General features: G+C 32.1%; 42 protein-coding genes (1 of these 42 cut by a window edge). 32 read left to right on the forward strand and 10 right to left on the reverse strand.

Features of this window, described 5'->3' with window-relative positions; all coding sequences use genetic code 11:
• The 9 genes from DK442_RS13085 to DK442_RS13125 all read left to right on the forward strand — a co-directional run.
• Positions 1-112, forward strand: the 3' end of a protein-coding gene (locus tag DK442_RS13085; RefSeq protein WP_109436319.1) for a hypothetical protein. It extends 737 nt beyond the left edge of the window; 112 of the gene's 849 nt are visible here — the last part of the coding sequence; its start codon lies beyond the left edge, outside the window; it ends in the stop codon at positions 110-112.
• A gap of 176 nt (positions 113-288) precedes the next feature.
• Entirely contained in the window at positions 289-771 is a 483-nt protein-coding gene (locus tag DK442_RS13090; RefSeq protein WP_160114163.1) for a hypothetical protein, read from the forward strand.
• Between the two features lie 5 nt (positions 772-776).
• Positions 777-1247 (forward strand): hypothetical protein, encoded by a 471-nt coding sequence (locus tag DK442_RS13095; protein WP_160114164.1) that lies wholly within the window; start codon positions 777-779, stop codon positions 1245-1247.
• Positions 1248-1286: 39 nt separating this feature from the next.
• Positions 1287-1889: a hypothetical protein gene (locus DK442_RS13100; protein ID WP_160114165.1), complete on the forward strand. Its 603-nt coding sequence runs from the start codon at positions 1287-1289 to the stop codon at positions 1887-1889.
• A 195-nt stretch (positions 1890-2084) separates the two neighbouring features.
• Positions 2085-2699: a collagen-like protein gene (locus DK442_RS13105; protein ID WP_109436323.1), complete on the forward strand. Its 615-nt coding sequence runs from the start codon at positions 2085-2087 to the stop codon at positions 2697-2699.
• A gap of 81 nt (positions 2700-2780) precedes the next feature.
• Positions 2781-3494, forward strand: a complete 714-nt coding sequence (locus DK442_RS13110) for a hypothetical protein (protein ID WP_160114166.1) — start codon at positions 2781-2783, stop codon at positions 3492-3494.
• 188 nt (positions 3495-3682) lie between these two features.
• Complete coding sequence (locus DK442_RS13115) at positions 3683-4078, forward strand: DUF2721 domain-containing protein (protein ID WP_109436325.1); 396 nt, start codon at positions 3683-3685, stop codon at positions 4076-4078.
• A 33-nt stretch (positions 4079-4111) separates the two neighbouring features.
• Positions 4112-5563, forward strand: coding sequence for a PAS domain-containing sensor histidine kinase (locus tag DK442_RS13120; protein ID WP_109436326.1), 1452 nt, complete (start codon positions 4112-4114; stop codon positions 5561-5563).
• Between the two features lie 24 nt (positions 5564-5587).
• Positions 5588-6001, forward strand: a complete 414-nt coding sequence (locus DK442_RS13125; protein WP_109436327.1) for a response regulator — start codon at positions 5588-5590, stop codon at positions 5999-6001.
• Positions 6002-6057: 56 nt separating this feature from the next.
• On the opposite strand, the gene pyk is transcribed toward DK442_RS13125, so the two are convergent.
• The 5 genes from pyk to DK442_RS13150 form a co-directional block, all read right to left on the reverse strand.
• Positions 6058-7485, reverse strand: coding sequence for a pyruvate kinase (gene pyk / locus DK442_RS13130; protein WP_109436328.1), 1428 nt, complete (start codon positions 7483-7485; stop codon positions 6058-6060).
• Entirely contained in the window at positions 7485-7976 is a 492-nt protein-coding gene (locus DK442_RS13135; RefSeq protein WP_160114167.1) for an IPExxxVDY family protein, read from the reverse strand. Before DK442_RS13135 ends, pyk begins: the two co-directional genes overlap by 1 nt.
• A 248-nt stretch (positions 7977-8224) precedes the next feature.
• Complete coding sequence (gene rnc, locus DK442_RS13140) at positions 8225-8959, reverse strand: ribonuclease III (protein WP_109436330.1); 735 nt, start codon at positions 8957-8959, stop codon at positions 8225-8227.
• Positions 8959-10212: a beta-ketoacyl-ACP synthase II gene (gene fabF / locus DK442_RS13145; RefSeq protein WP_109436331.1), complete on the reverse strand. Its 1254-nt coding sequence runs from the start codon at positions 10210-10212 to the stop codon at positions 8959-8961. The genes rnc and fabF overlap by 1 nt, the downstream gene beginning before the upstream one ends.
• A gap of 17 nt (positions 10213-10229) precedes the next feature.
• Entirely contained in the window at positions 10230-10463 is a 234-nt protein-coding gene (locus DK442_RS13150) for an acyl carrier protein (RefSeq protein WP_024768509.1), read from the reverse strand.
• A 181-nt stretch (positions 10464-10644) separates the two neighbouring features.
• Here DK442_RS13150 and DK442_RS13155 point away from each other — a divergent pair, with 181 nt between their 5' ends.
• The 7 genes from DK442_RS13155 to gwsS all read left to right on the forward strand — a co-directional run bounded on the left by DK442_RS13155 (position 10645) and on the right by gwsS (position 15482).
• On the forward strand, positions 10645-11229 hold the full coding sequence (locus DK442_RS13155) for a phosphoribosylglycinamide formyltransferase (RefSeq protein ID WP_109436332.1): 585 nt from the start codon (positions 10645-10647) through the stop codon (positions 11227-11229).
• Between the two features lie 206 nt (positions 11230-11435).
• Positions 11436-12071 (forward strand): viroplasmin family protein, encoded by a 636-nt coding sequence (locus DK442_RS13160; protein WP_109436333.1) that lies wholly within the window; start codon positions 11436-11438, stop codon positions 12069-12071.
• A 305-nt stretch (positions 12072-12376) separates the two neighbouring features.
• Positions 12377-12535 carry a hypothetical protein gene (locus DK442_RS28235; protein WP_160114168.1) on the forward strand — a complete coding sequence of 53 codons (159 nt, stop codon included), beginning with the start codon at positions 12377-12379 and terminating at the stop codon, positions 12533-12535.
• Between the two features lie 77 nt (positions 12536-12612).
• Positions 12613-13185, forward strand: coding sequence for a hypothetical protein (locus DK442_RS13165; RefSeq protein ID WP_109436334.1), 573 nt, complete (start codon positions 12613-12615; stop codon positions 13183-13185).
• 48 nt (positions 13186-13233) lie between these two features.
• The gene (gene gwsG / locus DK442_RS13170) at positions 13234-14214 is read left to right on the forward strand and encodes a grasp-with-spasm system ATP-grasp peptide maturase (RefSeq protein WP_109436335.1); all 981 of its coding nucleotides are present in this window, start codon (positions 13234-13236) and stop codon (positions 14212-14214) included.
• Positions 14204-14425 (forward strand): hypothetical protein, encoded by a 222-nt coding sequence (locus DK442_RS13175; RefSeq protein WP_109436336.1) that lies wholly within the window; start codon positions 14204-14206, stop codon positions 14423-14425. Before gwsG ends, DK442_RS13175 begins: the two co-directional genes overlap by 11 nt.
• Complete coding sequence (gene gwsS / locus DK442_RS13180) at positions 14406-15482, forward strand: grasp-with-spasm system SPASM domain peptide maturase (RefSeq protein WP_109436337.1); 1077 nt, start codon at positions 14406-14408, stop codon at positions 15480-15482. The genes DK442_RS13175 and gwsS overlap by 20 nt, the downstream gene beginning before the upstream one ends.
• A gap of 179 nt (positions 15483-15661) precedes the next feature.
• Here gwsS and DK442_RS13185 read toward each other — a convergent pair whose 3' ends face one another.
• Positions 15662-16786 (reverse strand): carbohydrate-binding protein, encoded by a 1125-nt coding sequence (locus tag DK442_RS13185; protein ID WP_109436338.1) that lies wholly within the window; start codon positions 16784-16786, stop codon positions 15662-15664.
• 459 nt (positions 16787-17245) lie between these two features.
• Between DK442_RS13185 and DK442_RS13190 the strand changes: the two genes are divergently transcribed.
• The 3 genes from DK442_RS13190 (at position 17246) to DK442_RS13200 (ending at position 20849) form a co-directional block, all read left to right on the forward strand.
• The gene (locus DK442_RS13190; RefSeq protein WP_160114169.1) at positions 17246-17842 is read left to right on the forward strand and encodes an START domain-containing protein; all 597 of its coding nucleotides are present in this window, start codon (positions 17246-17248) and stop codon (positions 17840-17842) included.
• Positions 17843-17924: 82 nt separating this feature from the next.
• Positions 17925-18854 (forward strand): PfkB family carbohydrate kinase, encoded by a 930-nt coding sequence (locus DK442_RS13195; protein ID WP_109436340.1) that lies wholly within the window; start codon positions 17925-17927, stop codon positions 18852-18854.
• A gap of 96 nt (positions 18855-18950) precedes the next feature.
• The gene (locus tag DK442_RS13200; RefSeq protein WP_109436341.1) at positions 18951-20849 is read left to right on the forward strand and encodes an amidophosphoribosyltransferase; all 1899 of its coding nucleotides are present in this window, start codon (positions 18951-18953) and stop codon (positions 20847-20849) included.
• Positions 20850-21113: 264 nt separating this feature from the next.
• Here DK442_RS13200 and DK442_RS13205 read toward each other — a convergent pair whose 3' ends face one another.
• The gene (locus DK442_RS13205; RefSeq protein WP_109436342.1) at positions 21114-21722 is read right to left on the reverse strand and encodes a superoxide dismutase; all 609 of its coding nucleotides are present in this window, start codon (positions 21720-21722) and stop codon (positions 21114-21116) included.
• Positions 21723-21914: 192 nt separating this feature from the next.
• On the opposite strand from DK442_RS13205, the gene DK442_RS13210 reads away from it, so the two are divergent.
• The 7 genes from DK442_RS13210 to DK442_RS13240 all read left to right on the forward strand — a co-directional run bounded on the left by DK442_RS13210 (position 21915) and on the right by DK442_RS13240 (position 33935).
• Complete coding sequence (locus DK442_RS13210; RefSeq protein WP_109436343.1) at positions 21915-25067, forward strand: exodeoxyribonuclease V subunit beta; 3153 nt, start codon at positions 21915-21917, stop codon at positions 25065-25067.
• Between the two features lie 285 nt (positions 25068-25352).
• The gene (locus DK442_RS13215; protein WP_109436344.1) at positions 25353-26747 is read left to right on the forward strand and encodes an OmpA family protein; all 1395 of its coding nucleotides are present in this window, start codon (positions 25353-25355) and stop codon (positions 26745-26747) included.
• 160 nt (positions 26748-26907) lie between these two features.
• Positions 26908-29646 (forward strand): PD-(D/E)XK nuclease family protein, encoded by a 2739-nt coding sequence (locus DK442_RS13220; protein WP_109436345.1) that lies wholly within the window; start codon positions 26908-26910, stop codon positions 29644-29646.
• 2 nt (positions 29647-29648) lie between these two features.
• Entirely contained in the window at positions 29649-30497 is an 849-nt protein-coding gene (locus DK442_RS13225; protein ID WP_109436346.1) for a S9 family peptidase, read from the forward strand.
• 58 nt (positions 30498-30555) lie between these two features.
• The gene (locus tag DK442_RS13230) at positions 30556-30840 is read left to right on the forward strand and encodes a hypothetical protein (RefSeq protein ID WP_109436347.1); all 285 of its coding nucleotides are present in this window, start codon (positions 30556-30558) and stop codon (positions 30838-30840) included.
• A 77-nt stretch (positions 30841-30917) separates the two neighbouring features.
• On the forward strand, positions 30918-33317 hold the full coding sequence (locus DK442_RS13235; protein ID WP_109436348.1) for a TonB-dependent receptor domain-containing protein: 2400 nt from the start codon (positions 30918-30920) through the stop codon (positions 33315-33317).
• Between the two features lie 18 nt (positions 33318-33335).
• A complete protein-coding gene (locus DK442_RS13240; protein ID WP_109436349.1) occupies positions 33336-33935 on the forward strand; it encodes a type 1 periplasmic binding fold superfamily protein in 600 nt (199 codons plus the stop codon).
• A 1229-nt stretch (positions 33936-35164) separates the two neighbouring features.
• Here DK442_RS13240 and DK442_RS13245 read toward each other — a convergent pair.
• Both DK442_RS13245 and DK442_RS13250 read right to left on the reverse strand, forming a co-directional pair.
• Positions 35165-35893 (reverse strand): LytTR family DNA-binding domain-containing protein, encoded by a 729-nt coding sequence (locus DK442_RS13245; protein WP_109436350.1) that lies wholly within the window; start codon positions 35891-35893, stop codon positions 35165-35167.
• A 199-nt stretch (positions 35894-36092) separates the two neighbouring features.
• The gene (locus DK442_RS13250; protein ID WP_109436351.1) at positions 36093-39305 is read right to left on the reverse strand and encodes a two-component regulator propeller domain-containing protein; all 3213 of its coding nucleotides are present in this window, start codon (positions 39303-39305) and stop codon (positions 36093-36095) included.
• Positions 39306-39871: 566 nt separating this feature from the next.
• Here DK442_RS13250 and DK442_RS13255 point away from each other — a divergent pair.
• From DK442_RS13255 to DK442_RS13270, 4 genes are all read left to right on the forward strand, one after another.
• Positions 39872-40957, forward strand: a complete 1086-nt coding sequence (locus DK442_RS13255) for a hypothetical protein (RefSeq protein WP_109436352.1) — start codon at positions 39872-39874, stop codon at positions 40955-40957.
• 439 nt (positions 40958-41396) lie between these two features.
• The gene (locus tag DK442_RS13260; protein WP_109436353.1) at positions 41397-41870 is read left to right on the forward strand and encodes a DUF6252 family protein; all 474 of its coding nucleotides are present in this window, start codon (positions 41397-41399) and stop codon (positions 41868-41870) included.
• Between the two features lie 365 nt (positions 41871-42235).
• Positions 42236-43948, forward strand: coding sequence for a family 16 glycoside hydrolase (locus tag DK442_RS13265; RefSeq protein WP_109436354.1), 1713 nt, complete (start codon positions 42236-42238; stop codon positions 43946-43948).
• Positions 43949-44222: 274 nt separating this feature from the next.
• Complete coding sequence (locus tag DK442_RS13270) at positions 44223-44783, forward strand: hypothetical protein (RefSeq protein ID WP_109436355.1); 561 nt, start codon at positions 44223-44225, stop codon at positions 44781-44783.
• Between the two features lie 272 nt (positions 44784-45055).
• On the opposite strand, the gene DK442_RS13275 is transcribed toward DK442_RS13270, so the two are convergent.
• On the reverse strand, positions 45056-46792 hold the full coding sequence (locus DK442_RS13275) for a lipopolysaccharide assembly protein LapB (RefSeq protein WP_109436356.1): 1737 nt from the start codon (positions 46790-46792) through the stop codon (positions 45056-45058).
• Positions 46793-48526: 1734 nt separating this feature from the next.
• Here DK442_RS13275 and DK442_RS13280 point away from each other — a divergent pair.
• Complete coding sequence (locus DK442_RS13280; protein ID WP_109436357.1) at positions 48527-51919, forward strand: glycoside hydrolase family 9 protein; 3393 nt, start codon at positions 48527-48529, stop codon at positions 51917-51919.
• Between the two features lie 480 nt (positions 51920-52399).
• Positions 52400-55077: glycoside hydrolase family 9 protein (locus DK442_RS13285; RefSeq protein WP_235010955.1), on the forward strand; the 2678-nt coding region annotated here is incomplete at its 3' end.

Genomic DNA, 55077 nt, shown 5'->3' on the forward strand with positions numbered 1-55077 from the left:
TTGTTATTGTGAAGAGGAAGAGATTATTAAACTATATAACAAAACACAAACACTCAAAAGATGTGCCTATTCCTTTAAGTTTACTGGAGATACTTTTGAATTGGTAGATTAAAAGAATCAAAACGCTAAATTGAAAATCATTAATTTAGGTGAGAAATTAAGTAAAAAAAGGGATTTGTACTAGCAAGAAAAAAGCAGCTGGAGTTTTTATGACTTCGCTACTATTTGGTATTCCTGGAGTATGTTTTGTAATAAACATTCACATAATGAATTAGAAAGAAAACCAGAATGAAATCAATATTCATAGTATTAACAATAATGAGTGTTCTATTGGGATGTAAATCAAAAGAAAGAGATTTTGATTTCAAAGGTGATACCAAGGAGTTGATCAGGTTAGAATTACAAGAATTAAATATTGGGATTTGGATTCCGAAGAAACATACTCTGATAAAAAGAGCAAATTATATCAATGTAATTTTAGATCCGAATAAAAGATATAATAAAAGTTTTACTATCAAAAAAACAAATCTGGATACTCAAAAAAAACAATATCCAAAGTATGTGAAATTGAAAAACGGGATAGGTATATTTTATGAAACCTTTGTTGCAAGCAATCCGGGAAGTAGTGGAGGTAAAATATATGATCTAAAAGGTTTTTTTGAGTTTAGAAATGAAATGTTTCTAGTCACATCTTCACAATTAATAGAATCTGGAGAAGGTAATGCCGAATTTTGTTTCGAATATATATCTTCTATAGAAAAATTAAAATAATAGTGATGAGACATATATATAAGATTACAGTTTTATGCTTTGTTCTTACCTCTTGTGTGAATTCGCATAACAACAATACGCTTACAAGTGTGGAAATAGAAAGCACAGAAGATAGGGTAGCAACGCTCAAAAGAGAAATAGTAAGCAAATCAGAGTTTCATGATGCCGAATTTTTATTGTTCAATGTAAATGGGTTTGCGAACTCCAGAGTAACGGGCATTCCCGGGCCATCATCTTGGAATTATCGGTTTGCCATAAAAGTAAAACCGTCAGAAATTAAGAACTGGATCGCAGACTTTACTAGAATTGACGCTAAAGAATATACTTTTGATTGGACTAATGATCTAGTTGTCCATAGAAACCAAAATTGGGAAAGAAAATCAGTACCAGAAGTCTATAAAAGAGAAGACGGTAATACGTTTATCGTAGTATATCAAAAAGAGGGAATAGTATTTAAACAGATACTAGGAGAGTAAAAAAGCAAATTAAATTTAAGAATAGAAATGCATCATATATTGACAAAAACGATAATAATTATTAGTCTTCTTTTTTGTAGCACAAGTTATACACAAAAGAAAGAAATAGATACAAAAACGAACCCAAAAACGTCTGCAACACCTGATACTCTTAGAGTTGGATATACATATTGGTGGCCACAGTCAGGTCCATTCATTGGTCATTGTGGGGATAAGTATGCATTAGTTTTTTTAGGTACTGTTCAGCATATTGATAATCCGATTAAAGATAATGATGTACTCTATACATCCCAAGAAGGAAGTATTAAGATTGATGAGGTATTAACGTCCAGAAGTCTGAAGAAGAAAATGTATGACAAACAGAACTTTTTTGTTTCTGATTGTTTTTATAAACAAGATGTAAAAGAAGGAGATCTGGTACTGGTTTTTTGTTATGAATATGAAGATAATTATAGCATTCCCGGAGGAAAGTCAATACTAAAAATTAAGGATAGTAATGATGCTGTTGTACAATCTATTAAAAGATATATTACATCTGATCAGAACGCATTAGAGTTAAAAAAGGATATAGCTCTGTGGCAAAACTATGGTTTAGAAGCTGATGCAAAACGTATAATTGCGTGTAAAGAAGCAATGGATTGATCTCTTCTTAGCAATCGATAATTTCCTATATTTTAAATAGATATTCAAAAAATGTATTACACCAGTATTTAACTCTTAAAAATAGAGTCAAATACCTCAAAAAATGTCCGGATTCTTTGAAATTCAAACTTTTCGGATACTACATGTTCTTACCCATATTAGGTTTGTGCCATAACTTTTAAAAAATTATTAAAAATGAAAGCAATAACAAATTTAGTAAAGGGTATGATGATAGTGATGGTATCACTATTAATCTTTTCTTGTTCTGATGGAGAAGACGGAGCTATTGGACCTGCAGGTCAGAATGGGATAGACGGGATTGATGGCACAAATGGAACAGACGGCAATGATGGAGCTGATGGTGTTGATGGACCTCCAGGGACAGCAAACGTAATTTATTCAGATTGGATTCCTGCAGATTTTCCAGGAGGAATAGATTCTGATAAAAGTATGTTATTATTAAGTAGTCTAACGGCATTTGATAAAGATACTGATGCTATTTTGGTATATGGGCGTAATCCCGCGAATGCCCTATTTTTTAATGTTTATGAACTTCCTTATTTTAATGTAGATAATGAAGAGTTTTATGGTATAGAAATGGGTGAAGGAACTGGTTTTGAATCTTTGCGAGTTAGAGGTCAAACAACAGATGGACTTTTAAAAGCGTTTAGTTTTTTTGATGATTTTAGATATGTAATCATTCCTGGAGGAGTTTCAACAAATCCTACCTCTTCTGCTACAAAATCTTCAATAGACTATTCATCTATGTCCTATGAAGAAGTCAAAACCTTGTTTAATATTCCAGAATAATATTGATAACCAATTATTAATTAGATTTTATAGCGAGTACTATTCCCCCGTAGTATTCGCTATTGTATAAAAGAAGATGTTATGAAATATTTAGTAATGTTTGGCCTATTGTTTATACTGAGTTGTAAAAACGATGATGATTCTAGTGGTTTAAACACATTAGACATAGCGTATGAACAAAATTTCATTGAGACAAGTTTTTTAGAAGCGGGAGAAACTGCTCCTCCATTGGTAAATTGGTCAGGAGAGAAGGTAACCTTCTCTGCTACAACATTACCAAATACTGCACCAGATGATTTATTTAATATAAATATGTCTATTGATGAAGAAACAGGTGTACTTTCATGGGATAGATCGATCCCTTTGGGTAAGACCGATATTTTTATAACAGCATCCAATGCATTAGAAAGCACAACAGTATTGGTTACTATTAATAATACTTTTGTTGAAGGTTTATTTTATGGTGGGTTTAATGATGATATATCAGATGAGCCAAATACATCTACGACCACTAGCGACGGTTCCTTGGCTCTTTCAAAAGAAGGTACTGCTGGATTATTAATAAGTAGCGATGGTGATATAATTTCTATAGATGGGACTTGGACTATAGATGAATCACTTATAACAATTAATTTTAATACTAATAATCGAGTATTAAAAGGTATTATGAATGGTGAAAATGATGAGCCGGCTGCTACGTTTATTGGACAATGGGGAGAAGGATTGGATCAAAACAATAATATTGAAAATCTTAAGGGGGCATTTAGGTTTATCGGTGAATTTATTAGTGAATAAAATGACATAAAAACTTTTTTTGTTTTTTACTATTAAAGAAAGATGTCAATTCCCGATAGATATAGGCGATTTCTCACAAGGGGTTAACTTTTTATCTCTTGAAAATGAAAAAACTAGATTAACTTATAAAGTTGTAAAATAAACTATTTCAAATTAAACTAACTTAGTGTCATAAATATATATTGATTATGACACTAACTATGAGTATTCCAGCATTATTATTCCCTGCAATATCTCTTACAATGCTGGCGTATAATGCAAGATATTTAGCTATTGCAGCTTTAATACGACAATTACATAGCGAATACCTTTCTTCTCCTTCAAAAAACATAGGGTTACAAATTAAAAACTTAAGAAAACGATTATGGTTAATTAGAAATATGCAAGCGATTGCGATTATAAGTTTTCTAACCAGCGTAATCACTATGTTTTTATTATATGTAGAACATATGAATTGGGCAAATATAGTATTTGGAGTTAGCTTGTTTTGCCTTATGATGTCGCTTTTTTTATCTTTTGTCGAAGTTCAGATTTCTACCAAAGCATTGGCTATCAGGCTTGACAGAATAGAAGAAAATAAATAAGAAATTCTTATCTTGTTAGTATAATTATTTTTCATGCTTCAAAATGAACTTTTTAATAATGTAATACGAGATTTCAATGCTGGATATTGGGAGTTGTATACTAATCCTGATAAAGAAATCTGGTCAAAGAAGTTCTATGAAAGCCTTGGATATACCCAGAAGGAAATACAATCCACAATCGATTTTTTTTTAGAGCATTTAATACATAAAGAAGATGTTGATGTATTTAGAGATAATTTTCTTAATTATAGACGTAATAATGTAAATTTTAAGCAACATATAAAGATCCAAACCAAAACAGGAAATTATAAACTGTTTAGATGTGCAACTAATGATGAATTACCGGTAAATATAAAATCTGAAATTAATCTTATATTTTTTTTCGAAATAAAGCTTGAGCCAGAACAGAATATTGCAAAAGACAATTTCTATTACAAAGAAACTGCTCAAATGACAGAAACCGGCAGTTGGTATGTAGATTTTCACAAAAGAAAAAGCTATTGGGATTTTGAAACTAAGCGAATATTAGAATACCCAGATGATTATGTGCCTTCTCTAAAAGACTCTGCAAGTTATTATGCAGAAGATTCGCAACAACAGGCTGCGGATTGTTTTTTTAATTGCGCTATGGCCGGTACACCTTTTAATACTGAAATTAAGATGGTGACCGCTAACAAGAGAGTTTTTTGGGTGAGAGCGATAGGAAAACCAGTATATAATGAGAGTAAGGAGATTATAGGAATCAGAGGTGTTTTTCAGGATATTGATGATATAAAGAAGAAAGAGTTAAGTCTTCAAAAGTCTATAGATATTATCGCTTCTCAGAATTCTCGGCTTTTTAATTTTGCACATATTGTATCTCACAACCTACGGTCGCATACAAGCAATTTGTCCTTGTTGGTTCAACTTATTGAAGATATAGAAGACCCAAAAGAAAAAATAGATCTTATTAAAGAGATCAAGCAAATATCCTATAGTTTAAATACAACTATTGAGCACCTTAATGAGATTGTAGCCATTCATACAAATAAAGATCAAGAAAAAAAGATAACCAAATTTCAGGATGCGCTTAATTTGGTAACCAATGGTATTGGGCAAATGATTGCTGTTGGTAAAACAAAAATCAAATCAGATTTTAAAGCTCTAAATGAGATTAATTATATCCCTGCGTATCTGGAAAGTATTCTATTAAATCTCATCACAAATGCAATTAAATATAAGCACCCGGATAGAGATGCGATCATTGAGATTAAATCATATAAAGAAGAAGATAAAGAGTACCTAAAGGTCACCGATAATGGAAGAGGAATTGATATGAACTTGTTTAAAGATAAAATATTTGGGATGTATAAGACATTTCATTATAATAAGGATGCAGTAGGAATAGGCTTATTTTTAACAAAAAATCAGGTAGAATCTTTGGATGGAAAAATTACTGTAGAGAGCGAAGTAGATAAAGGCACAACATTTATAATAGAATTTTAAAAACAAATACCCAACCTCACAATTATGAGTCATAAAATTGGATTAGCGTGTATTATTGACGATGATAGTATGTATGTAAATCTTGTAAAAAGGATTGTAGAAGCAAAAAATCTTTGTGAAAACTTAATGGTTTTCAAAAACGGAAAAGATGCTCTTAATTATTTTGAAGCTATTCTAACCAATTTGGATAAAAAAAGCATTCCCGAGATTATTTTTTTAGATTTAAATATGCCAGTAATGGATGGATGGGAGTTTTTAGAAAACTTTACCAGTATCAAAAACAAACTTGGAAAAATAATTACACTTTATATTGTAAGTTCTTCGATTAACCCAGTGGATATAGAGAGAGCAAAAAATATTAATTCTGTTAAGGATTATCTTGTGAAACCAGTTACTATAGAAGACTTAGAAGCTATTTTTTTAAAACAAACACTATAAAAAAAGACCTCATAAAGTGAGGTCTTTTTTAGATATATATTTATTATACGCCCATCTTAAATTTGTGATACTCTAAGAGTATTTACCATTCCTTTTGCAGTGATAGGCATTGCAGCAAGATTGATTAACATATCTCCTTGCTCAACAAACCCACGATCTGCGGCTATTTTATTAATATCCTCTACTGTTTCATCAGTACTAACAAATTTGTCATAAAATAAGGCCTTAACACCCCATAAAAGACTAAGCTGAGAAAGTATTCTACGATTACTGGTAAAAACTAAGATATGAGCATCTGGTCTCCATGCAGAGATTTGAAATGCAGTATATCCACTGTTGGTTAATGTACAGATAGCCTTAGCATCAATATCATTAGCCATATGCGCGGCATGATAACAAATTGATTTAGTAATAAATCTATTTGTTCGTATATGCGGAGGGTTTTGAGGAACTGATATTAATTCTGAGTTTTCTACGCTGTTAATAATTTTAGTCATGGTTTCTATTACCTGCACGGGATATTTTCCTACTGAAGTCTCCCCTGATAGCATAACAGCATCTGCACCATCCATTACAGAGTTTGCAACATCATTCACTTCTGCACGTGTTGGAGTAAGGCTATCGATCATAGTTTCCATCATCTGAGTAGCAATAATCACAGGGATTCGAGCAGTTTTTGCTTTAAGAACCAATTTTTTCTGAATTAAAGGTACTTCCTGAGCAGGGATTTCTACTCCCAAATCTCCTCTTGCAACCATTAATCCGTCACAATATGCTACAATTTTATCGATATTTTCTACACCTTCAGGCTTCTCAATTTTAGCTATAATTGGGATTTTATCTTCGCTATGTTCCTTAATCAAATCTTGTAATTCGATGAGATCCTGCGCATGTCTTACAAAAGATAATGCCATCCAATCTACACCTTGTTCACAAGCAAAAATGGCATCTTTTACATCTTTTTCTGTTAATGCAGGTAACGAAATATTGGTATTAGGGAGATTAACACCCTTTTTGGATTTTAATGGCCCTCCTTGTATTACTTTGGTTTTTACCGTGTCTTTTTTATTTGTAGAAACAACTTCAAAAATTAATTTACCATCATCCAATAATATACGTTCGCCGGCTTTTACATCTTTCGGAAAACTTTCATAATTCATGTACACTTGTTCAGAAGTGCCTTCAAAAGGTTTACCAGTCACAAAATTGATAAAATCACCATCATGAACAATGATATCACCTTTCATGACACCTACTCTTAATTTAGGACCTTGTAAATCTCCTAGTATTGCAGCATTAAAACCATGTTCTTCGCTTAATTTTCGTATAATTTTTATGCGTTCCTTTACATCACTGTAATCAGCATGAGAGAAATTTATCCTAAAAACATTTACACCTGCTTCTAGCATCTTTTTTAAAGTCTCTTTGCTACTCGTTGCTGGTCCTAGGGTAGCAACTATTTTGGTTCTTTTACTTTTTGGCATTATTCGAATATTAAGTTGTTCTTTGATTTAAGTTGAGTGTATTCTACACTATATGCAGTAATAACTTGTGAGATCGTTAGCAATTGGGTTACTAAGGAACTATTTGAAAATTTTGATGTTTCTGTTTCTATTTTTAGAAAATAATCTACATTCTTTAATTCTGGAATTAAATATTTTGTAGTATATGTTTCTTCTATAGTATTGAATAAGCCATCTGCAATATGATTTTTTGAAACGCCTAAGGCCTGAAATTTATTGGCCAAAAGACTATATGTATTATATTGAAAATGGTCCTCATATTGATACAACGGAAAATTTGCTGTAAAGTCAGGATATTCAAAATTAATATCTTCTTTTTTTCTAAAAAGTTTTAAATTAAGGTTTTTGTTTAATAAAAAGGCTAATCTATATGAAGCTAATGAACAATGAATAGCAATAAGTTCATAATCATCATCTTCTAAGGTATCTAATACTAATTTCTGAATAGCCACGCTGAATTTTTGTTTCAGAATTAGCACGAAATATACAAATAAAATCACCTAACGGGTTTAATAAAACATAAAGTTATTTCACGAAAACGATTGAGTTAGTATCTTTTAACGATAAAAACTGTAGTTTTTCTGATGAGTCTATATTTTATATAAGTATTGTAAGAAAAAGCAGTGACATTAGAGTATGTTTATAAAGAATACAAACTTCAACCGATTAATGTCAAAAAGCATGATGTTAAAAAAGTACTTTAGATATTAATCTTGGATTGAAATGCAAAATAAGCTCTTTTTGAAGCTTTTTCTTCTGCTTTTTTCTTTGAAGTAGCTCTTGCTTTTGCAACTACTTTTTCATCAATCCAGAGTTTTACAGCAAAATGCTTCATTTCATCTTTACCGGTGTCCTCATATACCTCATAATTGAATACCTTTTTTTCTTTTTGACACCATTCTATTAGTAGACTTTTGTAACTGATAATTTGGCCTTCGAGACTTTCGATATCAACATAAGGATCGATAACCGCTTCTTTAATAAAGCGTTCACAGTATACAAAACCTCGATCAAGGTAAATGGCACCGATTAGTGCTTCAAAAAGGTTTCCATGAATATTTATTCCAAATTGAGATTTAGGAATATTGGTTCTTACTAATTCGATTAGCTTAAGATCTTTACCAAGTTCGTTAAGATGTTTTCTACTCACTACTTTGGCTCTCATTTTTGTAAGGTACCCTTCATTACCTTCAGGAACTTCTTTAAATAAGTGAGCAGCAATAACACTACTTAACATGGCATCTCCCAAAAACTCCAATCGCTCAAAATTAACAGCATTTCCTTTTTTATCTTTTAGGTTTAATGACCTATGGGTAAATGCTTTTTCGTAAGGAGCGATGTTTTTTGGCTTAAATGCTAATATTTTTTGAATTTTGGAAAAAAAATTCCCGTTCTTTTCAGAGCGGGAATTTAATATGTTTCGAATAACATTCATTATTCTTTCAATTTTTTAAATAACACACATGCGTTATGACCTCCGAAACCAAAAGTATTACTCATTGCGTATGTAATATCACGTTTTTGAGCTTTGTTTAAGGTCAAATTTAACGATGAATCTATGTTTTCATCCACTGTAGTGTGATTGATTGTAGGAGGCACAGTACCTTTTTGCATTGCCAGAATAGAAGCAATAGCTTCTATGGCTCCAGCAGCACCAAGTAAGTGTCCCGTCATAGATTTTGTTGAATTGATATTAATGTTAGGTGTGTGATCTCCAAAAACTTTAGTAATAGCTTTCAATTCTGCAACATCTCCCAAAGGAGTAGATGTTCCGTGAGTGTTTATAGCATCTACTTGTTCTGGTGTTACCCCTGCATCTCTTAAACAATTAAGCATCACGCGCTCTACACCAATTCCGTCTGGGTGTGGTGCTGTCATATGATAAGCATCACTAGACATTCCACCTCCTACAACTTCAGCATAGATTTTAGCACCTCGTGCTTTTGCGTGTTCATATTCTTCAAGAATAAGAGCTCCACTACCTTCTCCAAGAACAAAACCATCTCTGGTTGCGTCAAATGGTCTAGAGGCAGTTTCTGGACTTTCATTTCTTGTAGATAACGCGTGCATAGCATTAAATCCTCCCATACCAGCAATAGTTACTGCAGCTTCACTTCCTCCTGTAATAATAATATCACAATGTCCTAAACGTATATAGTTTAGTGCATCGATCATTGCATTAGCAGAAGAAGCACAGGCAGAAACCGTTGTGTAGTTAGGTCCCATAAAACCGTTTCTAATAGAAATATGTCCAGGGGCAATATCGGCAATCATTTTCGGGATAAAGAAAGGATTGAAACGTGGTGTTCCATTTCCATTGGCATAACCAATTACTTCTTCCTGAAAAGTTTCTATTCCTCCGATTCCGGCACCCCAGATTACACCAACTCTAAATTTGTCAACCTTCTCAAGGTCAATAGCAGCATCTTTTATAGCTTCTTCTGAAGATACAATGGCATACTGAGCAAATTTATCTAGTCTGCGTGCGTCTTTTCTTTCGAAATAATCCGTAGGATTGTAATTTTTGATTTCGCAAGCAAATTTAGTCTTGAAATGCTCGGTATCAAAGTAAGTAATAGGAGCACAACCGCTCTTACCATTTACCAATCCATTCCAATATTCATCAATATTGTTACCGATAGGTGTTAACGCACCTAGTCCTGTGACTACAACTCGCTTAAGATTCATATTTTGTTGTGAAGTTATTACTTTGCGTCTTCAATATAAGATATTGCTTGACCTACTGTTGCAATGTTTTCAGCTTGATCATCTGGAATCTGAATATCGAATTCTTTTTCGAATTCCATAATCAATTCTACAGTGTCTAACGAATCAGCGCCTAAATCGTTTGTGAAACTAGCTTCATTTACAACTTCGTTTTCGTCTACTCCTAATTTGTCAACGATTATCGCTTTTACTCTTGATGCAATGTCTGACATAATGTTTAATTTTAATTTTTTAATTAGGTGGCAAAAATAAAAAACTTTATTTTAAAACCCCACAATCCCATAAAAATGTATTTGTATTTTATCAAATATAACGAAGTATTAGCTTTTTGCTACCTAAAAATGGATAATAATTATTTTTTTTGTGTTCTCTAATTAACAATTTTATCATACTATGAAGCGTATCGTAATTTTTGCTTCCGGCTCTGGTACCAATGCCGAAAATATAATCAAATACTTTCATGAACGAAATATTGCCGAGGTCACTCATGTGTTCTCTAACAACCTGCGTGCCAAAGTGTTGAAGCGTGCTCATAACCTGAAAGTAAAGGCATTACACTTTGACAAAACGTCATTTTATCAGACAAATGAAGTATTAAATATTCTAAAAGATGCAAACCCTGATGTAATTGTATTGGCAGGGTTTTTATGGATATTCCCAAAAAAAATTATCGATTTCTTTCCAAATAAGGTCATCAACATTCATCCTGCTTTATTACCAAAATATGGAGGAAAAGGGATGTATGGACATCATGTTCATGAAGCTGTGGTAAGAAATAAAGAAAAAGAAAGTGGTATTACGATCCATTATGTCAATGAGCATTATGATGAAGGAGGCGTTATTTTTCAAGCCAAAGTTGCAATTTCAGAAGAAAATTCTGCAGAAGATGTAGCTAATGCAATTCATGCTTTAGAATATAAACATTTTCCGGTCGTTATAGAAGAACTTCTGTTTTCTGATAAAAAAAGTAATGAGTAGTGAGTATTTAGTATTAAGAAACTGAAGAAAATTGTATAGTAACCTTAAATTTAATTATTTATTGTAGCGTTCGAGCGGGCTATACGTTACAATTCCTCGTATTGTAGCCCTTCGACAAGCTCAGGATGACAATACTGTGGGATTTTCACTACTATCCCTAACGCAGAAAATGATTTGGAAGATAATTTCTATCAAAGATTTAAATTATGGCTAAGAAAGAAAAATTTTATGTGGTCTGGGAAGGTCACAAACCAGGGATTTACACAAAATGGGATGATTGTAAAGCAGCAGTAAAAGGATACGCCAATGCAAAATATAAGTCTTTTGATTCTTTTGATATAGCCAAAAAAGCATATCAAGGCGATTACGACGATTATAAAGGTAAAAGTAAACCCAAAAAAACACTTACTGCCACACAGTTATCAAAAATAGGAGAACCAAATTTATATTCTATTGCCGTAGATGCTGCTTCTAGTGGGAATCCGGGGAAGATGGAATATCGAGGTGTAGATACACAAACCGAAAAACAATTATTTCATCAAGGTCCTTTTAGAGAAGGAACTAATAATATAGGAGAGTTTTTAGCCTTAGTTCACGGTTTAGCATATCTTAAAAAGAAAAAGAGCGATCGTATTATTTATTCTGATTCTAAAATTGCTATTGGATGGGTAAAACAAAAGACATGTAAAACAAAATTAAAAAGGAACTCTAAGAATAATGAGGTATTTGATCTTGTAGATCGTGCAATACAATGGCTAAAAGAAAACTCATATACCACTACAATTGTAAAATGGGAGACAAAGGCTTGGGGAGAAATACCTGCAGATTTTGGAAGAAAGTAAAATCGTTTTTTACTAGACTCATTTGAGTTATATTTTGAAAGTGGGAAAACATAACCGTAAAAGTAATATGATTATTCATAAGATATAATATCAAATTTATTCTATATTAGCATAGAAATTATCCTACCCGAAAATTAAATATCAGTACTCATATAATTGTATAGTATGATGTTTATAATCTTAATCAATATCATTTTATAAACTATCTTTTTTGAAAAAGATAGATGATAAACGTTGCGCGACGATTAGGCGAAAACCGAAAAGCCTTGATTAGAGTAGGTGAATAATTTTAAAATTAATTTAAGATGAAAAAACTTAAAGATTTAAATGTAAATGTAATTGAAGACAAAAATGCTTTAACTATTGAAGGAGGAAGTTGTGGTACAGCATCTTTGACTGATAGGGGTAACAGTAGTACTGGCCCAATATGGTTTGGTGATTGGGATGATGAATTCTGTTGTTAATACCAAAATAAAGGCTGAGGGCTAATTTTTATTAGTTCTTAGCTTTTTTAATGAAGCTTAAATAAAACAAAGTTATTTTGAAATATATATATAGTATTGGTTTTCTTTTGATAATAATATCCTGTAGCAAACAAAATAATAATCAAATACAGTCTCATTCCATTGATGTCGATTCTTTGATCATCTCCTTAAATACTCAAGAAAAGAAAGAAAAGTTTCTTGCAGATTTATTTCAGCAAGATCAAAATGTAAGAAATGCAGATAGAGAAAATGAAATTTTAAAAAAGAATAATTATGATATAAATTCATCAGAATATAAGGAGTATAGAAGAAAAATAAATGAAGTGGATTCTCTAAATTATCTTAAGACATCAAAGTATTTAAAAGAATATGGGTATCCCACGTTTAAATCAGATAATCATAAAGTAGCTCCTGCAATTAAAACAATTTGTTTACATCAGCCTTTTGATAAGCAGGCGGTATTATTCCCCTACATATATAAAGCCTATAATAATGGCTTTATAAACAGGGAACATTTTTCTTTTTTACTTAATAAAATGCATATTATGAAATACGGAGAAAGTCACCCACATGCGGTTAACTATGAAGAAAACATAGAGCAGTTACTGGAGAAATTGCAACTCAAATAAAACAAAGGAGTTTTAATAGTCTTAAATTTTATAGTTCTACGGTTTAATATGATTTTGATTTGCAAAAACTACAAAGAAAATAATGACAGTTATGAAGAAGTCATTGATTGGTTGCTGTATAAAAATGCTAGATTTGACTTTCTTTCAGGAGAAGATTATTATGAAAATGGTAAGGATTGGTGCATAACGCTTAATAATTCAAGAGACGAATTAAGTATTCCTTTTGGTGAGTATAAAAGTGTTTGGTTTCGAGGGTTTCTAAGACACCGTAATCATCTAGAAGAAGCATTTAATGATTTGGAAAGCACCAATGATAATATAGCAGAATTGAGATGGAGAATTGGTCAGGAGATAGGAAGAATAAATAACCAGATTTTTAATAACTTTCAGAATGCCTATCAATTACCTAGTCCATTATCTGTTAAGAGTGATAAGTTTTCAATGCTTCGATTGGCAAAAGAACTAGGGTTGGATATTCCCGATTCCCTGATAACAAATTCTAAAAAAGAATTACTACAATTTTTTAAAAAACAGCAACAAATTATTACAAAACCATTATATGAAACAGTTTATTTTAACGATAAATCCTATGTAGCTTTTTTTAAGACCAATACAATTACCGAAGAAGTGATTGAATCGCTTCCTGAGACTTTTTTTCCGTCACTTTTTCAAGGGTATGTAGAAAAAGATATAGAGTTACGGGCTTTTTATATAGAAGAAAAATTTTATACGATGGCTATTTTTTCTCAGTTAGATTCACAAACTAAAATTGATTTTAGAAACTATAATGATGAAAAACCTAATAGAAATGTACCTTATTTGCTTCCTGAAGAAATTGAGATTAAAATAAAAAGGCTTATGAAAGAGCTAAACCTTAATACAGGTTCTATCGATTTAATAAAAACTCCTGATAAAAAATATGTGTTTCTAGAAGTAAACCCTACAGGACAATTTGGCTTTGTTTCAAAACCCTGTAATTATTATCTGGAAGATGTAATCGCCGAAGAATTAATACGACATGACAACTAAAAGAGAGATATTTTTCAAAAAACAATTAGACAACCTTCCTTTTTTTCTTAGGAATCATAAAATAAAAGAGGTAAAGGTTTCTGAAAATCCTGAAGAAAAAGTTTCATATAATGATAAATTCTCGGTATATCATTCTGAAACAGTAGAATGCAAATTATCCTTAAAGCCAATTTCAAAACTATTAACATTCGATGAACAAAAAAAGTTTTAAGTTATTTGCTAACTGCATCATTGTTAAAGGAGCTTCTTTAGCAACTATTTGTGATTTGCATAGAGGTAAAGTATATTCTATTCCATTACCTCTTGCAGAATTTCTTGAAGAGACAAAAAACAATAATACACTAGAGGATATTGATTCATTTTCGCAAGAAGATCAAGAAACTGTTCAGGAATATTTAGAATATCTTAAAAAAAACGAGCTTGGTTTTTGGACGGATGAACCAGAAAAGTTTCCAGATCTTAATTTACAGTGGAAATCGCCTGAACATATCAATAATGCTATTATTGAAATGGAACAATTGGACTATGTTGATTTGAAAAAAATAACTACTGCTCTAACCAATTTACTATGCAAATTTATAGAAATCAGGTTTTATAAGACAGTAGATTTGGATAAACTGGCTTTTTTTGCTGAGAATTGTTCTAAATCCGTTATCAGAAGTATCACTATTTTTTTACCACTCACTTACGAATTAGATATTAAGGAAGTTGAAAGATTGTCAATCAAGTATCCGAGGATAGTTCTTTTTGTAGTACACTCTGCGAAAGAAAAAAATACTGTGCCGAAGACTGACAATTCGAAAATCCAAGTGATTTCTCGTGTTATAGACGATCAAAACCATTGTGGAGTTATTGATCCTAAACTATTTTCAATCAAAATTCCTGTATTTACTGAATCTTTGAAGTTCAATTCTTGCTTAAATAAAAAATTAAGTATTGATAAAGAAGGAAATATAAAAAATTGTCCTTCGATGCTTCAAAGTTATGGAAATATAAAAAAAGACGACATAGAAACTGTTGTAAAATCATTAGATTTTCAAAAAAAATGGGGCATAAATAAAGACTTAATAAAAACTTGTAAAGATTGTGAATATCGTAGAGTTTGTACTGATTGTAGAGCATATGTCGATAACCCGGAAGACCAATACTCGAAACCTCTAAAATGTGGATATAATCCTTATATGAATACTTGGGAAGAATGGAGTACAAATTCTCTAAAACAAAATGCAATTAAATACTATGGTTTTCAAGCTTTTTTGAAAAGATAAATATTCTAATAAAAATAGTTCAGTGAGGAGACACAAGCTTGGGGAGAAATTCCTGCAGACTTTGGGAGAAAGTAAAATAGTCTAAAATTACGTATTCACGATATTATATATAAAAAATGCCCGGTAAAGTCCGGGCATTTTTATTGATGAATACAAACATTGTATTTAAAATTCTTTATCTAGTTATTCACAGGAGGGAATACTGTATTACTTTTTGCAGCGGCAGATGTACCACATGCTCCAAGATTATTCCATCCACTAGATGTTCTCTGGTATAAAGTTCCTTGATAGGTTACTTTATCTCCAACAGAATAAGATGTATTACGATTATATGCAGCTACGCCATCACAGATATCACTAGGAGCAGGAGTACCACATGCACCAAGGTTATTCCATCCGCTAGATGTTCTCTGGTATAAAGTTCCTTGATAGGTTACTTTATCTCCAACAGAATAAGAAGTATTACCATTATATGCGGCTACACCATCACAGATATCGCCTCCTCCAGTGTTAGTCTCTGGATATATAGTGGCGATAAAGGACTTGTCTGTTGCAGATAATTGTGTGTTACTTCCTACAGCAACACCATCTGTAGTGTGTTCTGCAGGAATAGGGTAGTGCATTATTGATTTTGGATCATATACACTATGGTTAGAGATATTTGCATCATAACGTCTGAATAGATTGTTATCTACCTGTGCTCTACTCCAGTTATTAGGTGGTCCTGCATAATATGCATAAACAGCTTCTCTATCCCAGTTAATTCCTGCTACAGGGTTTTGATGCTCATGAATTAAGCCAAGAGCATGTCCAAATTCGTGAATTGTAGTTCTTCTAAATTCAGTATCAGTTGTATTGTCGTTAAACCATCCAAAATGCATACTATGTGCATGACTATTAGAATCAGTTCCTAAATAAGACCAGGATCCGCCATCATTTGCAAATTGACCTTCTTTGAAACCAATTTTGATATTTGCACTGCTGTTTGAGGATACCCATTCAAATTTAATATTCGCATAACTTTCCCATGCTACAGCATATTGTCTTACTTTGGATTGTACAAAATTGTTTCCATTTAAAAATTTCACTCGGATAGTTTGACCAGCTTCCCATTCCTTTGCTTTAACACTTGCAGCTTTTGAATTATTTTCGCTAGTGTCCCATTTTTCGATACATACATGAGCATTTTTTGCACCTGCAAATTGATTTGTTTCGATAATGTCTTCAGAATCTCTTTCACAGTTGAATAATAAAACCGAAAGCATTGTAACTAAAACGAGTTTAGTTAAATTTAATTTTTTCATAATTTAATTGAAAGTTTGAGTTTGTATTGAGTAAAGAACGCTATTTTTTTAAGTTTATTTTAACATTTTTATGATTTTAACATAATAATTGTATGGTTTATATCTTGTTTGCTAAAAATGAGAGATAGTATAAAAAACTGTTTTAAAGTGTGTTATATGTAGTATGGAATACTGTTTTTTGACCGTTATTATAATGAATATTTGAGAAGAATAGAGTTTGATCTACTGCAATAAAAAGCTAAATCAGGGTGGTTAAATATTATAGACAAAAACTTAGATATAGATTCTCGCAGGTTTTGTAAGAGAATAATAATAGATGTTTTAATGCTTTGTAAAACAGTTGTTTAACATGTTTTAACATATGTGGGAGTAAGTAAGGAGATACCTTTTTCTACTAAACTAGTGTTTGAAATAAGAAATTCAATTTCAAAAAGGTTTAATGTTAGAACGTGTAATACTATGAAAAAGATCTATTATTTATGTATTCTAGTCCCCATGTTAACTTTTGGTCAGTCGCAATGGAAACTTGCAAAAGATAAGGAAGGAATTCAAATATGGGTAAGGGATTTTAAAGATAGTCCATATAAAGAATATAAAGCAATAACGAGTGTAAAAACCTCTCTAAAAGGCGTAGTTGATGAATTACTTGAAGCTCCGGAGTATATGGAGAATTGTAAAGAAGGAGTTAGTCATTTGGTAAAAATAAATAATGATAAAGAATATGTTTTTTATGCAAGAAATGAGTTTCCTTGGCCTGTAAAAGATAGGGATGTGGTCTCTAAGCTTCGGATTCAAAAAATCTCGAAGGATAAAATCAAATTATATATAGATGCAGCTCCAGAAGAAGTCCCCGTGTTAAAAAGTACGCTTAGAATTCGGGAATTATCTGGTCATTGGTTATTGGAAGAACATGAAGGTAAGGTGAAAATTACACAGCAACTTTATGTAAACCCCGAAGGATCACTACCTCCTTTTATTACAAATTCTCTATTAGTAACAGGACCTTTTAAAACATTTAGTACACTAAAAGGAACACTTGAAGATATTGATTCATGAGGACGATCTTAGAAGACTTTATTTTTGATCAATTTACTTGAAAGTAAAGCGTATATTTGCAAAAAAATTATAACGCTATTTTATGAGCAAATTACTTATTGTAGGCTCTATGGCCTTTGACGCTATTGAAACCCCTTTCGGGAAAACTGATAAAATCTTAGGAGGAGCTGCCCCTTATATCGCGCTTTCTGCATCTAATTTTAATGTTTCTTCTGCTATCGTTTCTGTGGTTGGTGAAGATTTTCCGGTTGATTATCTCGAATTGCTTAAGAAAAAAAATATTGATACTTCTGCAGTAGAAATTGTTAAAGGAGGAAAAACATTCTTTTGGAGTGGTAAATATCATAATGACCTCAATTCTAGAGATACTATAGAGACTCAGCTTAATGTTCTTGCCGATTTTAATCCTATTGTTCCTGATAGTCATAAAGATTCGGGAATTGTAATGTTGGGTAACTTAAACCCATCAGTACAACTTGGTGTTTTGGAACAATTAACGACCAAACCAAAGCTTGCGATATTGGATACTATGAATTTTTGGATGGAAGATGCTTTTTTAGATGATCTTTTAAAAGTAATAGCAAAAGTAGATGTTATCACCATAAATGATGAAGAAGCAAGACAACTAAGTGGAGAATATTCGCTCGTAAAAGCTGCTAGAGCAATAGAAAAGATGGGACCAAAATATGTGGTTATTAAAAAAGGAGAACACGGAGCTTTATTATTTCATAATGAACAAATTTTCTTTGCTCCTGCTCTGCCATTAGAAGAGGTTTTTGATCCTACTGGAGCTGGAGATACTTTTGCTGGAGGGTTTTCGGGATATTTGGCCAAAACAGATGATGTTTCATTTGAAAACATGAAAAAAGCAATTATTCATGCTTCAAATCTTGCATCTTTTTGTGTAGAAAAATTTGGGACAGAAAGAATGGAAAACTTAGATAGGGAAGAAGTTCAAAGGCGACTTCAACAATTTAAGGAATTAACGCAATTTGAAATAGAATTGTCTTGATATATAAAGGTTAGCCCCAAAGCAATTGTTTTGGGGCTTTTTTAATTATGGTTTACATAACACAAACACAACAACGTTTAGAATTTTTGGAATACAATGAGTGATGCGTTAAAACACGAATGCGGTATAGCATTTATAAGACTATTAAAGCCGTTAGAGTATTATAGAGAAAAATACGGTAGTGCATTTTATGGAGTAAATAAAATGTATCTGATGATGGAAAAACAGCATAATCGTGGTCAAGATGGAGCAGGGTTTGCAAGTATTAAATTAGACACAGCACCTGGCGAACGATATATAAGTAGAGTCCGATCGAGTGAATCGCAGCCTATACAGGATATTTTTTCGCAGATTAATGATAGGATTAATAAAGAATTAGTCGATCACCCAGAATATACGGATGATGTCGAGCTGCAGAAAAAAAATATACCCTATATAGGTGAAGTTCTTCTTGGGCATGTGCGTTATGGTACATTTGGTAAAAACAGTGTAGAAAGTGTACACCCGTTTCTAAGGCAGAATAACTGGATGCATCGTAATCTTATCGTTGCCGGTAATTTCAATATGACTAATAATGACGTATTGTTTGATAACCTGGTTAGGTTAGGACAACACCCTAAAGATAAGGTGGATACGGTAACTGTAATGGAAAAGATTGGACACTTTTTGGATTCTGAAGTGGCTAAATTATATAAGCAATTAAAAAAAGAAGGGTTCAATAAGATTGATGCTTCTCCGCAGATTGTAGAACGACTCAATGTTGCTAAAATTCTTAAAAAATCTTCAAGAGATTGGGATGGCGGATATGCTATGGCCGGGATGCTGGGGCATGGAGATGCTTTTGTGTTAAGAGACCCAGCCGGAATTCGACCAGCGTATTATTATAAAGATGATGAGGTGGTTGTAGTAGCATCAGAAAGACCAGTTATTCAGACGGTTTTTGATGTGTCTTTTGACGATGTACAAGAGTTAGATCCTGGAAGAGCAATTATCGTCAAAAAGAATGGAGACACTTCTATTCGCAAAATTATTGATCCATTAGAAAGAAAAGCATGTTCATTTGAACGAATCTATTTCTCAAGAGGGAGTGATGCAGAAATTTACAAGGAAAGAAAAAATCTGGGGAAATTAATTATGCCTCAGGTTTTAGAAGAAATCGATCATGATACTATAAATACGGTTTTTTCTTTTATTCCAAATACGGCAGAAACCTCTTTTTATGGGATGGTAGAAGCTGCACAGGATGAGTTAAATAAGCAGAAAAACGAAACTATACTTTCTGAAAAAGAATCATTAACAGATGAACGATTATCAGAAATTCTTTCCTCTAGATTGAGAACAGAAAAAATTGCAATAAAAGATGCCAAGCTACGTACTTTTATTACAGAAGATAGTAGTAGAGATGATCTGGTAGCTCATGTGTATGATGTAACATATGGTGTGGTAAAACAAGATGATAATCTAGTGATTATTGATGATAGTATTGTAAGAGGGACAACACTCAAAAAGAGTATTATCAAGATGATGGATAGATTAAAGCCTAAGAAGATTGTTATTGTTTCTTCTGCGCCACAAATTCGTTATCCTGACTGTTATGGGATTGATATGGCAAGATTAGAAGGTTTAATTGCATTTCAGGCTGCGTTAGAGCTTTTAAAAGAAAATGGGAACTACGATCTGGTAGAGCAGGTTTATGAGAAATGCAAAGCACAGGAAAATTTAGAAGATGCAGAAGTACAAAATTTTGTTAAAGAAATCTATAGTGGATTCTCTGATCAAGAGATAAGTGATAAAATATCAGAACTTTTAAGTGATAAAACAGTAAACGCCAAAGTAAAGATTATTTATCAAACCGTTGACAACTTACATGTAGCCTGCCCTAAGAACCTTGGGGACTGGTATTTTACTGGAGATTATCCAACGATTGGAGGGAATAGGGTTGTAAATAAGGCGTTTATAAATTTCTTTGAAGGTAAAAACGAAAGAGCTTACTAAAAAAAGAAAAAAGATTGGTGTTAAAATTGGTTAAATTGTGTATTTCAACAATTATTTTAACCTTTCGTCTAAAACATTTTTTCACAATGAAATAACGTTCTATATTAGCAGAGCCATAGCATAAGTAGGTTAAGTTCATGGTAGATTTGGGGCAAAAAAAGGTGGACTTTCCACCTTTTTTTATTTTATGACATTTCTTAATATTCCAGATATAAAAAAAGAGCTGCAAATTTGCAGCTCTTTTTTATGAGTCGAATAAGTTATTTATTTTCCTTGTGCATATCTGCTTGAAACCTCATTCCAATCAATTACATTAAAAAAGGCAGAAACATAATCAGGACGGCGGTTTTGATAGTTTAGGTAATATGCATGCTCCCATACATCTAATGCTAAGATAGGAGTTCCTCCACAACCAATTCCTGGCATTAAAGGGTTATCTTGATTAGGAGTAGAGCATATTTCTACCTTTCCACCAGGATGTACACATAACCATGCCCATCCAGAACCAAATCTGGTACCAGCAGCAGTAGAAAAAGCATCTTTAAAAGCATCAAAGGATCCATATGCTGCGTTTATTGCATCAGCAAGTTCACCAGAAGGTTTCCCTCCACCATTAGGAGACATTATCTCCCAAAATAAATTATGGTTGTAATATCCTCCACCGTTATTTCTAACAGCAGCATTAGACATATCAAGATTGATAAGAATGTTGTCGATATTTTTACCTTCAAGATCTGTCCCTTCAATTGCAGCGTTTAATTTACTAGTGTAACCAGCATGATGTTTATCATGGTGGATTTCCATGGTACGAGCATCTATATGAGGTTCTAACGCATCAAATGCGTAGTTTAATTTTGGTAATTCAAATGACATATGTTATTATTTTGATTAATAAAATAAAAATGACATCAAATTTAACAATTAGAGCGATGAATAAAAATTTATAGTTGTTATAAATTAATTAAAACCAATATCTTGATGAAACAGATGCTTTAGTGCCTTCTATATTTATAAGGTTCTGTGAGATAAAAATGAAGGGTTTTAGTATTTTAGTAAAAAAAAGAATTGAGCTCTACAACGTCTTTTACGGTTTATAATGCTGCTGCCGGAGCAGGTAAAACATATACTCTTGTAAAGGAGTATCTCATTACATTACTAAAAGGAGAGTTTAAAGAGAGTTACAAGAACATCTTGGCGATTACCTTCACGAATAAAGCTGTTGCAGAGATGAAAACCAGGGTTTTAGAAAACCTTGTAGCGATTAGCCAACCGAGTACGCCAGAAAAATATCAGGATCTGGTACTAGAATTAATTGCTGCAACCAAGATTGAAGAGCAACAACTAAAAAGGAAAGCCTTTAATATCTTAAGAAGTATTCTGCATAATTATGCAGCATTTGATATCGTAACCATAGATACGTTTACCCATAGGGTCATAAGAACATTTGCATACGATCTGGGGATACCAATGAATTTTGAAATAGAAATGGATACGGATTCTTTAATTGAAGAAGCTGTGGATGCTGTAGTGGCTCAAATAGGAATAAATGAAGAGCTTACTAAATTAATCATTGATTTCGCGATTAGTAAACTTGAGGAAGACAAAAGCTGGGATATTACAATTGAACTAAATAAAATTGCCAGACTTTTATTTAGCGAAAATGACCGAGATCATCTCAATAAGCTTTCAGAGAAGACAATTGATGATTTTGATAAACTTAAAAAACTCTTAGCCCAAAAAATTATAGAATGTAAAAAAAATATTATTTCTGGATCAAACGCTGTATTGCAATTAATAAAAGAGAAAGAGATAGAACATACAGATTTTACACGTAGCTCTATACCTAATCATTTTATAAAGCTTGCAGAAGGTGATACAAAAGTTGATTTTAAAGCGGTTTGGAAACAAAATATACATGAAGCCTCATTCTATAGCGCAAAATTAGACAGTTATCAAAAGGATAAAATAGATAGTATTCGACCTTTGATAGAAGAAACCTTTTTGGCCACAAAGCAAATATTGATAAAGATAAATCTTTTTCAGAATAGTATCAACAACTTAACACCTCTCTCTGTTTTAAATGCTATTAATAAAGAGTTACTAAGTATTAAAAAGGAAAGAAAGATTTTATTAATATCAGAATTTAATACAATAATAAGTAAGGCTATTCAGGATCAACCTGCACCATTTATTTATGAACGTCTGGGGGAACGATACAGGGATTATTTTATTGATGAGTTTCAGGATACATCAGAGTTACAATGGAATAATATGATTCCGCTTATTGATAATGCTGTTTCAACCGAAACCTTAACCGGAAAAAGAGGACAGGTTACAATAGTTGGAGATGCAAAGCAAGCTATTTATAGATGGAGAGGAGGAAAAGCAGAACAATTTATAGAACTGTCATCGAATAAAAACCCTTTTTCGACTCAAGAAAAAGAAGTCCTTGATTTGCCAAAAAATTATAGAAGCCATGAAGAGATAATCAAATTTAATAATAACTTATTTACTTTCTTATCTGCCGATTTTAGTAACACAAAACACCAGGAGCTTTATATACAAGGTAATAAACAACAGGTTAACGATAAAAAAAATGGATACGTAAATATATCTTTTGTTAATGCAAAAAATGTAGCTGAAGAAAATGAGATATATCCAGAACGAGTATTCGAAACTATTATTGAACTTGGAGAAAAAGGATATCAACTCAACGAGATTTGTGTTATCGTACGAAAACAAAAAGAAGGGGCAATAATTGCAGATTTTCTAACTCAAAAAGGATTGTCTATCATTTCTTCTGAAACACTATTGATAGCAAATTCTCCTCAGGTAGGATTTATTATTGATATGCTTACATGGTTTACACAGTCTGATCACCTTCCTTCAAAAATTAATGTTTTACACTTTTTGACAGAACAATTTTCAATAGAAGAAAAACATTCGTTTTTGCAAAAAATGATAGGAAGAGATAAACACTCTTTTTCTTTAGAATTAAAGTCTTTAGGGGTTGATTTTGATTTTGATATACTAGCGGCAAAACCACTTTATGATGCAACAGAATATATCATTACCAGTTTTTTTCTTAAAGATGTTACAACAGCATATTTACAATTCTTTCTTGATGTTGTATTTGCTTTTTCTCAAAAACATACAGAAGGTATAATAGGGTTCCTTTCTTATTGGAACATTAAAAAAGATAAATTAAGCATAGTGGCTCCAGAGGCAGAAAAAGCCATTCAGATTATGACCATTCATAAAGCAAAAGGTTTAGAGTTTTCTTGTGTTATTTATCCATATGCCAATATAGATATTTATAGAGAGCTGGAACCAAAGACATGGTTGCCAGTGAATAAAGAGCATTATGTCGATTTTGAAGAAGTTTTTATAAATTATAATAAAAGTATATCTGACTATGGTGACGAAGCCAAAGAAATTGTTTTAAACCGACAAGCTCAGTTAGAATTAGATGCCTTAAATCTGTTATATGTTGTATTAACAAGAGCAAAAGAACAAATGTATATTATTTCTAAACTGGAGTTAAATACTAAAGGAGAAAGTAATCCAAACACTTTTTCTGGAAAGTTGATAGCATATTTAAAAAATATAAACAGATGGGACGCTGAAAAAAAAGAGTATCCTTTTGGAAATCCTATAAGACCAAATATTCAAAACACAGATAAAAAAAGTAAGACAAAAGTGGTAAAGCTATCTCGATTAGAAGATTCATCTAGAAAGCATAAGGTTAATATCGTTACCAATTCTGGTAAATTATGGGATACTTCGCAACAAAATGCAATAGAGAAAGGTAATTTGATACATGACCTTATGGCTTCGATAGAAACATACCAAGATGTTAAGCTAGTTATTGAAGAGGCTTATAAAAAAGGAGAAATCGCTATTGACGAGAAAGAAATACTGTATAAAGAAATAAAAAACATCATTAATCATCCACAGCTTGCTACATATTATTCGATTGATAATATTGTATATAACGAAAGAGATATTATTTCTAATGGAAGATTATTTAGACCAGATCGAGTAGTAGTTGACAAGAATAATATGACGACAATACTAGATTATAAAACAGGTGCTTATCATAGTTCGCATGCAATACAATTAGAGAAATACACTTCGGTTCTTGAGGAGATAGGGCATACAATTAAGGATAAAATTTTAATTTATTTTAATGAAAATATCACTTTAAAACACATATAAATAAACCTTTATTTTCACAATTACTAAAAAAAATTTAAGGATAAAAGGTATTTTTATCTTATAATTGTATCGTAATTGTTGAGATAAAACCTATAATTTTTCTCTAACAAGGTTAAAATCGTTGTTTTTTTTGGGGCTGAAAAATTGTAAATAAAAACTACAAGACCCTCCAAAGCTTCGATATATACTGGCCTGTTAAGAAAAATTTATTAGATTTGTCTTTGACAGTTATGTTTAACATATTACATTTGCTCTAATTAACACTTAAAAATTAAATTATTGAATATGAAACATCTTAGCACATTATTAGTGGCTTCGTTACTGGTACTTGGAGTTAGTACTGCGAATGCACAAGATGAAAACAATCCTTGGGCGGTTTCTATAGGTATTAATGCCGTTGATGTATTTCCTACTGGCGGAGATCTTAATAGTCAAGGTGAAATTTTCGACGAATTTTTTAATGCTAGTGACCATTGGAATATCCTTCCATCTGTTTCTAAATTATCTGTTGGTAGATATATTGGAGACGGTTTTACGTTCACGGCTTCTGGGTCAGTTAACAAAATAAGTAATGCAGGAGAACTTCCTGATGGAACTAATGTTGACGTAGACGACCTTTCTTACTATGCTCTTGACGGTAGAATTAGCTATAGTCTTAAGAATGTACTAAAAACAGGTTGGTTCGACCCTTACTTAGGTGTAGGTGGTGGATATACTTGGCTTGATGAATTAGGTGCTGGGACACTTAATGGTTCTCTTGGTGTTAACTTTTGGTTAACTGAGAACTTAGCATTTAATGTTCAATCAACTTACAAGCACGTATTCGAAGATTACGAAACAGGGAGTTACCCTCCTACTCACTTCCAACATTCTGCTGGTCTTACTTTCGCTTTCGGAGGAAAAGATACAGACGGTGACGGAGTATACGACAAAGATGATGAGTGTCCAGATGTTCCTGGTTTAGAGGAATTCAATGGATGTCCTGATACAGATGGTGATGGAATCACTGATGCAAAGGATGACTGTCCTGATACTGCAGGTACTGCAGAATTTAACGGATGTCCTGATACAGACGGTGATGGTGTACCAGATCCTAAAGATGAGTGTCCTACTGAAGCTGGATTAGCTGAACTTAACGGATGTCCTGATGCTGACGGTGATGGAATCGCTGACGGTAAAGATGGTTGTCCAAATGAAGCTGGACCTGCTGCTAATAACGGATGCCCTTACCAAGATAAAGATGGTGACGGAGTATTAGATAAAGATGATAACTGTCCTGATGTTGCTGGTACTGTTGCAAACAACGGATGTCCAGAAGTAACTGAAGAAGTACAGAAAACTCTTAACGAATATGCTAAGACCATCTTATTTGATTCTGGTAAATCTAGTATCAAAGAAGAATCTAACAAAGCTCTTGGTGATATTATCGCTATTTTAAAAGAGTATCCTAATGCTAAGTTTGCGGTAGAGGGACATACTGATAGTCAGGGTGCAGCTACTGCTAATCAGAGATTATCTGACTCTAGAGCTAACGCAGTTAAGGTATACTTAACAGAGAATGGTATCGATCAGTTTAGATTATCTGCTGTTGGTTATGGAGAAGACAGACCAATCGCTTCTAACAAAACTAGAGCTGGTAGAGCACAAAACAGACGTGTAGAGATTAACTTAGTAAAATAAGAAAACCTCTTAATACATAATAAAAACGTCCCGAAATTTTCGGGACGTTTTTTATTTTTATACCATGTAAACAAACCATTCAAAATTTCTTTTCTTTAATTAAGAATAATGAGTAAATTATAAAATCGTTTACTTATTCGTTGGTATAAAATTTAAATCTTTGAAAAGTTTCCTAAAAGAAGTATTACTAGAATTACAAGAAGCAAAAGAAAATATAAGCAACCTGATTTTTCTTGTGCCTAGCAAAAGAGCTGGACTTTTTCTAAAGAAAGAACTTTTAGAAATGTATAAGGATCAGACCTTCTTTGCTCCTATAATACTTAGTATAGAAGAATTTATTACTCAACTATCCGGGTTACAACAAATAGATAATGTCGAGACATTATTTGAATTTTATGAAACGTATCTAAATACGCATTCGCATTTAGAAAAAGAAAATTTTGAAACCTTTAGTAACTGGGCACAAACTTTGGTTTATGATTTTAATGAAATCGATAGATATTGTATTGATCACCAGAGTTTTTTTTCATATTTATCTGGGATACAGGATCTAAATCATTGGTACTTACAAAAGGAAAAGACAGACCTTGTCAAAAACTATATTAGGTTTTGGGAAAGTCTAATAGATTACTATAATAATTTTAAAAATAAACTACTAAAAAAGAAAGTAGGATATCAAGGGTTATTATATAGGAAAGCATCAGAAGATATCCATGAATATGTCAAAAAAGAAAAAAGAAAACATATTTTAGTTGGCTTTAATGCGCTTAATAACGCAGAACAAGTTATTTTTCAATCTCTTTTAGAAGCAGGTGTGGCAAAAGTGTTTTGGGATGCTGATCAGTTTTTTATGGAGAACACTTATCACGAGGCATCCTTATTCTTAAGGAGTTATAAGAATAAATGGGAGTATTATAAAACAGAACCATTTAAGTGGGTTAGAAATTACTTTTCAGCACAAAAAGACATTACCACGATTGGAGTGCCTAAAAACATAGGTCAGGCAAAATCTATTGGTCAGATACTCTCCTCTATTCCTAAATCTGATATGGAGAATACCGCATTAGTACTTGCTGATGAAGGATTACTACAACCCATACTTAACTCTTTGCCGAGTACTGTTGAATCTCTTAACATTACAATGGGGTTACCCTTAAAGGAGGTGCCACTATCCGCGTTTTTCGAATTGTTATTCCACCTTCATAAGAATCCTAATACCAAAGGAATATATTATAAATCGATATTAGCAATTTTAAATAGTCTTCCGGCCCACCGCTTACTTGGATTGGATGTTTCATCACGTTTGATTCAAGTCATATCTCAGGAAAATATAGTGTATATAACACTAATTAAGCTACAGGAGCAAGTTTCTGATCATGAGAAAGAAGTGTTGAGGTTATTATTTGAACCATGGGCTGATGTAGGTGTAGCCTTAGGATACTGTAAAAAGATAATACAGCTTCTTAAAAATAGCCTGGATAAAGAAAAAGATGAACTCGAATTAGAATATGTGTATCATTTTCATTTGGTGTTTAATAAGATTGCTTCCCTGTTTAGTAGTTACAATTATTTAGATTCTATAGGGTCTTTATATACAATATATAAAGATGTTTTGATGACAGAAACATTAGATTTCCTAGGAGAACCATTTAGTGGATTACAACTCATGGGAATGTTAGAATCACGATGTCTTGATTTTGAAACCGTGATTATTTCATCTGTGAATGAGGGGGTTTTACCTGCAGGAAAGAGTGCAAACTCTTTTATCCCGTATGATTTAAAAAGGGCATATAATCTTCCAACCTATAAAGAAAAAGATGCGATTTATACATATCACTTTTACAGACTTATTCAAAGAGCTAAAAAAGTATATCTAGTTTATAATACCGAAGATGAAGGAGTGGGTGGTGGAGAAAAAAGTAGATTTTTACTTCAACTGGATATCGATAAAAGACCAAAACATAATCTTATACGGTATACCATTTCATCAGAAGTACCAAAGCTAATCAAGCAACCACTAGAAATAAGGAAGAATCAAGCTATTTTACAAAAATTAAAAGACCTTGGAGCACATGGATTATCACCTTCTGCATTAACAACGTATATACGAAATCCAATGGATTTTTATTATAAATATATTCTAGGGGTTAAAGAGACAGAAGAAGTTGAAGAAACTATTGCAGCTAATACGCTAGGTACTGTTATTCATAATACCCTTGAGAATTTTTATAAACCTTTGGAGAATACTTTTCTTACCAAAGTGGAGATAGAAAAAATGAGAAGCCAGATTGATAAAGAGCTTCAGAGTCAGTTTAGGAAAGAATATGCAAAACTAAATATAACACAAGGTAAAAATCTTTTGATTTTTGAAGTTGCAAAACGATACATCTATAATTTTTTAAAATCAGAAGAAAAGTTATTGAGTAATGGTGTTCAGGTAAAAATCATATCCATAGAAAGCAATCTAAAAACTCAAGTACAAATTCCGGAATTAGATTTTCCTATTTATATTAAAGGAAAAGTAGATCGTATTGATGAATTGGATGGGCAATTAAGAGTAGTTGATTATAAAACAGGTAAAGTAACCCGAAATGATGTTGTCATTATGGATTGGGATACTATTACAGAAGACTATAAATATAGTAAAGTGATACAGGTTTTGGCATATGCATATATGCAGCATAATGAGAACCCCGTTACTGAAGCTTTTCAAGCAGGTATAATTTCATTTAAAAACCTCCAAGAAGGATTTATCAAGTTTGGAACAAAAGAAGGTGTAAGAGGTAAGGCAAATCATGAGATTTCTAATGCTGTATTTGATGAGTATTTATTACAATTAAAAAAGTTGATTTTGGGAATTTTTAATATTGAGATACCATTCACTGAAAAAGAAGTGTAGTTATGATTTCTATAGATAAAAATATAAATATAGTGGGGAGGCATCAAAAACCAATTTTAATTGACGTGTTTTATAATGAGACGAGAACACCAAAACCAGTTATTGTTTTTTGTCATGGATATAAAGGTTTTAAAGATTGGGGTGCCTGGGATTTGGTTGCAAGAATGTTTGCTAACGCAGGTTTTTTCTTTATAAAATTTAATTTTTCACATAATGGAGGAACGGCAGAGCAGCCTATAGATTTTCCAGATTTAGAAGCTTTTGGGCAAAATAACTTTATTAAAGAACTAGATGATTTAGAAACGGTTATAAACTGGATTACTGCTCCAGGTTTTAATTTTAAAAAAGAAGTTAAATCAAAGGATATTATTTTGATTGGACATTCCCGTGGTGGTGGGATCGCAACAATAAAAGCAGCTGAAGACTCAAGAGTTTCAAAATTAATTACCTGGGCAAGTGTTTCAGACTACGAAAGTCGTTTTCCAAAAGGTGAAGCTCTTGAAGAATGGCAAAGTAATGGAGTTATGTATGTTCAAAATGGAAGAACTAAACAACAAATGCCGCACTATTTCCAGTTTTATACAACTTTTATAACACATAAAGAACGACTTACTATTACTAATGCTGCTCAGCAAATCCAGATTCCATATTTAATTATTCATGGTACGGCAGATCCAACAGTCAGTGTGCAGGAAGGTAAAGATATTCATAGCTGCAATGCTAATAGTGAGTTGTTTCTAATAGAAGGTGCAGATCATGTTTTTGGAGCAAAACATCCATGGGAGAGGAATGATTTACCAAAAAACCTTAAGATAATTGCCAAAAAATCAATAGATTTTGCAAATTTTTAACATAGCAAGATTATTAAAATATAACATTTGTTCTTTTTTTTTCTTTTATTTGCAACTTATGAAGTCAAATAGACATATCGTAGCTTCGATATTTCTGATATTATTCAGTTTTATTCAATTAGCAGACCTTCATGTTTTAGGTCATGATGCTAATGATATTGATTGTAATGTATGTCAAATGGTTTCAGAGAATCCAAATGATGGATATATTAGCACAGAGATTATAGAAATCCCTTCTGTAATTACAATTCCTGCAAATGTTGTTCGTATTAAATATGTACAACAATATTTTGATTATTCATCTAAATATTCATTCCTTAATAAGGCACCACCTGCTGCCTAATAACTATTTATTTTAATTGACCTCTTTACTAGTACTCATTTATAATAGTTACTAGTTTATTCTTATTACACATATAAATGAAAAGACTCACACTTATTCTTGTGTTTTTTTCAGGAGTTACCATTTTATCAGCACAAGAATGCGATAAAACACTTACCGGAAAGGTAATTGATTTTCATGATGGAGTACCTCTAAAAGAAGCAACGATAACATTTAATAATAAAACAATTGTGACAGATAACAATGGTACATATACGATCAATGATTTGTGCGCGGTATCTTATGCATTTACTGTATCACATGTGGATTGTAATTCTCAAGTATTTACCATTGATATGTCCAAGGTTACAACAAAAGATTTTTATTTAGAACATCATCTTAATGAGCTTCAAGAGGTAAAGGTATCTGGAGAAAATCATACCAAAACGTTGTCTTCTCAGGAAGAAACAATTGATAAAAATATAATAGAAAAATACAGCAACGCTTCTCTGGGTGATGCGTTAAAAGAAATAACAGGTGTATCTTCATTAAACACAGGGTCTACTATTGTGAAACCAATTATACAAGGCCTTAGTGGAAGCAGAATACTCATCATGAATAATGGAGTAAGAATGCAGGATATGGAGTGGGGAGATGAACACGCTCCTAATGTAGATATAAATGTCGCCAACAGCATTACTGTCGTCAAAGGTGCTTCTGCCTTAAAATATGGAGGAGATGCAATCGGTGGAGTAATCATTATGGAAACTAATAGAGCTCCGGCTAAAGATACTTTATTTGGAAAAACAGTGCTTTCAGGGAGTACAAACGGAAGAGGAGGTTTTTTAACTTCAAAATTGACAAAAGCATATGAAAGTGGAATGTTTTTAAAAGTGCATGGAACCTTAAAAAGATATGGAGACGTTGAAGCTCCAGATTATGTTCTTTCTAACACAGGGATTTTTGAAAAAGGGTTTTCGGCATCATTTGGAGTAAATAAATTCACCTATGGATGGGATGTTTTTTATTCTTTTTATGATAATGAGATAGGTGTTTTAGAAGCATCTCATATAGGTAACGTAGATGATCTTTTTAATGCAATAAATAGTGGTGAACCCGATATTATTCGTGATTTTACTTATGATATAGAGAACCCAAGGCAAGAGGTAACACATCATCTGGGACGTGTAAAGTACTTTAAAAGATTTGAACAATTGGGTAAATGGACTACACAGTATGATTTCCAACTCAACAATAGATTAGAATTTGATATTAGGAGAACGCAAGAACTTGATAAAATCCCAAGTATAGATTTAGAATTAACCACGCATTCTATAACTTCAGATTTTGAGTTTGATTCTAGTGAAAAATATAAATTTACTACAGGAGCATTGTTTAGATATCAGGAGAATTTTGCAGATCCACTTACGGGAGTAAGGCGTCTTATTCCTGATTATGAGAAATATGATGTTGGAGCATTTTTTACTGTAGAATATGATCTAAAAGAAAACTTAATTTTAGATGCTGGAATTCGATATGATTTTAATCACATAGATGCACAAAAATTTTATTTGAACTCGCGATGGGAACTAAGAGGGTACGAAGAAGATTTTTCGGATATTGTTGTAGATAGAAATGTGATAGGATCGCAGTTATTAACAAATCCGGTTTTTGATTATCATAGTATTTCAGGTACAGCAGGTATGCAATACATATTTAAGGATGATTATGAGTTTCGTTTTAATTATGCCTTATCCCAACGAGCTCCTAATCCGTCAGAATTGTTTAGTGATGGCTTGCATCATTCTGCGGCAAGGATCGAATTAGGAGATCTTAGAATTGATCAGGAGACTTCTCATAAAATATCTTTATCTCTTAAAAATAATAATCAAAAATGGGGATGGGAATTGGCTCCATATGCTAATTTTATTCAAGATTATATCCTTTTAGAGCCAGTAGGTACAGAGTTAACTATTAGAGGTGCTTTTCCTGTATGGCAGTATAGACAAACCGATGCTAGATTATTAGGTGTCGATGCCAAAGTATATGCAAATTGGCACACAAACTGGAAAACTGATCATATGTTTTCTTTAGTAAAAGGAAAGGAAACAGAGGATAAACAAGCTTTAATAAATATGCCTGCTCCTAATTTTAATAATAAAATCACATTTACTAAAGCAGAGTGGTTTGATTTTACAGCTTCTTTAGAAAGTCAATACCATTTTAGACAAAATGAATTTCCTCCAAATATAATGGTATTTTCTCCTAGTAGAGGACAAGATATTTTACTTGAAATAAATACGCCTCCTTCTGCATATCATCTCCTTAATTTTGATACAGGGATGAAGTTTAAGATGGGTGATGAAAGTTTTTTAAACCTTGGATTTACAATTAACAATTTAGCAAATACAACATATAGAAATTATCTAAATCGTCAACGATATTTTGCAGATGATTTGGGTAGAAACTTTTTATTGCGAATATCAATTAACTATTAAATATTAAATTTTAAAATGATGAACTTAAGTAAATTTTTAACCGTGTTTTCTGTAGCAGGATTGATACTAACATCTTGCTCGAGTGATGATGATGCTCCTGCACCAGTAAGTGAAGAAGAAGTTATTACTACGATGGAAGTAACACTTACTGACGGGACAGATACTGTTACCCTTCGTTTTTTTGATGCTGATGGAGCAGATGGTCCAACTGCACCTACGGGAACAGCAAGTGGACCATTAAAAGCTAGCACCACATATACTGGATCCATTAGTATTCTTAACGAAACCGAAGACCCTGCTGAAAATGTTAATGAAGAGATCGAAGAGGAAGCAGATGAACACCAGTTTTTTTATGTAACCGATGATTTGGGCATCTCTACGGCCTATACCGATAAAGAATCTGATTATGAGAATGCAAGCGGAGTACAATTTACCTCTGAAAATCCTGTGGGATTAACATTTTCATTAACAACAACAGCTACTACAGGTGATGGTATGCTAAGGTTTGTTTTAAGACATGAACCTACTAAAGATGCTGCAGGAGTATCTGGTGGAGACATAACTAACGCAGGAGGAGACCCAGATATTGACTGGACATTTGATATATCTGTGGAATAAATTTTAAAAACCTCCCGGAACCAACACGGGAGATTTTTAGACTACAGACCATTGGAGTAATAAACTTTGCTTTTTTTGAAGATTACAAAATTGATTTTTAAATCTATTAATTTATAAAATGAACTCTTATGACCTTACCAAAAATTCCAAATTTCTGAAGAATCTTCAGGAGCTCGTACAGAAGCAACAAGAACGCAAACGTACACTCTAGAAAATGATAGACTTGGAGCAATTATCGCCGATTTTGCAGATGATTGTGTTAAGAAAAGTTCATCTAACAATTATTCTGTAGGTACTTGATATAATACTGGTTGGTTTGAAATTGACCTCGCTCCTTTGAGAGTACAATAATTTAAAATAAAAACATTAAGATAAAAATTGAGACTGTCATAATTTGTATAAGTTGAGTTTGTAGTTTTACATGCAATTAGTTATGTTTCAATTTAAAACCCTTTGGAGTAGTTACCAAAGGGTTTTTGTTTATGGTTGTTTTTGAACTACATATTACAATGTTTTAGAGTGTAATCATAAATTAGATAATTAATACAAGCTGTTAAATATGTCTTAATTATGCAACTTTTCTATCTATTGAGTGTCTTATCTATGGGATACATGAATATTCTTTTTATAAAATAGGTTTTTTATATAAGGGATCAGAATTTGAAATTACATTTTACCATTGATTTTTGTGAAAACTTTAATGATTTTTTAATAGGGTAATGTATAGGCATAATCGTTTTAATTTTAGCATCACTTTATTAAAAAGTGGTACAAAATTTGATGAATTAAAATGGTTCTAAAGCTCATGAGAAAGAATGTTGAAGAAAAGACGTTAAGAATATGCTAACCAAAAAATCAAAAATATAGTAGAAGTACTATGAAAATTGATTTTCAGTGAGTTAATAGCAATGATTTTATGAAGGTATTATGTCATCGTTAAATGTTAATTACTATCAAAAAAACATCAAGATATTTGAAAGATACAGCTTATATTCGGGGCATAGAACCAAATGTAATAAACAGTAAAATTGAAACTATCATAATTAGTATAAGTTGAGTTTGTGTTAAATACAATTAAGTTTCAATTCAGATCCCTGGGAGTAGTTACCCGGGGATCGTTTTTTATATACACTATTTTACAATAGCTAGATAAACTAAGGTAGTTTTAAGTCTAATAGCGGTTTAAAGAGAAGATCGAAAAATATGATTTTATATAGATAAATGGGGATCTATGTAGTCAAAGCTTGCATAAGTTTTGTTTTGTTTCTTCTACTGATAGGAATAGTATATTGACCAACATGTATTGTCCCTTTTTTTAAATCAAAACTTTCAATCTTTTTTATATTCACTAGACATGATCTATTGACTTTGATAAATTCTGAAGAGTTGACTTTATCAACCAGTTCCTTTAAAGGAAGTTTTACCCGTATTTCTTTTTTTGCAATCATTATGAAGCAGTATTTTCCTTCTACATTGATCAAAGAAATATCAGAAATATTAATTTTTTGTAATGTTTTATCGGTTTTTAAAATAATGAAGTCTTGATGTATTTGAGAGTCTGAGTGACTCAAGACTTTATAATTGACTTGTTCTTTTTTATGTTGACAAGCTAAAGAAAAGGTTCTTTTGAAATTTTCTTTATCTAAAGGTTTGGTTATATAAGAATATGGTAATGTTTCTTTTGCCTTGTTAAATGTAGCTTCATCAATTGATGAAGTTAGATAAATTACTAGAATAGGAAGATCAGCTTTACGAATATACTCCGCTATTTCTATTCCACTCCACTTTCCTTTTAAATTGATATCTAATAGTATCAAATCTGGCTTAACAGCCTTTATTAGGCGAAAAGCCTCTTCAGAATTTCCAGTACTGTTGAATGAAGTAATTTTCATTTCAGTTAGTAGAATTTCTAATGCATTTGTATAAATGACATCGTCTTCAACAATAAGTACTCTCACAACACTAATTTATTATTTCAATAATTAAGATTTACTTTCAAAACGTAATACTGTTTTTTTTTGTATTTATAAGATATATGACGTTTATGAAACCATATTCAAATATCATTCCTAAATAATGAAAAACCTGATAATCTGTCTAAAAACACAAAATTTATTAGTGATTTTTAATAGAGGAAATTACTAAATCTCTGGAAAATTAATTATTAGCATAAGGAAAAATTATATGAAACTGCGATCCTTTATCCATAATGCTTTCTACTTCTAACTTTAAATCATTTAATTTTGCAAATTCTTTACAAAGTATTAATCCCAAACCATTACCTTCTTCCCCCCTTACTCCATAATAACTTTTTTTAGATCCAATATCAAAAAGCTTTTCTATAGTCTCCCGATTCATCCCAATTCCATTATCTTGAACTGTAAATCTAATTGTTTTATCATTGTTATATGTAGCTTTTAGTTGGATCAACCCTTTTTCCTTTGTATACTTTATAGCATTACTCAATAAATTTCTAACCATAGAAGTGATTGTATTATAATCAGCGTGTATGTCAATATTTTCATCTATTAAAACAAGGACGTTAATACCATTTCTTTGTATACTTTCTATATATTGATCGAGACATTCGTTTACCAGATGATATAAATTGATTTTTTCTGGATAAATGGTGATCATATTTTGTTGTACCATTGCCCATTTCAAGAGGTTGTCTAATAAGTTGTTTAATTTAACAGAAGAACCTTTAATTTTATGCGATAGCTCTTCAATTTTATCTAACTCATTATTTTTAACAAAGTGATCTATTAAATAAGGTACTTCTTGAAAGGAAATAAGCGGACCTCTTAAATCATGTGCTATAATAGCAAAAAAACGATCTTTTGTATTATTAAGTACCTTAAGTTCTTCGGTTCTTTTGTCAACTTCTAGCTCTAGTTGTCTTTTTTGTTGTTGAACATACCTTATACGAAATGAATATATTACATATAAGAAAGCAACGAATAATAAGAGTAGTGTTATTAGAAACCATGGAGTCGACCAAAATGGAGGCTTTACAAGAATAGCAAGTGCCATTCCCTCTTCATTCCATACCCCATGATTATTAGAGGCTTTGATACGAAGGGTGTAATTTTTAGCAGATAGGTTAGTGAGCGTGATTGTGTTTTTAGTGCCTAGATTAATCCAATCTTCATGTAGCCCCTCTAGCTTATAGGCATACTGATTAAGGTGATGGTTGTAATAGCTCAAGGCAGAAAAGTCAAAGGAAATTACGGTATCTTCATATGACAATTCTAACATTCCATCGGATGAAAATACTTGGTGTAAGGGGATTTCTTTATTAAATTTTTTGAACCTGGTTAAGGCTACCTGAGGTATAAAGGTATTTTTTTTTATTTCCTCTGGTTGAAAAGCATTTACTCCATTTGTACCTCCAAAAAACATTTTCCCTTCTTTGTTTTTAAAATAAGCATTGGCATTAAATTCATTGCCTTGTAAGCCATTACTCTTATCATAATTAACAAAGGTTTCCTGTGTTGGATTGAACATAGATAGTCCTTTATTAGTGCTTATCCATAAATTTCCTCGCTTATCTTCTAATATTCCATATACTACATTATTAGGTAAACCATCCTTAACAGTATAATGTTTAAATGATTCTTTATCTCGATCAAAAAGATTTAGACCACCCCCATTTGTTGCGATCCAAAAGTTTCCTTTTTTATCCTCATAAAACGAATAGATAAAATATGAATTGATTCTATTTTTCTTATCAGATCGTTCTTTATATCGTATAAATTTTTCTGTACGTTTGTCGAACTTAGCAAACCCATGGCCCTCGGTTCCTACCCAAAAAACACCTTTTCGGTCCTTGTATATTGTATTTATTTTGTTAGAGGGAATACTATAAGGATTTTGTGCATCTGTTCTAAAAACTTTAGAAGATTTATGAGTTATGTCCACAATGTATAAACCATTAGACGTCCCAATCCATAATTTGTTTTTGTTTTCCGGAACGATATCAAAAATAAAATTGCTATTACCATATAGATATTTAGGGTATCTGGTAAATTTTTTTTGATGTTTGTCTAATAAGAATAAACCTTTACCATGTATACTTATCCATAATATGTCTTTTGATATGTTTGGATCATTATAGATTTCATAGACATCCATACCAACCATTTTAGAATAAGTTGTAAAATCATCAGCGTAATGTTGTAATTTACCACTCTTGACATCAATAAGATCAAGTCCTCCGTACCCACCTATCCAGATGTTTTTATCCGTATCCTCATAGATTGAACGAATACTAGAAAAATCTAAGCTATTTTGATTATTTTCATCTCTTTTATAGGTTTCAATGTTATTAAGAGTCGGAGCTAGCATGAATACTCCATACCCCATTGTTCCTAGCCAAATAATTCCTGATTGATCTATCCAAATGGCTTTAATTGAATTTTGAGTTCCTTTTATCGGATAAAAGCTAAACGTGCCATTTTTGGGGTCAAAAACTTCTAATCCGTAATTAGTAGATTGCCATATGGCACCATTATTATCCTGTATCATAATCCCACTATGATATAAGTAATCGTTCCTTTTATATTTTTTGTGTGTTGACCAATTTGGTTTATAAAAAACACAAGTTTCTTTAGTCGTAAGATTTATTTGCTCCAAGGATCTGTTATCATGTCTACTTCTATATAATAATAGTTCACCATAAATATTTTCCTGAATCATTTGATGACTATATCCAATATTGTTAATAACAGTATCATAAGAGGTTACAAATTGTTGTTTTTGGATATCAAAAATATAAATACTAGTATCCTCATTTTTAAGAGCTTCGATGTATAAACGATTTTCAGATTTATTACTTTTTATATGAGATATAACTTTATCATGACTAATCGTATATCGTTCGGTTTTATTTTTATTAGGATTGAACCTAAGTATATCTCCTTTTGATGTTCCCATCCAGACAATTCCTTTTGTATTGATATGGATAGTTTTTATTGTATGTTGTGCGTTTAGATTTTTATTTTCAAAAAATTGAAAGCATTCTGTAAATGGGTCAAAACTATATAACCCATTTAAAGTTCCTATCCATAGTGTACCTCTAGTATCTTCAGAAATAGCAGTAATAAAATTATTTTGTATACTACAGGGGTCATCATAGTAATAATTATAGATTTTAAATTCGTATCCATCATATCGATTAAGCCCATCTTTGGTTCCAAACCACATAAATCCCTTTTTATCTTGGATGATGCTGGATATATAGCCTTGAGAAAGCCCATCGTTAGCAGTTAAATGTAGGAAAAGAGAGGGCTCTTGTAGTGCATATCCGTAATTAATTATACTGCTAAGAAGTGCACTAACTAATAAATGATAAAGTTTATTCTTTTGCATTCTCTATAAATAAGTGATTTCTGCATGAGGGTGCAAGAATATTTCAATTTTGAAATAATCAAAAGCATAAACTCTAAAAATTATCTTAAAAATTTGCTTGGATTCAGTAATACCAATAAAACGACCACTAATACCAGATGTAGCCAAAAAAAGGGAAAACAAATTTATTAAATAGTATTCGTATGATTCCCTTTGCTTTATGAGATTTTACAAGCCTGGTTTTGTAGTTGAAAGCATTCTTGAAAACCACTTATTCCTATTACAAAACCAATGAACACCTACTTTTTGATACTATTAAAACACGTATCATCTTTGCCGAATAATAAATCTAAAAATTTATAAAAACGACAAAAAATGATTAATCAACTTTATTTATTATTTCTGAGCAAAATAGCTTCAAAATACTTAATTATATGCTTGAGTCATAATGATTCACCTGAGATCTAGTTTTAGAAATAATTATAAAAAGACAACTTAAACTTAGAAGAATGAAAATTTCACATTTGATATTGGTGTTAATCGTTTTAACCTCTTGTAGGCAATTTGAAAATACCAAGACACGAGAAATGAAAATAGAATCAAAAAACACTGAACTTGCAAAGCTTCAATTAAAAGATACAACCATTAATTTCTTATGGAGAGATATGAAGTACGATTCTGTATTAAATAGCTCCATCAACTCGATTTTCATAAATAAAGACTATTTGAATTCAATAACTGAACCTGAAAAAGCATCAATTGGTTATGTTGCGACATTTATCGGGAACGAGTGTTGGTGGGATGATAAAGCAAATCATGATAGGAGTAATTTAGACTGTAAAATAATTACTGCTTTAGGACTAGGATACCAATGCTCTGATAAACACCTCGGATTTTTAAGAAAATGGTTTTCGACTGACAAACAAGTATTATCTGATTTAGAAAAATCGAATTGCCCTACAACACCTTATACAGCAACAATTCAAAATAGTTTTGATGAAATTAAATTAACTATCAAAAAAGATTCGATACTTGTTTTTTATAAAGTAAGTGGAGTAAATATGAGAAAACAAGAAAGCTGGGAATGGACAGAAACAGATTACTTTATACTAAAAAATAACAACCTTAAACTAATAAAGAAGGACAAATCTGAAGTAAGAGATAAGAAAAAACTCGCATTGAAAGAAAACAAATCATCTCACATTACAAACACTCAAGATCAGGAAAAGCCCAAAACAGAACAAGAAATAATTTCTGATATCAGAGAAAAGTTTGGTGCCATCAATTATAATATAAATTCCTATAAAAAAGTTAAAAAAGACTTGTCTGGAGAAAGTACAGAAGGTGGCGAACTTGAAGGATATTTTAAAAACGTTGAATTGAAAAAAATAATTACAAGTTACTACGGCGAAATGGGTAAACTAATAGAAGAGTATTACTTGTGGAACGATCAACTATTTTTTGTCTTTACACAGGCATATTCTTATAATATGCCAATGTATATGGAAGATTCAAAGGTGATTAAAATAAACGAAAACCGATATTATTTTTATAATGATAAGCTCATAAGGTGGCTTGATTCACAAAAAGAAAAAGTTATTAAATCAAATTTCGCTAAAAAGGAGATTGAAATATTACAGAAAACTAAAAAGTTGAAAGAAAAACTAAAATAAAAGCATAGGACTTAACAACCGTAAGCTAATACCAATAAAACGACCACTAATACCTGATAAAACAAAAAAAAAGAAATTGAGTCTTTGAAACGATATCTGTTTGATTTTCCTTGTTTTATGAAATTTGACCTGGTTGTCTAATCACTCGAAAACACTCCTGTAAACCACTTATTCCTATTACAAAACCGATCGAATCTTGTTTTTTGATGATATTAAAACACCTATCATCTTTGCTGAATAATAAATTAAAACTTTATAAAACCGACAAAAAATGATTAAACAATTTTACCTATTATTTCTAGCTACTGTTGCTTCAACGCAATTAATTCCTTGTGATAAAAGTGATTCACCTGGGTTGTCAGATATTTCAGGAAACTACATTATATATTAAAAAACTAGGGTTTCTAGTTCTAGCAACTACTCTTAAAATACAACTACTATGAAAAAATTTCTTTTACTTTTTGTTATCGTTTCTGTTCTTTCCTCATGCAGTAAAGATGACGATTCATCTGCTATATCTTTTGGAAGAGCAACTTTAAAAATTGGTTCTGTTGAAAAAGTATTTACACAAGCGAACTCTTTTAATAATGGGGTTCTTACTTTAGGAAATACAGAAGAGGAAATAGCAGGTTTATTTTTCCCAATACCAACAACCTTTCCAATAACGTATGATATGGATACCGAAGATATAATAACAGGTCATTATATTATAGGAGGGAAACGATATAATGCTACAAATGGAAATTTAGGAATTGGAAAAATGGGATCTTTAACGATTACAATTACTGCATATAGTAATTCTAAAATTTCAGGAACATTTGAGTTTATTGCTATTAGTGATGATGGAGAAGAAATACGTGTTCAGCAAGGTGTTTTTGATGAAATCCCTGATTTAGATTCGATTATAGATTAAATGGATCACTTTATCTTTTTTAGTTGTATAAAATGTATTTCTAGTTCTGACCTACTGACAAACTCTTACTAGTTTTCTAAAGTATAGAATCAATAAAATTGAAAATAGACTAAGACTTTTTTTTGCCTCCAGATCAAAAACGAATTAGGCCTATTTTTTATAGATCTTAATGAGTTTTGACAACTAAAGGCTTTTAGAAAGTGACTTTCTAAAAGCCTTATCATAGTCGTTTGTGTATTGTAAACGAATATGCAAAAAATCCTTAATTCAAAGAATACATTTTATTTCATAAACCACCTCGGTGATTTATGAAATAAAAAAAAGAGAATAATAATAGTTTCACAGATTATCAAAATAATATAAAAATGAAAAAAAAGTACTTTATAAATTATTTAGTAATAGCACTATTAAGTTTAACCAGTGTTACTGCCCAAGAACAATTATGGAAAGGAACCTTTGATGGTTGGGATTTTGGTTTTAAAGACGGAAAAGGAAACCGAGATGAGTTTTGGAAAATCCAACCTGACGGAGAATTACATGCTACAGGAGGCACATGGTATGACCGCCAAAGTGGTATGCGTACAGCAAAACCCTATAGTAATTATGAATTAACTTTAGAATATAAATGGTTAACACCCGGGAGTGGTGATCAAGATGGTAACAGTGGTATCTGGATTTATGGAGAAAATAATTTTGATCAAGATAATGGAGGATTTCCAAACTCTATAGAAGTACAGCTTAAAAAGGGTGAAGCAGGAGATCTTCTTAGAAAGGGAATGGATATAAAAGCTAGGCCCGGCTACCTTAATAAAGGTAAGTATGGAAATGGAAGAACAAGAGAGGAACAATTACCAAGACGTGGTGATCCTAAAGATATCATAGAGTATTTTCATAAAGAATGGAATACAATGACCATAAGATGTGAAGAAGATCTTATTTCTGTATATCTAAACGGATTTTTGATTAATCAAGGGAACGTTTTTAAAAATGGAAAAGCTATAACTTCTGGATTTATAACATTGCAATCTGAATTAAAGAATCTAGCTTTTAGAAACATTTATATTGAAGAAATAGAGAAGACAGAGAGTTGTTCTATTAGTCCTACAGTATATGACAAACACGGTATTACTAATAATACAGCTAGAAATGATGATTACGCTGAAATTGAAATTGGAGGGTATGTATTATTATGTGCGTTTACCGAGAGTGAAGGAACTTGGACCTGGACAGGCCCAAATGGTTTTAGTGATGTAGGAAGGTGTATTACTATTCCAAATGTTCAGAAAGATCAATTTGGAATCTACACAGCTACTTTTGCTGGCATCAATAGATGTAATGCCTCCCATGACTTTGAAATAGGGCTTGAAAAAGAGGTATCTGGCACCTATCATTTTATTAACGTAAAAACTAAAAAGTACCTGGATGCAGATCCAAATACAGTGGTAAAACAAGGAAATAATGAAGCAGATGATAATGATACACACTGGAACTTGATCCCTTCTACCCCGGGGTATTTTTTTATAGATAATGATAAGAAAGACCGAGGGCCTTTGGTGGCAGCATCTTCACTACATAATAGTATATCTTACGAGGCAGAAGAACTACTTAAGATTCCAGCTCCTCGAAGAGAGTGGAAAGCTATCAAGGTTGGTTATAACACTTACCGATTTTTAAGCAAAGATGAAGTAAGAGGATATTTGACAGCGATTGACAATGGAGAAGTAATAAATACAGGCAATTGGAGAGGAGACGAAGGAGCCACAGAATGGGAATTGGTTCCTATTTCCAACAGCAAAAAAATAGATAATAAACCAACTATTAGTAAAACAGATCCTAGTAATATTCTTATCACTCCAGTCCCTAATAATGGATCATTTACAATTCATTTTAATGGACAAAAAATATCAGAGGTCTTAATTTACAATATGACTGGTCAAAATGTATACAACAAAACCTTTGGAGAGCGAAAATCTACGAATCATTTATTAGTAAATCAAAAATTTGTATCAGGAATATATACAGTAAAGACAATAGATACGAATGGTAATACAACAAGTACCAAGTTTATGGTTAACTAGTGTATAAATTGTTTTTGAGTTAATAAGATGATAACCCTATTTCTATCAATTCTAAGCCAGAACATGAATCAATTATTGGTTTTTAAATAATTATTCATGAGTGATTTAGAAAAGTTTGGTAATCAAAAAAATGGTGGTATATCATATTAAAACCCGAAAAAAAAATCACATAAAAATCTGTTTTTAACGCATTAAATTTTGTCAGGCATTATAGCTCCTTTTTTGTCTGATAGTTTGTATATAGGAGTTCAAACAATAAATTAATATTTTAATTATGAGAAAATTTTTATTACTAGCTGCAGTTATTTTATTAGGTATAACAGCTACAAATGCACAAGTTAAACTTGGTTTTGGTCTTGGTTATGCTCTTCCTTTGGGAGATGCTTCTGATTTCTTAGATGGTGGCGTTTCTGCACACTTTGAATTAGGATATGGTGTCACCCAAGATATTGATGTCTCTATCTTATATCAAGGAGATTTTTTGGTAGGAGGTGATCAAACTATAAATGGGCAAAATGTATCCTTTGGAGCATTAGCTATAGGCAGTTACCTTGTAAATGGTCGATACTTCTTTAGAAAAGAAGGATTTAGGCCTTATGGTAGTCTAGGATTAGGTATTTCTTCTATAGGATCGATAGAAATAGAATCCAATACTATGGGAGATCAGGTAGTTGCAGGAAGCACATCTAACTTTGCAATTCGTCCGGCACTTGGTTTCAAGTATGGTGTTCTGAATATGAACGCAGCTTATCTAAATGCGGGTAAAGTGGGTGATGCTTCGATCAGTAATTTTACCATAAATATTGGATTGTTATTTACTTTCGGAGGAGAGTAATGAGATCAAATTATAATGCTAAAAGAGAACGCCTAAAAGATATTTGAGAGGAAGGTATGACCACTAAATTAGTATATATAAAGTAATCAAAAGAATACTAAGAACGTTTATTTATTTGATTAAAATTCAAAAGACGGTACTCTTCAATATCATACTTTACAATTGAAACTATTATAATTAGTATAGGTTGAGTTTGTGTTAAATACAATTAAGTTTCAATTCAGATCCCTGGGAGTAGTTACCCGGGGATCGTTTTTTAAGTAACTATATAATCAAACTGTTGCTTCTACAATATCCCTGAGATGTTCTTTTAATGAAACATCTTCGGGAATACTGATTTTTTTCTTCACTCTTTTTCTAGCCATTTTTACTGCGTGTACAGATACTCCTAATAGTTGAGCAGATTCTTTTATGGATAGATTTAGTTTTATCAATAAACAATGCCTTATATCATTTGTTGACAGATCAGGGTAATGAGCATTGATTTGAGCTGTAATACCTGGGTATTGCGATTCGATTCGATTTTTTAGAATACCAAGATCAGAGGTAGATGAAATAAATTGACTTAATCTTTTTTCTGCTTCAAGAATTTCATCATGGTTGTTATATTTTATGGCAGAAGATAAGTACTTTTTAATAGTAGAGAGTTTATTTAGTTTTTCATTAACCGATATCATCGTAGCCAAAAACTCCTCTTCTTTACTCTGTATGTGTTTTTCTAAAATGTTTTTTTCATTTTCTTTAAGGAGTTCGATTTGTTTTTCGCTTCTGTGATATTTTTTATAAAGCGCAAAGGATAATAAAAATAACAAGAAGCTAAATAAACCAATATAAAGAGAAATTATATACAGTCTTTGTTTTTCATTTTTATAGCTTAGAATATCATTATCCCTGGTTAAGAGTTCATTTTTATATTCTTCTTCTATCAATTGTATTTTTCCTTCGGATATTTTAGAAATATCTTCATTTCTTTTGTTGTAAAGGCTATCAATCAAGGATCCATATTTTTGATAATAGTTAGATGAAGCTTTCCAGTTATTTGTTTTCTTATAAATAGCACCTAGGCTTTCATAAGCAAATGCAATATCCATTGGATCATCTGGGTTTTGTAAAATTGCATTATTAAAATGAATAATGGCTTCTTTGGGATTGTCTAATGAGTTATAGATTTTTCCTAAGACCAATGAATTTATAGCGGCATAAGAACTTAATTCGGGCTTATTATGAATAATCTTTTTAGCTTCAATAGATTTTTCAAGTGCAATTTCATGATTCCCCAGACTTCTATATGCATCAGCAATAGAAGTCATTATATAACTAATTTCCCCTTTTTTATCAGAATTTTGAATACTTTCAAGATTTGCATTCCACCAATTGATTGCTTTTCCATATTCTTTTTTATCAAAATGAGCTAGTGCTAAACTCGAATATAGACGATATCGCAGACCTTCTTGTTCAATTACATCCCTATTTTCTAATAATTCTTTAGAATATGCCAAGACTTTATCAGGTTCTCCTAATTTTAGATGGCAATTAAGAATGTTCATTTTAGTAATTATTGCCGTTTTCCTATCCTTTTGTCTTAAATTAATTTCAAGTGTCTTGTGATAATATTTTAAAGCTTGATAATGAAATGCCTGATGTGTTAAAATATTAGCTTTATTATTATAAATATGAGGGAGTATGAATTCTAGATCCTGATGCTTTTTAATTAAATTCTCTCCTTTTTCATAGACAACATTAGCGCTGTCAATCATAGAGTTGTTAGTATAATAAATTCCGAGATTAACCAGATTTTGTAATTCTCCTTTGGGATAATTAACCTCCCTTGATAGGGTTAACAACTTCTTTAATAAATCTCCATTTCCTATAAGATCTTTTTTGGCAATTTCTGATAAGCTATCAATATATCTGATTTGGTGAATAGAAGGTATAGAATCCTGAGAATGTATTGTATTATAGAGAAATATAACACAAATGATTACTATTCTGTTGGTTAGGTAGGTCACTTTGGTTTTAGGGGTTTGTTATACGTCTTTTAACTACAACGCACCAAAATAAAAATAGTACGCTTTATGTATTCTTTTTTTTAACCATGTACCCTTAATGTACCCTATTGTAAAATCAAATTTTACATCGCATAGGAGTATTTTTGAATTCCAATTTAAATATAAAAGATTATTCTATTCTATGCTAACAAAACAATATAACATAATACTTATAACCTATAACAAATCGTTTTACACAAACTCACTATATGAAAACCATATCATCTAATAGCAAGACTTAGATCTGCTTTAATACATACATTTAGAGTATACTTTACTTTAATAATTATGTTACAATATTTTATAGAGAAAGACTGTATGATTTTAACATGATATGTACTCTTTAAAACCGACGCATTGTCAGAGTATGGCCCTGGACAAAGCTGGAAGGACATTAAATATTAATGTACTCGTCTGGGGCTATAATCAAAATTTTTATAAATTATAGAATGTTCAAAGCCAGTAGATAAAAGTTGAAAACAAAAAACGTTTTGTTTTCATTTCCCTAAATCACACAAATTAAAACTTAACAAGAAATGCAAAAAACATTTTACTCATTCATAAGGTCATTTATGATTTTAAGAATACTAAAATCAAATACAGAAATATCTTCTTAATGGCAAAAATTAAGATACCATCAAATAAATTTAACAGGAACTCTTTTCATTCGTCTAATTTGAATTGAAACTTAATTTCTTAAAAAGATTAAGAGTGTAAACCCATGTAGAAAAACAAAACTTAGATGTAACCCCATACTTATGAAAACCAATTTTCTTACTCAGATATTCTATATTCTGCAAGGCTATATTTTGCCTTATAACCATAAAAAATAACGCAAAAATGAGAATGTTTAATTTTTAGTGTTAAAAAAGTGTCTATACATCATTGATTAGTAACTCTTTAAAATATAGACGTGTTGCCAAGCAGAATTTATTTCCTTCAAACCAAGGTTGGAATTAAAATAAAGTTTGTTATAGAATATAATCTTAAAACCCTAAAATAATTTATGAAAGACTCCTTGAAATATGAGCATAGTTCTACATTCTATGCTTGATGTGTGACTTCTGAAACACACAATTAAACTATTTAAAAATTGGAAATGATCCCACATTTCAAAAATTAGAAATGTGATTAGGGACTATAGAAATTAAATACGCTACCAATATCGTATTTGATTGATAGTTCATTACTAATATTAAAAGATTTATAACCATAAATACGTAAGCTAAACTCTTAAAACCCTAATAGCTATGAAAAATAGTATAAAATCACACATTATTCTTCTATTGTGTGATATGAAAGAAAAACTAGCAGAACAATTTAATCATAGAGAAATACTTGAAAAATCTCTGTTATTTAATGTCTATAGGGAATAATATTACTATTCCTTTCATAAGACAAAAATAGATAGAGTTTACTTTTTTAAAGTAAAAACGACGCTATAGTTGTTCTTTAAATATAACACTTCTACAGATATATAATCAATTCTAATTTTTTAGAAGATAAGACCAACAAATTAAAATTTTTGTAAAAATTTGATCATAACCCTTAAAACCTATATAGTAAGTATGATAGTAAAAAAAGTTAAAACAAACAGTAAGAAAACAACTAGTCCGATTCTGGATTCTGTTTATCACACAAATCAGTTGTTAGAAAAGACCAACAAAACATACCAAAATTAAAACACCAAACATTATGAAAAACATTATGAGATCAGGTGTATTGCTATTTTTCTACTTTTTATGTAGTACAATGAGTGCACAATTTAATTATGGAGAAGCCTTGCAGAAATCGCTTTTCTTTTATGAAGTTCAACAATCGGGAAAGTTACCAAGTTGGAACCGAGTAAGCTGGAGGGGAGATTCTACCACAGAGGATGGATCTGATGTTGGATTAGACCTTAATGGAGGCTGGTTTGATGCAGGAGATCATGTAAAATTTAATTTCCCAATGGCATTTAGTGTTACAGCTTTGGCTTGGGGAGGTATCGAATTTAATGATGCATATCAAAACAGTGGGCAATTAGATATTCTTAAAAGAAACCTGCGTTTTGTTACAGATTATTTTATAAAATGTCATACTGCTCCAAATGAGCTATATGGCCAGGTTGGTAATGGTGGAATAGATCATGGATGGTGGGGATCACCAGAAGTATATCCTAGAGAACGCCCATCATATAAAATTGATGCTGCTAATCCAGGTTCTGATCTTGCCGCAGAGACTGCAGCTGCAATGGCAGCAATGAGTATATTAATAAAAGCAGACGATCCTGCGTATAGCGCAACTTTAATAGAACATGCGAAACAACTATATGATTTTGCAGATACGTATAGAGATGAATATTCAAACTCTATAACAGATGCAGCAGGTTTTTATAGATCGTTTAGTAGCTACAACGATGAAATAGTCTGGGGAGCAATTTGGATGTATAAAGCTACAAATGATCCAAAATATTTAACAAAAGCAGAAGCAGAATATGACAATTTACAGAAAGAGGGACAAAGTACCACCTCAAAATATAAAGAAGCCTTCTCTTGGGATGATAAAGCTTATGGATGCTATTTATTATTAGCACAGATAACAGGAAAAGATAGATATGTCCAAGATATTGAACGTAACTTGGATTACTTTGCTCATAATGTAAATGGAGAATCAGTTCCTACAACACCTGGAGGGCTTCCACACCTTAGACAATGGGGTACCGTTAGATATGCATCTAATCAATCTTTATTGGCCTTGATTTATGGAGATAAAGTAACTACAGATCCAGTTAAGCAAGCTAGATATACAGGTTTTGCTAAAAGAATGGTAGACTATGCGTTAGGGGATAATCCTATTAATAGAAGTTTTATGAATGGCTTCGGAAATAATCCTGCTAATGATCCTCATCACAGAGGAAATAGTGGAAATTGGACAAATAGTGATAGTGGTCCACCAACTGCAGCAAGTCATATCCTATATGGAGCAGTAGTAGGAGGCCCCAAAGAGCCGGATAATGATAATTTTGTAGACGATAGAGGAGAATTTGTGGCTAACGAAGTTGCTTGTGATTATAATGCATGTATCACAGGTGTCTTGGCTAGGATGTATGGAAAATTTGGAGGAAATCCACTTCCTGACTTTCCAGTTGATGAAGTGCCTACTAGAGCCGAAATTCGTTCGTTTTCAAAATTTAATAGCAATAATGCATTTGGATCTACGATTAGTATAATTATACAAAATAGAACAGCTTGGCCTGCAAGAGTAACAGACAAGTTAAGTTACAGGTATTATTTTGATATTTCCGAAGGTATTGCGGCAGGAAAAACTATTGCTGATTATGATATTACGCTTAATGGTATTGGTGGTAATGCTACAATGACGGTTAAACCCGCTGGAGGAAGTGTTTATTATGCAGAAATAACAAATCTACCGTCAATTGCACCTATAGGAGACCCCGCATTTAGAACTGAAACTCAAATCAATATAAGAGTTGCTAATGGAGTTCCTTATGATACTGCTAATGATTGGTCTGCACAAGGACTAAGCAGCGGAGCAGTAGAAAGTGTTAATATTCCTGTATATGATAATGGGGTATTGGTATTTGGTTCAGAAATAGATGGAGGGAATACTCCTACTGCTTCCTTTACAGCTACTCCAGAATCAGGGACTGCACCCTTAGAAGTATCTTTTGATGCCTCTGCATCTTCAGATCCAAATGGTGATACACTTACTTACACTTGGGATTTTGGTAATGGTCAAACCTCAACATTAGCAACTCCAACAGTTACATTTACAGAGATTAAGACATATACAGTAAGTCTTACAGTAAGTGACGGCACTAATGTTTCTTCACCATTTACTAAGGATATTGTAGTGTCTGATGGTAACATTGCACCAATTGCCAATTTTACGGCTACACCAACAACAGGTATTGCTCCGGTAACGGTTAGTTTTGATGCATCGTCATCTACTGATGCAAATGGTGATACACTTACTTATACTTGGGATTTTGGAGACGGAAACACAAGTGTTGGAGTCACTGCAACCCATATCTATGCTTTAGTAGGTAATTACACGGTAACACTAACAGTAAGCGATGGAAGTAAAACAGATATAGCAACAGAAACCATAAATGTTACTGATGGTAGTCCGATTGCATCATTTACAGCAAGTGCCGAATCAGGAGTTGCTCCTTTAGCTGTAACTTTTGATGGGTCAGGGTCTTTAGATCCTGCCGGAGGTACGCTTAGTTATAGCTGGGATTTAGGAAACGGAGAAACTGCAACTACTGCAACCGCTTCTACTACTTATACTACAGAAGGACAGTTTACAGTAACACTTACAGTAACAAATGCTGCAGGAGATATTGATACAGAGACAAAAACAATTACCGTTACAGATGGTAGTATAAGTTGTAATTTCGGAGCTCCTTTATCAAATCCATTACCAACAATTGCTAATGTTTCTTATACAAATATTTATGTTTTAGGAACCGGTGGTCCTGATTTGAGTAATGTTACCAATTTTACCATCAATTGGGATTTAGCTAATAATGGATTATGGCAGTTTTCAATGAATACAAGTAATGGTATACCTAGCTGGTGGAATAATTTTTTACCAAAAATCACTCAGAATTTTAATGCTGCCGAACCATCAATTACAATTACAGATTCTGGATTTACAGGATTAGATGGAGAGTATTGGGCAACTATAGATACAGGAAATTTTGTATTAGTTTCAAAATCAGGAGGATTTACTATTTATTTTAGTTCTTCTGCTACAGCTCCTGATTGTGGTAATGGTTCTAATACTCTAGTGTTATCGGGTCCTGAGTCTAATGTTATGATAACTCCTAATCCTGCGGTAAATGTTATCAATGTATCTATTAATAGTAATAAAGCTAAGAAAAGTGATGCTATGACCGATGTTGTGATAAGATTATTCAATTTAACGGGCAATGTTGTTAAAACTCAACAATTCAAAAGCAAAGAGCAACAATTACAAGCTCAAATACCTATTGAAGGATTAGAATCGGGAATATATATATTAGAAACATTTGACGTCATATCAAATCAAAGAACACAGAGCAAAGTGATCGTTAAATAGATAATTTTTAATCTAAAGAAAGAGAGAGGTTTTTTAAACCTTTCTCTTTTTAAAGAACTAGAGCGGATTTAATAAATAATCTAATTTTTTTAAATAGTAGATGTTTGTAATAGAGTAATATACACTCAATTCTTCTTCTTCTTTCTAGCATTATTAGTCACTTTAATAAAAAAACTGACTTTTTTAAAAGTAAAAAGTACGCTTTAGTTGTTATTTAAATATGACACAAACTATAACTCCTATAAACACTTCTACACATACATCCTTAATTCTATTCTTTATATAAATAAGAATAACAATTAGAATTTATAGAAAAACTAAATAAAAAAACCTTAAAACCCAATTGATACTTATGAGTAAAAAAAACCTTATAGCAAATAGCAAGTCAATAACTATTCCTTCTGGAAATGCCGTTTGTTACACAAATCAGCTGTTAGAAAAAAACCAACAAAAAACACTAAAATTAAAACCCTAAACATTATGAAAAACTTTATGAGATCGGGTGTAATGTTATTGTTCTGCTTAGTATGTAGTACAATGACTGCACAATTTAATTATGGGGAAGCCTTGCAAAAGTCTCTCCTATTTTACGAAACACAACAATCGGGTATTTTACCTGATTGGAACAGAATTAGTTGGCGATCAGATTCTGGAATCAATGATGGTAAAGATGTAGGTCTTGACCTTACTGGAGGATGGAATGATGCAGGAGATCATGTTAAATTTGGATTTCCAATGGCATTTTCTGTGACCGCACTTAATTGGGGGTTTTTAGAATATAAAGATGGTTATGACGCCGCAAAACAGACAGAACATTTTAAAAGAAATGTTAAATGGGTAACAGATTACTTTATAAAATGCCACCCATCACCTAATGTTTTTTATGCTCAGGTAGCCGATAGTAAATCACAAGATCATAACTTTTGGATGCCAGCAGAAATGGTTGATGTACATCCAATGTATGGTCAACGTAAATCTTATGCGTTAACAACTACCAAACCAGGTACAGAAGTTGCTTGTGAAACAGCAGCAGCATTGGCTTCAGCTAGTATCATTTTTAAAGATAGCGATCCTGCATATAGTGCAACATTGCTTAGACATGCAAAAGAATTATATGAGTTTGGTGATACCTATAGAGGATTATATAATGAAGATGGAGGAATTCCAGCTACAGGAACATATTCTTCAGGTAATTTTAAAGATGAATTAGCTTGGGGTGCACTTTGGCTTTATAAAGCTACAGGAGAACAAAAATATTTAGATAAGGCAGAAGCAGAATATGCACAGCCAGATTTTTTATGGAGTCTTGTTTGGGAAGATAAATCTTATGGTAATATGGTCTTATTATCAATTATCACCGGAAAAGAAAAATACAAAGCAGATGCAGAACGTCATTTAGACTGGTGGCAAAAAGGTGGCGGAGTTAGTTATTCTCCAGGTGGTCAGGCACACTTGACGCAATGGGGATCTTTACGTCATGCAATGAATGCTTCCTTAACGGCATTAATATATAGTGACAATGTAGCTACACCTAAGAAAAAACAATATCACGATTTTGCAGTAGCTCAGGTAAAATATGCATTAGGTGATAACCCTAATAATAGAAGTTTAGTTACAGGTTTTGGTGTAAATCCACCAACAAAACCACATCATAGAGGTCAACATGCAAGTTGGTCAAGAAGTTCTGCCAATCCAGTAGAATCTAGACATACAATGTGGGGAGCTTTAATGGGAGGACCTATGGCTGCAAATGATGTATTTGTAGAAGATAGAGATGATTTCCAGGCAAATGAAGTTGCTACCGATTATAATGCTTGCTATCAAGGAGTGTTGGCAAGAATGGTTATGGAATTTGGAGGTACACCATTACCAAACTTTCCACAACCAGAAAAAGCAGGTGTAGAATTCATTAATGAGGCAAAAATTAATAATGATCAAGCTCGTTTTACTGAGGTTGCAATTTGGTTGAATAACCGTTCTGCTTGGCCAGCAAGAGTTGCAAATAAATTAACAGCAAGATATTTTGTAGATATTTCTGAAGGAGTAGCTGCTGGTTTTACAGCTAGTGATTATACGCTTACGGCACGTGGAGCAGGTTCAACTACAACAACAGGTTTACAAGTTTGGGATGCTGGTAGTAATATCTATTTTGCTGAAATAGAAGTTGACAAAGACAAAATGCCTTTCCCAGGAGGTCAGGGAGAATATAGAAGTGAAATTCAATTAAGAGTTTCTTTGCCTAATGATGCGCCAGTATCAGCTTGGGATGCGTCAAATGATTTTTCATATGCAGGATTAAACAATAATCTTAAAATTTCTGAGAATATTCCTATCTATGTAGATGGGGTACTTACTGGAGGTAAAGAACCAAACGGTGGAGAAACACCCACGGCATCATTTACAGCTACTCCAGAGACAGGAGTTTCACCATTAGAGGTTAGTTTTGATGCTAGTGCATCTTCAGATCCAAATGGAGACGCAATTACATATAGTTGGGATTTTGGTAATGGAGAAACATCGACATTAGCAACACCTAAAGTAACATTTACAGAGATTAAGACCTATACAGTAACACTTACTGTAAGTGATGGTACTAACATTTCTACTCCTGTGACCAAAGATATTGTAGTCTCAGATGGTAATATTGCACCAGTTGCTGATTTTACAGCTACTCCTACAACAGGAATAGCTACAGTTAATGTTAGTTTTGATGCTACAGCTTCTACCGATGCAAATGGAGATACTCTAACCTATGCTTGGGATTTTGGAGATGGTACAACAGGTACAGGGATAACAGTAGATCATTTATATGCTGCCATTGGAGAATATACAGCTATATTAACGGTTAGTGACGGAAGTAAGACAGGAACCAAGACCACGACAATAACTGTGACTGACGGAAGTCCTGTTGCTTCATTTACAGCAAGTGCAGAGACAGGTGTTGCTCCATTAGCTGTTAGTTTTGATGCTTCGGGATCATCAGATCCTGCAGGAGGTGTACTAACGTATAATTGGGATTTTGGTAATGGAGAAGTAGCTACTACAGCAACCGCTTCTACTACATACACCACATTAGGACAAGTAACAGTAACACTTACGGTGACAAATGCTGCAGGAGATACAGCTTCTGCTACAAAAACAATAAATGTTACCGATGG

The organism is Aquimarina sp. AU119 (genome assembly GCF_900312735.1).
GTDB lineage: Bacteria > Bacteroidota > Bacteroidia > Flavobacteriales > Flavobacteriaceae > Aquimarina > Aquimarina algiphila.

Excerpts from the sequence above, each read along its gene's own strand:
- DK442_RS13115 (WP_109436325.1), top strand. The coding sequence starts at position 3,683 with ATGACACTAACTATGAGTATTCCAGCATTATTATTCCCTGCAATATCT.
- DK442_RS13280 (WP_109436357.1), top strand. The coding sequence starts at position 48,527 with ATGAAAAACATTATGAGATCAGGTGTATTGCTATTTTTCTACTTTTTA.
- DK442_RS13200 (WP_109436341.1), top strand. The coding sequence starts at position 18,951 with ATGAGTGATGCGTTAAAACACGAATGCGGTATAGCATTTATAAGACTA.
- DK442_RS13160 (WP_109436333.1), top strand. The coding sequence starts at position 11,436 with ATGGCTAAGAAAGAAAAATTTTATGTGGTCTGGGAAGGTCACAAACCA.
- DK442_RS28235 (WP_160114168.1), top strand. The coding sequence starts at position 12,377 with ATGAAAAAACTTAAAGATTTAAATGTAAATGTAATTGAAGACAAAAAT.
- DK442_RS13225 (WP_109436346.1), top strand. The coding sequence starts at position 29,649 with ATGATTTCTATAGATAAAAATATAAATATAGTGGGGAGGCATCAAAAA.
- fabF (WP_109436331.1), bottom strand. The coding sequence starts at position 10,212 with ATGAATCTTAAGCGAGTTGTAGTCACAGGACTAGGTGCGTTAACACCT.
- DK442_RS13185 (WP_109436338.1), bottom strand. The coding sequence starts at position 16,786 with ATGAAAAAATTAAATTTAACTAAACTCGTTTTAGTTACAATGCTTTCG.
- DK442_RS13095 (WP_160114164.1), top strand. The coding sequence starts at position 777 with ATGAGACATATATATAAGATTACAGTTTTATGCTTTGTTCTTACCTCT.
- DK442_RS13240 (WP_109436349.1), top strand. The coding sequence starts at position 33,336 with ATGAACTTAAGTAAATTTTTAACCGTGTTTTCTGTAGCAGGATTGATA.
- DK442_RS13235 (WP_109436348.1), top strand. The coding sequence starts at position 30,918 with ATGAAAAGACTCACACTTATTCTTGTGTTTTTTTCAGGAGTTACCATT.
- DK442_RS13265 (WP_109436354.1), top strand. The coding sequence starts at position 42,236 with ATGAAAAAAAAGTACTTTATAAATTATTTAGTAATAGCACTATTAAGT.
- DK442_RS13105 (WP_109436323.1), top strand. The coding sequence starts at position 2,085 with ATGAAAGCAATAACAAATTTAGTAAAGGGTATGATGATAGTGATGGTA.
- DK442_RS13260 (WP_109436353.1), top strand. The coding sequence starts at position 41,397 with ATGAAAAAATTTCTTTTACTTTTTGTTATCGTTTCTGTTCTTTCCTCA.
- DK442_RS13250 (WP_109436351.1), bottom strand. The coding sequence starts at position 39,305 with ATGCAAAAGAATAAACTTTATCATTTATTAGTTAGTGCACTTCTTAGC.
- DK442_RS13195 (WP_109436340.1), top strand. The coding sequence starts at position 17,925 with ATGAGCAAATTACTTATTGTAGGCTCTATGGCCTTTGACGCTATTGAA.
- gwsS (WP_109436337.1), top strand. The coding sequence starts at position 14,406 with ATGAACAAAAAAAGTTTTAAGTTATTTGCTAACTGCATCATTGTTAAA.
- gwsG (WP_109436335.1), top strand. The coding sequence starts at position 13,234 with ATGATTTTGATTTGCAAAAACTACAAAGAAAATAATGACAGTTATGAA.
- DK442_RS13230 (WP_109436347.1), top strand. The coding sequence starts at position 30,556 with ATGAAGTCAAATAGACATATCGTAGCTTCGATATTTCTGATATTATTC.
- DK442_RS13215 (WP_109436344.1), top strand. The coding sequence starts at position 25,353 with ATGAAACATCTTAGCACATTATTAGTGGCTTCGTTACTGGTACTTGGA.
- DK442_RS13175 (WP_109436336.1), top strand. The coding sequence starts at position 14,204 with ATGACAACTAAAAGAGAGATATTTTTCAAAAAACAATTAGACAACCTT.
- DK442_RS13270 (WP_109436355.1), top strand. The coding sequence starts at position 44,223 with ATGAGAAAATTTTTATTACTAGCTGCAGTTATTTTATTAGGTATAACA.
- DK442_RS13120 (WP_109436326.1), top strand. The coding sequence starts at position 4,112 with ATGCTTCAAAATGAACTTTTTAATAATGTAATACGAGATTTCAATGCT.
- DK442_RS13255 (WP_109436352.1), top strand. The coding sequence starts at position 39,872 with ATGAAAATAGAATCAAAAAACACTGAACTTGCAAAGCTTCAATTAAAA.
- pyk (WP_109436328.1), bottom strand. The coding sequence starts at position 7,485 with ATGCCAAAAAGTAAAAGAACCAAAATAGTTGCTACCCTAGGACCAGCA.
- DK442_RS13125 (WP_109436327.1), top strand. The coding sequence starts at position 5,588 with ATGAGTCATAAAATTGGATTAGCGTGTATTATTGACGATGATAGTATG.
- DK442_RS13090 (WP_160114163.1), top strand. The coding sequence starts at position 289 with ATGAAATCAATATTCATAGTATTAACAATAATGAGTGTTCTATTGGGA.
- DK442_RS13110 (WP_160114166.1), top strand. The coding sequence starts at position 2,781 with ATGAAATATTTAGTAATGTTTGGCCTATTGTTTATACTGAGTTGTAAA.
- DK442_RS13205 (WP_109436342.1), bottom strand. The coding sequence starts at position 21,722 with ATGTCATTTGAATTACCAAAATTAAACTACGCATTTGATGCGTTAGAA.
- rnc (WP_109436330.1), bottom strand. The coding sequence starts at position 8,959 with ATGAATGTTATTCGAAACATATTAAATTCCCGCTCTGAAAAGAACGGG.
- DK442_RS13190 (WP_160114169.1), top strand. The coding sequence starts at position 17,246 with ATGAAAAAGATCTATTATTTATGTATTCTAGTCCCCATGTTAACTTTT.
- DK442_RS13150 (WP_024768509.1), bottom strand. The coding sequence starts at position 10,463 with ATGTCAGACATTGCATCAAGAGTAAAAGCGATAATCGTTGACAAATTA.
- DK442_RS13155 (WP_109436332.1), top strand. The coding sequence starts at position 10,645 with ATGAAGCGTATCGTAATTTTTGCTTCCGGCTCTGGTACCAATGCCGAA.